Below are 57,433 nucleotides of genomic sequence, written 5' to 3' on the forward strand. Positions count from 1 at the left end.
GGCGGCGCGTCCGGCGCGCGATGGCTCGAGCTCCGGCTCGGTCCAGACCAGAAAGAGCGGGCAAAACAGGATGACCCCGAGGACATCGCTGCTCCACCACCCGACCGCGACCTTCCAGAACGAGCGCGCGCCGAGCCACGCGACACTCGCGGCCGCCGCGACGAGGGTGCCGGGGATCGCGCCGGCCGCGGCTCCGAGCCAAACCAGACGCGCGACGTCCCGTGGGCGCCGGAACACGAAAACGGGCTGTGCCTGCTGGCGCAAAAGCAAGGCGCCGGTGAAGGGCAAGAGACCGGCCGCGGCGCCCCAGGCCATCGCCACGGCGGGCGGTTGCCCGTGCTGCAAGACGACCAGCACCTCTGCGAGGAAAATGACGAGGAGCCACGTGGGCCAGTGCCGCGGAGCCGTGCGGAGAAACCAGGCCATGGTCAGGCCGCTGGGCAGCCAGAAAACGGCATTGTTGGAGGGCGGGAAGACGAAAAGGTAACTCGCCTCCGAGAGACCGAGGTGGGCCAAGAAGAGGACGACGCAGCCGACGAGCGCCTGCGCCGCCGGCGGAACGCTCATGAGCCGGCGGCGCAGCCCGCCCGCGACCACGCCGCTTTCGTAATCGACGTAAAAGGTCCCCCTGCGGACAAAGAAACCTTCTGGCCCATACTACGATCGTAGGGCCACGCGACCACGCGTCACCATCATTTCCGCCGACGCTCCGCTCTCGCCTGCGCGGCCGCTCCGGCGTGCGCGTCCGGTGTGGCTCGTCCGAGCGTGTCCCTGCTCCGCGAAAACCGCGCTGTAGCCCCCTCTCCCGAGCGCTTGCACGCGTTGCCAGACCAGGAAGTGGGAAGCCGCGGCTCGCCCGTCGGGGCGTCCGGTCTGGCAGCCCCTGACGCGTTGACGCAATCGTGCCGACGCCGCGGGCTCAATGCCCGTCGCGATCGGTCGCACGCAGCAGGATCGAGAGCCCTCGATGCGGCGCGCCGTTGAGATCCTGCGGCATTTTCTGCAGGATATCGACGGTCGCCGCCCACAGGCCGCGCTCCACCGTGGCGGACAAGAGCGGCCCGTTGCGATGCGAGCGCATCCCTTTGCTGATCGCCATGAACGCCCGGTACGCCCCGGCGAGGTCGCCGGCCGCGGCCATCACCGCCGACACGTCCTCGAGCGCGATGTCCGGATATCCCTCGCCTCGGGCCATTTCGATCGCCTGATCCAGGAGCGTGGTGCTTTCGTCCGTGAGCCCGCCGCGGAAGGCGAGCGTCGCCATGCGCTGAATCGGCTTGCGCTGCTCGGGCAATTGCTCGCGCGTGCGCGTGAACCACGCCATCCATTCCGGATGCGAAGGGGAAAGCGCGCCGAGCACGCCGACCCGCACCTCATGGACATCCAGCTCGTTCGGCGCGCCCTTCTCGAGCTTCGCCGCGAGGTCGAGCCGCCCGAGCATCACCGCTGCGCCGGCGAGGTGGCGCGGGAAGTCGCGGCTCTCCTTGCGTAGCCTCGACGCTGCCTTGAAAAGCACATCGAGGTGCTTGCCGGCTCGCTCCGGGGCCACACGCGCGAGGCCCAACAAATACTCCGCCGAGTTCGCATACTTCGGCGCGAGCTCCCCGGCCATGCTCGCCTCGGCGCGGTCCGCCTCGCCGGCGGCCGCCATCGCGGCCGTCAGCCGGAGGTGCGCCGCGATGGTCGACAGCCGATCGAATTCGGAGAGCCACGCGAGCGCCGCGTCCCACGCCTTCAGCTCGATGAGGCGCGAGAGCCCGCGCTCGAGCAGCACGAATTCGTTGTGGGCTTCGCGCGCCTTCATCTGCGAAACGAGGTATTGCAGCTCCGACGCCGACGCGCGCGGGCAGATCGCCGAGAACGCGGCCGGCGTCTCGGTCCACGACGGCTGCTCTTCTCCACTGGCCATCACGTCGATCGCCTCGCGGATCCGCCCGACCGCGGACAGGGCCTCGGCGACCACACGGCGATTCTCGCTCGTATTGGTCTCGGGGTCGACCGTGGCAATCGCCGACGCGATCAGTTTGTCGCCGCGGGCCGATTCGCCGAGCAGCACCCATCCCGCGCCGATCATCGCCCGCGGCCGCGACGCGCTCTGCTGCTTGGCTTCTTTTTTCGTGAGCAGCTTCTCGGCCTCCTCGAGCCAGCGGCGCAGGGTCTTCGTCTGCGCGCCGGTCAGCGGCTCGCCCTTTCGCCACGCGAGAGCGGCCACGACCGTCTCGGCGCGGGCCCGGGCTGAAAACCACGGATCTTGCCATTCCGGCCAGCCGCCGGTGCCGTCGATCGCCGCCGCGGCCCGATCGAAAAATCCGAGCGCCATCACCCGCTCGGCGAATTCCCGCCGGGAATCGTCGCCGTGATACCTGACGCGGAGCGCCTTGATGCCCTCCTCGACCAGCGCCGCGACGTCGTCGACCGAGCCTCCCGGCGGCGGCCAGTTCACTTTCTGCGGCCGCGCCGGCGCCTTGCCCTTCTTGCCGTACTTGCGCTTGAACGACGCCGGCGCCGCGGGATCGGCCGCCGCGGCCGCTACGTCCGGCCACACCTTCGCCTCGCCCCAGCGCCACGGCCACGCCCATTTGCGATCGATGACCCACGCGATCTTCGCGTCGATCTCTTCCACGCTGGCGCCCGCGTCCGGCGGCCCGATCACCACGCCTTCGGGCAATGCCGCGGCCACACGCTCCTTGTCGAGCGGGAACGCCGGATTCCAGTCCCAGGTCGATCCGAAATCGTCGCCGTCGAGCGCGAGGGGGCTGTCGCCACTCGCCTCGATCGCCGGCCGGAACCGACCAAGCTCCGCCCCATCGCGATCACGGAAAAACGCGAGGCCTTTCGCCGTGAGGCTGACGAGCACGCCGTCGCCATACGATACGCCGCCGCTCGGATTGGCGATGTCGAGCACTTTCACCGGCGCATCGCCGAGCTCCCAGACTTGCAGCCGCCCGCGCACCGAAATGGCCGCCGCGCGACCGTCGGGGCGCCATGAAAAACCATACTCCTCGTCGGTCCGCGGCGCGGGCACGTCGGGGCTGTAGCGGTACGTGCCGCGATCGTAGATGAAGATGCCCGGCTCCGCGCCCCATTTGTTCTCCGGTTGCACGATCGCCGCGAGCCGCGAGCCGTCACGCGAATAGAGGAGCGACGCGGCGCCGACGTGCATGGGCAGCTTGCCATTGGGCAGACCGGTGCTCGCGTCGTAATAGACGATGCCGGCCGGGTGCATCGCGAATTCGCTCCCGTCGGGCGAGAACGAGACCGGCGGGTGCGCCGCTTGCTCCCACAAGATCTTTCCGGTCTTCGCGTCGAGCGCGAAGACATGCGACGACCCGCTGCAGCCGACGATGCGATCAGGGTGCGACCAATCGATGCCATTCATCGGGTGCAGGCGCGGCTCGGAGCTCGGATCGTTCGGGTCCGAGCGGCCGACGGATTGGCACCAGCGCGGTGCGGGCCGCCGGCCGATCAGCGGCACGATCGCCCCGAGCGCGAGGTTCGGGCCCCAGCAGGCAATGTAGACGTCGCGGTTGTTCGACGACCACGCCCACGACGGCGGCCGGTTCCAGCCGTCGGTCACGTAGGCGCACGATTCGGGCTCGCCGGATTTGCCGAACGGATCGAAGCTGCCGACCCCGTTGGTATCGAACGCGAGGCCGACGCGCTTGCCGTCGGGTCGCCATTGAATGCAGCCGCCGTAATCAGGCCAGCCGACCCCGCCGCGCACGCGCAGCATGTTCACGCAGCGCCCGGCCCGGACGTCCCAGATTTGCAGCACGCCGCCGAGGTCGTAGTCGTCGCCGACCCACGATCCGGTGGCGAGGAAACGCCCGTCGGGCGAAAGCTCGCTCCAGGCGACCTCGACGTCGTGCCCGTGCGCGTGCTGCAGCGTCGCGCGTGGTCGCAGTCGCGCCGTCGCGGCGCGGTGGGCCGCCGTGATTCCGTGCGCCGCTTCGTGGGCGTACAGCGCCTCGCGCAGGGCCCCGAGGTCGCGGTCGGCCTCGAAGTCGTCCCACGGCAGCGCCTCGATCGTGGCCGCGAGCGCCGAGCCGGACGCCTTTGGATCGAGCGCGCCGAACGCCGACGGCGCGCGGCTCGCCGGCGCCTTCTTCTTGCTCGGACCCGCGAGCACCGCCATCAGATCGTCCTCGCCGAGCACCGTGACGCCGAGGCGCCCCGCCGCGTCGATCTTGCTCCCGGCCTTCTCGCCCGCGAACAGGATGTGCGTCGACTTGCCGACGCTGCTGCCGATCTTGGCCCCGAGCGCCGCGAGCTTCTTCTCCGCCTCGGCGCGCTTCAGCTTCGAGAACGTACCGGTGAGGACGACGGTTTTCCCGCGAACATCAAGGGCCATGGCTCACGGATCTACACGTCTTCCTGCGCGCGATCCATCACCGGCGCGCGCTCGATTGACTTCGCTCGCTTGTAACGCTCAACTCTCCCGATGGAGATCGGCGGATGAGCGAAGCCACACTCGACACGAAGCCTGCCGAACCCGAGGCCAGGGGAGCGCCCGAAGCCCCCGCCACGCCCGAAGCGCCGGCCAAGCTCGATTTCGAGCGCGCCGAGTTCGGCGAGCCCGCCACCAAGCACGTGCAGTGCGGGATCTGCGAGTCGGCCATCACGACCGCGTACTATCAGCTCCTCGACAAGGTCCTGTGCAGCTCGTGTCGCGACGGCGTGCAGCGCTCCGTCGAAGATGCCCGCAGCGGCTCGGCCTTCGGAAAGGCCTTCCTCCAGGCCGGCGCCGTCGCCTTCGGCCTCGGCCTCGTCTACGCGCTCTTCGTCCACCTCACCCACATCCAGCTCGCGCTCGCGACCATCGGCATCGGCTTGCTCGTCGGGCGCGTGGTCCAGCGCGTCACGCGTGGCTTCGGCAGCACGAAACATCAAGTCCTCGCGGTCGTGCTCACGTACCTCGCGTCCGCGATGGGCTACCTCCCCGTAATCCTCGGCGCGTTCGGAAAAGGCGACGCCGGGGAGCAGAGCCTCGGCCTCGTGGGAGGCCTGCTCTATGTCGCCCTCACCGCGGCCTTGACCCTCGCTGCGCCGATCCTCGACATCACGAGCGGGTTCAGCGGCGTGCTCGGCGCGCTCATCATCTTCTTCGGCCTGCGCACTGCATGGCAGGCGTCGCGTGGCGTCGGCGGCCCCGTCGCCATCAGCGGCCCCTACCAGGTCAACCCGAGCCCGAGCCTGTGAACCAAGCCGTCTCGCGCTGCGCGGCCTGCGGGGTCGAGCTCGCCCCGGGCATGCTCGCTTGCCCCGCTTGTCGCAAGCTCGTGCACAGCGCGCGCCTCGCGACGCTCGCAGCGGACGGCGAGGCCGCGGAGCGCGAAGGCCGCTTCACCGACGCCCTCACGTCCTGGCGCGAGGCGCTCGGCCTCCTGCCTCCCGGCAGCACGCAGCACCGCGTGGTCGGCGAGACGATCCGCCGCCTCAGCCTGGCCCTCGAAAAAGCCGAACACGCGCCGAAGCCGCCGGGCGGCCGCGCGAAGGCGGTGGCGGGCCTCGGCGCGATCGCGCTCGTCGCGTGGAACCTCAAATACTTCCTGCTCTCGCTGCTCGGAAAGGCGAAGCTGCTCGTCTCGGGGCTCGCGTCGCTGCCGACGCTGCTCTCGATGTTCGCGTGGCTCGCGCTCGATCGATCCCGCGGGATCTCGTTCGCGCTCGGGCTCGTGGCCTCGATCTACGTGCACGAGATGGGGCACGTCTCGGCGCTCCGGCTGTATGGCATCCAGGCGACCGCGCCGATGTTCGTGCCGGGCCTCGGGGCCCTCGTGCGGATGCGACAGTATCCGATCGACGCCCGCGAGGACGCGCGGGTCGGCCTCGCGGGGCCCGTGTGGGGGTGCGCCGCGGCGGCGGTCGCGCTCGCGGCGGGCCTGATTCTGAAGGAGCCCACGATGCTCGCGGTGGCGAGCGTCGGCGCGACGATCAACGTCTTCAACCTGGTCCCCGTCTGGCAGCTCGACGGCGCGCGGGGCTTCCGCGCGCTCGATACGCGGCAGCGGGGCATCGTGCTCACGATCGCCGCGATCGCTGCGCTCGTCTCGGGCGACGTGATGGGCTGGGTGGTGTGCGCGGCGGGAAGCTTGCGGCTCAAACGAGATTTGCCGGCGGAGGGGGATTCGCGTGCATTTCGCACGTTCGCGGGCCTGCTCGTCGCCTTGTCGGCGATTGCGTGGGCGGCCGGGAAGGCCGCCCCGCCGGGCTGAAGATCAGAAGCAGAAGATCTTGCAGAGGACCTCGCCCACGTCTTCCGCGACGTCGGTGACCTCGCTGCCCACGTCGCTCGCGAGATCCCCGAGATCCGTGATGCCGCCCTGGATCCAGCCCAGGCTCGAATCCAGCGTCGAATTCACGATCGAACCTGCCCAGTACGTCCAGGCCGTGACCTCGGTGGCGGCATTTTTCGTCGTGCTGCGGAGGCTGTAGCCGGCCGCCCCCGCGAAGCTCGCGAGTTGAACGCTGATGTCGCCGGCCGTTCCATCGAGCCAAACCGTCGACTCACGCGCGGCCTCCTTCGCCCAGATCACCGCCACGCCCGCGTGTTTCGAGATCACGACGCGGCCGTCGTTCACGTTGTCGACGAGGCTGAGGCGGATGTCATGGCTCCAATCGACGCCCCAGGCGTTGAGGTTGTACGCCATGTCGTAAAGCCGCTCGCCATTGGCGAGGACCTCGTGCGTCACCGTGTGATACGCGGTCACGGCGTCGCTGCCTTTGACGTACACCGACACGCCGACGGGGACGACGACGAGCGGCAGGCTGAACCCGTATTGCCCGTCCTTTCCATACGCGAGCTCACCGTAAAGGCCCACGCCGCCCGAAAGGTTGAGGGACGCGGTCGTCCCCGAAGGATCGCCCACGCCCGTCGTCACGACAAAGAGGTTCGCCTCCATGCCGAATGCCATTCCGGTGTTCGTGACCATGGCGGCGGTCTGGCCGGAGCCGACCTCGACCGTGGTGTACCCGAGCGCGTTCTGCGACGTGCTCGAAAAGGCCGTGCCCGAGAACGCGAGGCCTTGACGCGACGCCTCGAAATCGCCGGAGAAGGTGGCCACCGCATACGTGCGGCCCTGCGGCAGCCCGGTGCGGGCCGCTTCGAGCTCGGTCGCGTCGACCGTCGTGCCCACGCCTCCCACGAGATCGGAGACCGTCGCGAGCAAGGCCGCTTGCTGCGTGACGCTCAGCGTATCCCAGAAATTCGTGCCGACGCCGAAGTTGTACCCCATCTTGCGCAGCGTCTCGGCGATCGCGAAGGGATCGGTCACGACGAACCCATCGCCGCCCGGCATTTCGATGACGAGCAAGAGATCCTCGGCGCCGTCGCCGTCCACGTCCTCGTACACGAACCGCGTGGTCGGCGCCGCGACCTCGTCGAGCGTATGCGAGAGGGAAAGACGCGGGCCTTCGAGGGTCGCGTGCTCCTTCGCGGCGAACGAGAAATTGAGGTACGGCGTGTACTGGGCGCGGATGAGAATGAGCGAGATGTCGCCGTTCGTGTCCGCGTTGATGAAATCGACGAGCGCGCTGCTCGTGAACGACACGGTCGTGCCGACGTCGGTGCGCTTCACCGTGAACTGCCCGAGCGCATCGACCGCCGCGTTCAGGACGCCGTCGAGCGAGCTGTCCATTTCCTCGGAAAAGGTCGCCTCGTTTGCCATCGCCTCGTCGAAGTGCTCGGCTGCCGCGCCGTCGCGGATGCCGAAGACGAGGAAGTTCAGGCTCTCGGGGACCGTGCCGACGTTCTGGGAATACATGGCGACATCGAGGCGCACCGTGGCCTTCTCGACCTTCGTGCCCGGCGTCATCTCGAAGCGGATCACGCCCTTGCGCGTATTGGCGTGCGTGCCGCCGTTGTTCTTGACGAGGATCTCGGCCTCGCCGCCGTGCGCCGTGAGATCGGCGTAGCGGGCGTAGGTGTCGGCGGCGGCGCCGAGCGTCTCCTCGGCCTGGATGAAGAGGCGCGGCGGGCTCAGGGTCTTGTGCTCCTTCGCGGCGAACGCCGTATCGAAGCTGTTGCTACGCAGGACACGCGTGATGATGAGCGTGATCACGCCGTCCGTGTCGGCGTTGATGTAATCGACGAGCGCCGGGCTCGTGAATCGCACGGTCCGGTTGAGGTCGGCCTGCGTCAGCGTGATGGTCCCGAGCGGGTCTTTCGCGGTCGTGGCGGGGTCACCGTCGAAGACGCCGGCCGCGGACGTGTTCACGCCCACGGCGGTATTGTTGATGACACCGGAGAAACTCGACCATTGTGCCGATTCTTCCTCGACGGCCTGCATGCTGCCCGCCGCTTCCGTGAGGCCCCAGATGCGGAAATTGCTCGTGACGGCCTCGTCGTACGTGGAGACATCGAGATACAATGCCGCGTCCGTGGCCTTGTCCGTCGGGTTGATCTTGAACCGCACGACGGCCGCCACGGCGTTGTACGATATGTTCAGGAAGGGATCCCGCTTCATCTTCACGACGAGCTCGGTCGCGCCGCCGTAAGGGCCGGCGCTTTCGAGGTCCACGTGGGTGTCGTCGATCGGCGTGACGACGGTGGCCCGCGCGAGCGCCGCGTGTCCCAGGAACGCGAGCGCAAATCCCATCAATCGCAAGAGGAAAGTCCAGAACGGGTCGTGGCGATAATTCACGATGCCTCCGAAGGTCGACGAGGCGGCGTCAGCGCCTCACGAATCGAAGGTAGCTCGCTGCAAAAACCCTACAATGGCCACGGTTCGCCACGCGATGTCCACGCGTGGACACCTCGACGTGGGGATGGCTGAGCCGCGTCGTTCGATGGTAAGCTCGACCTGACGATGGGCGCTGGCATGGCCAATCTCGGCCACCCGTTGCTCCGGAAACGAACATCCCATGGACCTCGAAGAGCTCCGAGCCTTTCTCGCGGTGGCCGAGGCCGGCTCGTTCCTGGCCGCGGCGACGTCCCTGCGCATGCCGCGCGCGACCTTGCGCCGGAGGATCGATCAGCTCGAAGCGCGCGCCGGTGTGCCCCTCGTCGATCGGACGCGGGACGGCGTCTCCCTCACCGAGGCGGGAAAACTCCTGGCGGCGCGCGGACGACTGATGGTGCAGGAGTCGAACGCTCTTTTGCAATCGGTCCGCGAGGCCGGATCCGAGCCGGCCGGCGTGCTTCGTATCCTCTTGCCCGTGGGTTTGCCCCCGCAGCTCATCCTCCATGTGCACAGCATCGCGCGCAAGTATCCGCGCCTCGCCTTCCGGCTGCATTTTAGCAACAATCCCGTCGGGGGTCTCATGGAGAACGTGGACCTCGCCCTCCATTTCGGCGACACGAGCCCCGCGGGGCCGTGGGTCTCACGCGAGCTCATGCGCGTCCGGATGTGGCTGGTCGCGTCGCGTGAATACCTCGAACGGCGGGGGACGCCGCGATCCATCGAGGAGCTCGCGGGTCACGATTTGCTCGCCTGGGAGGCCCCGGGCGAGGATGGGCGATCGTGGCCCCTCTTGCGCGGCGGCACATTCCCGGTCGCGCCGATCGTCACGGCGCAAGACATTCACGTGATCCGGCTGCTCGCGGTCGCGGGGCGCGGAATCGCGCTCGCCCCCGACCCCGGGATCCCCGACGACGGGGTCCCCGCGGGCACGATGGTCCCGGTCCTGCCCGACGTCGTGGGCCGGGAAATCGGGTTCCGCGTGGTCGTGCCGGCCGTGCTCTCGGAGATCCCGCGCATCAAGGCGATGCTCGATCTGCTGGAGCCATTTCTCGGAAAACTCGGGCTTTGAATCGTGGTTTGCCCTCGCCGTCCACGGGGCGTTTCACGGGCTCCGGGGATCGGCGTGAGCGGCGTCTTTTGAGCTCTCGCCCCCGCGGGCGAACACCGCGTGGAGCAGGATGCCGGTCACGCTGCCGGCCGTGATGCCGCTTTGCAGGATCACCTGGAGCCACGGGGGCAAACTCCGCCAGAAATTCGGAGCGCCGAGCGGGATGAGGCCCACGGCGAGGGTCGCGGCGACGATCAATCCATTCATGCGGCCCTGCTCGCTGTCGAAATCGACCCGCGACAGCGTGCGCAGCCCACTCGCGGCCACCTGCCCGAACATGAGCAGCCCCGCCCCGCCGAGCACGGGCGCTGGAATCGCCGCGACGAGCGCCGAGAGCTTCGGCAAGAGGCCGAGCACGACGAGGATCACGCCCGCCGCCGCGACGACCCAGCGGCTCCGCACGCGCGAGAGCGCCACGAGGCCCACGTTCTGCGCATAAGCGGTGTACGGAAATGCATTGAGCACGCCGCCGAGCATCGTGGACAAACCATCGGCGCGCAGGCCCCGCGCGAGCGCATCGGGCGTCAAGGGCCTGCCCGTGAGCTCGCCGAGCGCCACGAAATCCCCCGTCGATTCCACCATGACGACCAGCATGACGAGGCCCATCGAGGCCACCGCGCCCGGATCGAAATGCGGGAGCCCGAACGCGAACGGCCTGGTCACGGCGATCCACTTCGCCTCGCGCACGCCCGCGAGGTCGAATTTACCGAGCGCCGCCGCGATCAACGTGCCCGACACGAGCCCGAGCAGCACCGCCACGCCCTGCCAGAAGCCCGTGAGCACGCGTTTGTAAAGAAGAACCAGCGCGAACGTGGTGAACGCGAGCCCGAGCGCCGCCGGCGCGCCGAATTCGGGAGACGAAGGGTCCCCGCCGCCCGCCCAGCGCACGGCGACGGGGAGCAACGAAATCCCGATCAGCGTGATGATGCTTCCCGTCACGACCGGCGGGAAAAACCGCAGCAATCGCGCGAAAAACGGCGCGACGAGCAAGGTCAACGCGCCGGCCGCGATGACGGCGCCGTACACGGAAGGGAGCCCGCCCGTCTTGCCAATGAGGATCATCGGGCCGACGGCGGCGAACGTACAGCCCTGGATGACCGGCAATCGCACGCCGAAGCCCGGAAAACCCACGGTCTGCACGAGCGTCGCGAGGCCGCAGGTGAAGAGATCGGCGCCGATGAGGTAGACGAGCTCCTCCCGCGAGAGGCCGAGGGCGCCGGCGACGATGAGCGGCACCGCGACGGCGCCGGCGTACATGGCAAGCACGTGCTGGAGGCCATATGCGAGGAGGCGCGGCAGCGGCAGCCACGCGTCGACGGGATCGGGGGCGCTTTGCGAGGCCATGGCCGAGGATCGCCCCGCGCGAGCGCGAACGCAAGACCCGGACAAGCGTGCCCTCGGCCGTGATGGCTCGACAATCGTCCTCAGCGCAGCGGCAAGCGGAAGCGGGCCGCCGGGCCCTCGTCTTCCTCGACCTCTGGCACGAGCGGCGCGGCCGTCCGGGCAAGCGCTGGGTCGAAGGGCACGTCGGCCCAATCGAAGATGCGACTCGTCGCATGCAATCGCTCGTCCTCGGGCAGGTCTTCGATCCCCACGCCGTGGTGCCCGTCGGGCACGATGTACCGAAATGCGTCGTTCTTCGCCCGGGCATTGAACGGATTGGTGCTCCAAGGATCGTTTTCGCCATAGATGAAGAGCATCCGCTCACCACGTACCCACGTCCGCGCTTCGATTCGCGCCATGAGGCCGTAATCGAACGGGATCGTCACGGGCACCGGCGTGAGGTTTTTCGCTTGATCTTGCCCCGGATATCGCAGCAGATCCTGCAAGGGGGCCTCGTCGAAGCGCGGATGGCCGAGCTGGGTGGCCGACTGGTAGAAATAGGGCCCGTAGTACACGTTGATGGTCTCGTCGTCGTAGTTGAACGGGGCGCCGAGGTAGTCGATGTAGAAGTGAAGCAGCTCCTCGTCGCTCGCGTCCGGCGCTGGGAGATGAGGTTCGCAGAAATGCGCGGGGCAGAACTGCCAGTAGAAGAACGAGGCCTCGAGGACGCCGAACTCGAAGGCCCGGTCGGCCCCCACGATATCGTACGTGAGGCCCCAGTCGGCCATCTCCGCCACCATCATCGGCACGATCTGCTCGCGCCGCGTCAGAAGGGCACGCTGATAGGCGATCAACTTCGCCCGGATCGCCGGGTCTCCCACCTGACGGATGAAGGTGACGTACCGCGGATCGCTCGGCGAATAGGTGGACGGCGACACGTAGGCGACCGTGCCGTCCACGTCGTCCGGGTAGTAGTAGCGATGATAGATCGAGGTCATGCCGCCCTTGCTGCTGGCGCCGGAGATCCAGCGGCCTGAATAGACGGGCCGGAGCGCCTGCACGATCCGGTGGTGATCGCTGGCGGATTGCTCGATGTCGAGGTGCTCGTACGTCGGGCCCGGGGGCACGGATTCGCCGTAGTAGCGGTGCTCGACGTAGATTTGATTGGCCTGCAGCATGGCCGCGACCTCGCCCTCGATCACCCTCCGCGTGTTCACGGCATACCCGCTGGTGAGGAACGACGTGGGCGCGTCGAAGGAGCGGTGCAGGAGGGCGATCTTCTGGGTGAAGCGCGGACCGTCCGGGTCATGGTGGTCCACGGGCTGCTCGAACTTGAGCACGAAGAAGCGCGTGCCCGGGATGCTCGAGGGGTTCTCGCTGACGACCGTGAGCCCAGGGATCGACGCGAGCTCGGCGAGGACCTCGTCGGTCACGGCCGCCTGCGCAGCGGCGACGGGCTCGTCCGGAGCCGAGCCATTTCCTTCGCCGCAAGCGGCGACGCCCAAAGCAAGGAGGATCGATGTCACGGGAACGGTACGAAATTGCCGCATAGTCATGCTTTCTCATTTTGGCAATCGCCGTGCCGGGCCCCAGGCCACGCCGCGCCTCGCCGAGGCGCCACGCGCGCGGAAAGCCTCCCGGTCCCCGTGCACATGTCGCGCAACCGTTCTGCGCGAATCGCGCAAGCCGGCCGTCGACGTCGCGCGGTTCGTGCAGTCCAGGGGCGCGTGTGCCGGCTCTGACGCGGCGCATGAATCGCCGAGCGAGCGGCGCGACCTGTGGTACGCTCCCGGCACGATGTCCGCGCCCTCCCCCGCCCTCTCCTTCCCCCGCGTGTACAACGCCGCCTGCCATTTCATCGATCGGCACCTCGCCGAGGGGCGCGGCGACAAGGCCGCGATCATCGATCACCAGGGCGCCGTCACCTACGCGGAGCTCGCCGAACGCGTGAACCGCGCGGGAAACGCGCTCCGCGGGCTCGGCGTCCGCATGGAGGAGCGGGTCCTGCTTTGCCTGCTCGACGGCCGCGACTTTCCCGCCGTCTTTTTCGGAGCGATGAAGATCGGCGCCGTCCCGGTGCCCGTGAATACGCTGCTCCAGCCCGACGATTACGCCTACCTCCTCGACGACAGCCGCGCCCGCGTGCTCGTCCTCTCGTCGTCGCTCTACCCCAAATTCGAGCCGATCCTCGGGACCGCGCGTTTCCTCCAGCACGTGGTACTCGTGGGCGACGAAGACGACGGCCCCGGCAAGCACGCGCATCTCGGCGCGCTCCTCCGCGCCGCCGAACCCACGCTCGCGGCCGCGCCGACGACGCCGGACGACGTGGCATTCTGGCTCTATTCTTCCGGCTCGACCGGCCGACCGAAAGGCGCGGTGCACCTGCATTCGCACCTCCAGCAGACCGCCGTCCTTTATGGAGAGCGCGTCCTCGGGATCGAGCCCTCCGACGTGGTCTTCTCGGCGGCGAAATCGTTCTTCGCGTATGGCCTCGGCAATGGGATCACCTTCCCCTTCCACGTCGGCGCGACGGCCGTCTACCAGCCCGACCGCGCGACGCCCGACACCGTGATGCGCGTGCTCCGCGACAAACGCCCCACCATTTTCTACGGCGTCCCCACGCTCTACGCCTCGATCCTCGCCGATCCCAGAAACAGCCGCGAGACCGGCTCCGATCGCCTGCGCGTCTGCGTCTCCGCGGGCGAGGCCTTGCCCAAGGAGATCGGCGAGAAATGGTTCGAGCGCTTCGGCGCGCACATCCTCGACGGGATCGGCTCCACCGAGATGCTGCACATCTTCATGAGCAATCGGCTTCACGACGTGCGATACGGAACCTCGGGTCGCCCCGTCCCCGGCTACGACGTGAAGCTCGTCGACGATTCGGGCGAACCCGTGCCCGATGGGGAAGACGGCTCGCTCTGGGTGCGCGGACCGTCGAGCTGCGTGGCCTACTGGAATCAGCGGCAAAAGAGCCTCGACACGTTCCACGGCGCCTGGACCCGCACGGGCGACCGATACGTGCGCGACGCCGAGGGTTATTTCACCTATGCAGGCCGGAGCGACGACATGCTCAAGGTGTCGGGGATCTGGGTCTCGCCGTTCGAGGTCGAGAGCGCCCTCACCGCGCACGAGGCCGTGCTCGAAGCCGCGGTCGTGGGCCACGCCGACGAGGCGAAGCTCGTCAAGCCGAAGGCCTTCGTGGTGCTGAAGCGGCCGGACGAAGCGTCGCCCGCGCTCGCGGATGCACTCAAGGATTTCGTGAAGGGGCGGCTCGCGCCCTACAAATACCCGCGCTGGATCGAGTTCGTGCGCGAGCTGCCGAAGACGGCGACGGGGAAGATCCAGCGGTTCAAGCTGCGGGAAGGCTGAGAAAACCCTTCAATGGGCCGCGCCGCGCCCGTCCTCGCCGGGGCGCGCGCGGATCCCGTCGAGCAAGAGCGCCTTGCAATGGGCGAACGCCTCGGGAAAATTCATCCCGAGCGCGGCGAGGACGTCCGGGCGGAGGATGTTCTGCACGTTGTTGATCACGATGCGCACGACGAAGTCCTCGGGCACGTCGGGTCGGAACACGCCCGCGCGTTTGCCCGCGTAGAAGAGCGTACGCGTGCGCGTGTGGACGACCTTGCTCCGCCATTCATCGACGCGCGCCCAGAGCGAAGGCGCGTCGCGCTGCAGATCGGTGAGCAGCGGGCCGCGCGCCTGTTCGTAGCCGCCGGCGACGATTCGCATGAAGCGCTCGAGTTTGTCCTCGAAGCCGAGCGACGCGTCGTCGAGCGCGCCCGCGAGCTCGGCGTCGATCGCAATGAACGTGGCGTCGATGACCGCCTCGCAGAGCTCCTCCTTGCTCGCGAAATGGCGGTAGAGCGTCTTTTTGCTCATGGCGAGCTCGACGGCGATCTCGTCCATGGTGACGCGGCCGAACCCGTGCGCGAAAAAGAGACGGCGCGCGGCGGCGAGGATGCGGCCGCGCGCCTCGACCTCGGCCGTCACGCGACGGCCCGCTGCACGGGCCCGAGGTACCGGAGCGGCGCGCCCTCGGACGGACCCAGGGTCACGTTGCGGCGCACGACACGCGGCGGCTCGGCCGAGAGCACCTGGAAGCGGTGCTCCGAGAGGAGCGTCCCGAGCACGATCTTCATTTCGTAGAGCGCGAACGCCGCCCCGAGGCAACGGCGCGCGCCGCCGCCGAACGGCAGATACTCGAACGGCGTGAATTTACGCTCCAGGAATCGCTCGGGCCGGAACACGTCGGCGTCGGGATAGAGGGCGGGGTTGTGATGCACGAGCACGATCGCCGCCATCACGGCGACCCCGGGCGGCAGCTCCCGCCCGCGGAACGTGAACGGCGCGAGGAGCTTGCGCGAGACCATGGCGACGACCGGATGCAATCGCAAAGCCTCGTCGCAGACGGCCGAGAGATAAGGCAATTTGATGAGCGCCTCGGGCGCCGGGGCCGGGCCGAGCTCGCGGATCTCGGCGAGGAGCCGATCTCGAATGCGCGAGTTTCGGTGAATGCCGTCGAGCGCCCACGCCATGCCGATGGCCGTCGTCTCGTGGCCGGCGATGAGCATGGTGCGCAGCTCGTCGTCGATTTCCTCGTCGGACATGGGCCGGCCCTCCTCGTCGCGCACGGAGAGGAGCAGGCTCAAGATGTCCTCGCGGACCTCGCCGCTCTTGCGCCGGGCCTCGATCTCCTCGGCGATGAGGGCGTGGAAACGCTCGGTATACCGCTGGAAACGCGCCCAGGGCCCGAGGCCGCCGAAAGAGCGGCGCAGGGGCGTGATCATCATGAGCGGCGGCGTATACGCCTCGATGTAGCCGACGATCGCCTCGCGGAAGAGCGCCACGCGCGCCGGATCCCGCACTCCGAAGACAGCCTCGATGATGACCTCGAGCGAGATCTCCTGGGTGAGATCCTGCGCCTTGAATTTCGCACCCGCGGAGAGCTCGGCCGCCTTGCGGAGCGTGATGGTCGCCATGAGGTCGCCGTACGCGCGCATGCGATCGCCGTGGAAAGGCGGAGTGAGCAGCTTGCGCTCGCGGCGATGGCGCGCGCCGTCGAGCAGGAGCACCGAATGCCGGCCGACCACGGGTTCGAGCGGGAGATTCGCGAACGGCGTGAAGAGGGACGGATCCGCGGTGAAGATCTCGCGAATCCCCTCGGGATCCCCCGTGACGACGACGTCCCCCATGGGCAGCGCGAGCTTGAACGGGTCGCCGTAACGGCCGACGGTGTCGAGGAAAAATTGCTTCGTGTCCCGGGCGAGCTTGAACGCCTGGAGCGCGGGAAAACGAGGACCGGCAGGCAAGGTGTGCATCGGGGCCTCCGTGGGAACCAAGGAAACTATATCGGTTTCCTCGGTTTCCCGCAAGAGTCGAGAACATGCTCTCTCGCTTCGCGCGGAGCTGCGTGGACGGCTGCGGTCGCCGCGTGCGTGGATCGTCCTGTCGAGGGAGGCGGCGCGGGCAAATCGGCTTGCCCTATCGCGCCGAGCGACGTGCGTGTCCGTGCTCGCTCGTAGCGCCGAGCCACGTTGCGAGCTCGGCCTGCGACAGATCGAGCAGGGCGTCCCCTGTCTGGCCCCTGCTTGCGGAAGTGTTCGAATCCCTTCTCCTCCGCCGAGATCCGTGCGGCTTACGGCGCGGCCTTTGGATCCATCCACACCACCTCCCAGTGGTGCCCGTCGAGGTCTTCGAAGCTCCGGCTGTACATGAACCCGTGGTCCTCCGGCGGCCCCCCGTCCTTGCCGCCGCCGGCGAGCGCCTTCGTCCACATCGCGTCCACCTCGGGGCGGCTCTCGCACGAGATCCCGTAGGCCCCCTCCACGTGCGTCGTGGTGTCGCAGATCTGCTTCTTGGTGAACGTCTTGAAGAACGTCTCGACGAGCAGCATCGCGTAGGCGTGCTCGCCGATGAGCAGGCAGGCGGCCTGCTCGCCCGTGAACTTCGGGTTGAAACTGAAGCCGAGGGCCTTCCAAAAGGCCAGGGAGCGATCGAGGTTCTTGATGGGCAGGCTGACGAAGAGCTTGTGGGACATGAGGTTGTCCTCCTTTTGCTCCATGGACGCCCCGCCGGCGGAAAAATCATCGGTCGCTCCCGCGCAGAGGTCGACGAAGAGCGAGGCGCCTCCGCGCCCCCCCCCGACGGAGCAGCCCTCGCCCCGGCAACGTAGGCGGGCCAGCCGAACGGTCTGTCGGGGTCCCACGGGAGCTGCACCTCGACGATGATGACCAGGACGGGCTGCTCCGATTGCGAAATAACTCGACGAGCGCTTCGTGGAGCAACACTCGCGGCGAACCCGCGGCCCGATAGCCCTTCCCCGGGGTTCATGATGGCTGCAGAATGCCCCTCGTCCACCACGACTCGACCATGTCCACGACCCCCCCGCCGCAGAGCCCCACCGACCTCGTGCGTGACCTGAGACAGCTCGGCGTCCGCGCGGGCGACACCTTGATGATCCACGCTTCCCTCCGCGCCGTCGGGCCTGTCGAAGGCGGCGCGCGTGGCGTGCTCGACGCCCTCGACGACGCCGTCGGCGAGGCCGGAACGTTGATGATGGTCCTCGGCGCGCGCGACGACTGGGCCTGGGTGAATGATCTGCCCGAACACGAGCGCGCCGCACATCTGGAAAACGCCGAGCCCTTCGATAGCCTGCGCACACCCGCGGATCCGGACGTCGGTTACCTCGCCGAAGCGCTCCGCCAGCGCCCCGGTACGCTCGTGTCGGACCATCCCGAGGGGCGATTCGGCGCCCGCGGCGCGCGGGCCGTCGAGCTCCTCCGTGATCCGCCGTGGCACGATTATTTTGGTCCCGGCTCGCCGCTCGAAAAGTTATGCCAGCTCGGCGGGCGCGTGCTCCGCCTCGGCGCCGATTTCAATACGACCACCGTCCTCCACTGGGCCGAGTATCTCGTGGATCTTCCGGACAAACGCCGGGTCCGTCGATACCGTCGCATCGCGGGAAGCTCGGCGCCCGAGATCCGCCATGTCGATTGCCTCGACGACAGCGACGGGATCGTCGAATGGGACGGCGAGGACTATTTCGCCGTCATTTTGCAAGAATACCTGGCCACGGGCTGTGCGCGCCAAGGGACCGTGGGCCGGGCGCGGAGCGAGCTCCTCGAAGCCGCGGACCTCGTGCGCTTCGGCGTCGCCTGGATGAACAGCCAATTCGCGCGTCAAGCGAGCCTGAGACGCATATGAACGCGGTAATTCCAGTCGATGCCGTGTTCCCGTTGCGCCTCGGTCACCGCGCGCATCTCCGGGGACCATTCTTCCGGCGGGACCACGACGAACCCGTGACGCGCATACCAGGGCATGTTCCAGGTGACATCCGATTGCGTGTTCAAGACCAGGGTCCGCTCGCCTGCCGCGCGCGCCCGCTCGATCGAGTCTCGCAAGAGCGCAGTCCCGATGCCGAGACGCCCGTGCGAGGGCAAGACGCTCACCTGCCCGAGGCAAAGCTCCGCGCCGAGCCGGGTGACGAAGAGCCAGCCGACGACCTCGCCGTCCACCTCGGCGACGGTGATTCGCCCGGCCTCCACGGCCCGCTTGGCCACGTCGGGCGGAATGGTCTCCCCGTCGAGAAACGACGCATGGCCCGTCTCCCGAAAACGCTCGTCGGCCGCGCGCTCGATGGCCACGAGCACAGGGATGTCTTCGGCGCGCGCTGGTCGCAGAAGGAACGAGCTCACCCCCGAGCTGTATCATACCTGCGTGGCTCGGGAACTCCGCGCGCTCCGTGGACTCCTTCTCCTATGGTTCGTGTTCTCGCCTGCGCCGCTTCGATGGTGCTCCCGGCGCTCGGCCTCGCCTGCAGCCCGACGCGCCCGCCCGTCGAAGCTCCGCCCGCGGCCTCCTCGGCGCCCTCCCCGACCGAAGATACACCTCCGCACGTGACGCCTCGCGCGCCGGTCTCGACCGCCGACTGCCCCTTCCACTGGACGCCTCACGAGATCGGCGCGAGCGTGCTCCGGCTTTCGGCCGAATACGCCGGTCGATTCATGAACCCGCTCTACGACGCGGCGTGCGCCTGCGTGCGCCCGGGGGAACACATTTACATGGTCGCCCGCATCGTGCCCGAGCGCGGGACGATCGAGGCCGTGACGGGTGATCGCAACGACCACCCGATACGCGCCGATCCGAGCATCGATGCCTGCTTCGCCACCGTGCTCGGGGCGACGACCTTCGAGCCGTTCGAGGTCGGCAGCGACGTCGTCTGCCCCGAAGAGCCGCCGCCGCCCACGAAGGGCCCTCCCTTCTTCCGCCCCCCGCGCCTGGCGAATTGCCCCGCGCCCGGCGAGCAGACCTCGAAAATCGTCTATCCGCTCCTCGTGGACCGCCGCAAAGAGGCGCCTGCGCCCGCGCCGGCCGAGGGCCCGTAAAAAAGACCTATTTTCTCCTCCGCTGCGCGCGCGTGAGCTGCTAGAAGTCGTTCGTGCTCTCGATCGCGAATTTCATTTTTTTGGTGAAGGTCGCCGTGTGGGCGGTGTTCCTCCTCGTCTTCCCGCCCATCACCTTTGCGAACGGGATGTACGCGGCGACCGTCCTCCTTTCGGTCCTGGGCCTCCTCCTCGACCTGACGGCGCTCGGAGAGCTCCTGCCGCAATCGACGCAGCCGAAGGTACGGCGCGGCGTCGTCGCGAGCTTGGCGCTCGTGCACATTTCACTCCTCGCCCTGTCCGTCGTCCGCCTCGTGTCCCCGCGCTACGGCGCATGGCAGCGCATTGCCGGCACCGATGAATGGAACAATCCCGCGCTGGTGCGCGCCGAGCACGGACCGCTGCTCGCCCTAGGCCGCGGAGACGTCTTTTCGCTCGGCAAAGATGGCAAGTTCGTCCCGGTATCCGACATCGCGGGTCCCGTGTATGGGATCGGCGCCGGGGCGCATCGCGCGTGGTTCGTCGACGTCGAGGGCAAGTTCGCGTGGGGTTATGACGGAGCCTCCCTCGAAAAGATCCCGCTCGGGTGGGGCGCATCCACGCGAATGCCCGAGGGCGCTGCGCTCGACGACGCGTTTTTCGTCGTTCGCCCTCGCAGTCTCGTGCGTGTGGAGCTCCGTGGCCATCAGAGCGAGGTGATCGACGGAGCATCGATCACCGGCGTCGCCGCCGATGGAACACGCGTCATCGCGGTGGGTTCTCACCTCTTCGTGAGCGAGGACGGTGGACGGCATTTCGAGGATCGCGGGCCCCTCGGACTCCCGGCCCCCTCGGTGTACGCGGGCGGAGGCTCCTATTACCTCGTGCAAGGCGGGCTCATGTCCTCGCGGCTCTTCGTGAGTGAAGCGGGCCGGCGCCTCGAAGAGCGAAAGGCGCCGGTGCGCGACATTCGTGTCCTCGCGGTGGATCCGCACGACGGTCGCCGGATATGGATCGGGACCTGGGGCGAAGGGATCTGGCGCTCCGACGACGCGGGACGAACCTTCCAGGACCTCGAGCTCGAGGGGCTCGAGGTGCAGTCCCTGGTGGTCGATTTCGCGACGAAGGATGCGTGGGTCGCCGCGACGAACCTCGCGACCCCGAGCGGCGTGTTCCATTACGGAGCACGCTGATCCCACCACGGGCGAAAGCCCGCCGGGGAACGAGGGCTTGCGGGGGCAAGGCCACGGAAACATGAAACCGCTTGGCGACACGTCTCCGGCGGCCTTGCGCGGGGGGATCTGGTATGCGGCGGGTTTCTTCCATCATCGCGGCGATGGCTCTTTTTTGCGGCGCTCGGGTATCGGCGGCGGCCGATCCGATGGTGGTCCGGATCGAAGGCGGAAAGATCCGCGGCAAGGCCGAGGGCGAGGTCCAGGTCTGGAAAGGCATTCCTTTCGCCGCGCCGCCGGTCGGCGCGCTCCGCTTTCGGGCGCCAGAGCCGGTAAAACACTGGAAAGGCGTCCTCGACGCCTCGGCCTTCCGGTCCAATTGCATGCAAGCCGACGACGTGCCGAACATCTCGGAGGATTGCCTTTATCTGAATGTCTTCCGTCCGGCCGCGCGCACGGAAAAAGCCCTGCCCGTCATGGTCTGGATTCACGGCGGCGCCCTCGTCCGGGGAGGCGCTTCACTTTATCCAGGCGCGGGTCTCGCGCGGCAGGGCGTCGTGCTCGTGACCCTCAACTATCGCCTCGGCCGGCTCGGGTTCTTCGCGCACCCGGCGCTCGCGCGCGAAGCGCCGAACGAGCCGCGCGGCAACTACGGCTACATGGATCAGATCGCGGCGCTCCGATGGGTGCAGCGGAACATCGCTGCATTCGGCGGAGATCCGAACAAGGTCACGATTTTCGGCGATTCCGCCGGCGGCGGCTCCGTCCTCGTCCAGATGACCTCGCCGATGTCGCGTGGCCTGTTCCACCGGGCCATCCTCCACTCGGCCGGCCTCCCGACCGCGCGCGCCGCGGCGATTCCCCTCCGGGAGCTCCCGGCGGCGGAAAAGATCGCGGTCGATTACGCGTCGACCCTGGGCATCGTTGGCGCGGATGCGGCGTCGCTCGCGGCGCTTCGCTCGCTCCCGGCCGAAAAGCTGGTCGCAGCCAGCGACAGCAATGCCGTCCTCCGGGAATTGTCGGGAGGTCCTCAGGTTCCGGGCGTCGCGGGACCGATTCGCGACGGTCGCCTCGTCGTCGAATCTCCCGAGGAGGCGCTGCTTGCGGGCCGTCAAGCGAAGATCCCGGTCATCACGGGCGCCACTGATCACGACCTTGCCACCGGATCAGCGCGGACCAAGGAAGAACTCTTCAGGATCTTCGGTCCGTTCTCCGCGCGGGCGCGGACGCTCTACGACCCGGAAAGCAATGCCGAGCTTTCCACGCTCGTCCAGAACGTCCATGCCGATCGGGTGATGGTCGAACCTTCGCGTCACCTGGCGGAAGCCATGGTCCGGGCCGGGCAACCTGCTTATTTCTACCGGTTTTCCTACGTAGCGGAATCGCGCCGGGGAAAGGTCCCAGGCGCCACGCATGCCGCCGACGTTGCTTTTGCGCTCGATGCGCCCTCCGTGGTCACGGGGGACCAGACGACGTACGCGGATTGGGCGATGGCGCGGACGATGAGCAGCTACTGGGTCACTTTCGCGAAAACCGGCAATCCGAACAGCGCGGGTCGCCCCGCGTGGCGAACGTACGACCTCGAACGACGCGACGTGTTGCATTTCACGAACGACGGCGTGGTATTCGGGCCCGATCCGCTGAAGGACCGCCTCGATCTCTGGAAGGCGGTGTTCGAGGCCGCGCCGTGTCGTGCTCGCCCCGGTGATTGACACCGAGCGATTCCCCGAACCGACTCCGTTCAATCGGCCGGTTGCCCCAAAAACGCCGTGAGCATGGCCACCGGGCTCCCCGTCGGTCGCCCGAATTGCCAATCCGGCGGATCCACCACCACGCCGCCGATATCGAGGTGCACGAACGGGATCCGATCGCCCCGCAGGCCCGACGCGATATCGAGGAACGCGAACGGGAACTGATGCCCGCGCGGCGTGTTCACCGACGCGAGCCGGTTCGAGCTCACCACGTCCTCCGCGCTCGATCGCGGCGCCACGAACGAATAATCCTCCCGCCGCGGCCGCGATCGCTCCACCGGCTCGCCCCACGCCTCGCCCAATCGATCGAGCTGCTCGAGCGTCCCCGCCCGCTGCGCCGGACCATTGCCGATCGCGCCGACGTACGGCCCGTACGCGCGGTAGACGTGGCCCGTGAGCGTCGCGATCGAGAAGAGCGTCGGCGAGGGCGCGCGCTCCGCGATCGTCTTCGCCTCGGCCAGGAGATCCGCGAGCACGAGCCGCCCCTCGGCGTCCGTGTTCCCGATGCGCACCCGCACCCCGGAACGCGCGCGGATGATTTCATCACTCACGAACGCCTCGTCGCCCACGCTGTTCCGCACGAGGCCGAGCAGCCCCACCACGCGCACCGGCACCTTGAGCAGCGACGCCGCCAGCACGAGCCCCGCGACCGCGGCCGCGCCGCCCTTGTCGCGCGACATGCCGGCCATGTGGCCGTCCGTCTTCAGATCGGCGCCGCCCGTGTCGTACGTGACGCCCTTGCCCACGAGCACGAGCGTCCGCGACGCCGGCGCCTCGGGCGTATACGAGAGCCGCACGACGCACGGCCTGTGACGCTCGATCCCCATCGACGCCCGCGCCACCGCGGCGAGCAGCGGATACCCCGACACGTCGTGCTCCACGTCGACCTTCACGCCCGTGCCGCGGAACGCGATCTCGCAGAGCTCGGCGATCCGGCGCGGGGCCATGCGCTCGGGCTCCGTGCCCGCGATGTCGCGGCAGAGCGCGCGCCCGTGATCGATCGCCGAAAGCGACCGCGCCCGCGCCTCGTCGAGGCCCACCATGCCCACGGCCTCGGCCGTGCGCGGCGCCTTGCCCGCCTCGCGCGCCTCGACCGGCGCCCACTGGCTGCCGAGCGCCGCGAGCGCCGCGACCTCCCGCGCGCGGGCGAACCGCGGCCCCGGAGGCGCTTGCACCCATACGAGCGGCCTCGTCGCGCCCGCGTCCACCGCGCGGCTCGTCCCTGCGGCCACCGCTTCCGCGACGCTGCGCACGTCGTCCGTGTCCTCGGCGAGCGGGCCCATCGGCACCACCACGAGCCGCCCGCCCGGCAGCGCCGGCGCCGCGATCACCGCGGGGGGTCGCGGGCCTCGATCGAGCGCCGCGTCGGCTTTGAGGGAGCACGCGAGCGCCGCGGACACGGGGCCCGTGAGCGTCGCGCGCGTGCTCATGGGCGAGGGCGCGACGAGGACGAGGGCGTCGAAGGGCAGGCCTTCCAGGGAGCTTTGGGCGAGCGCGTCCTCGGGTTGACCGAGGAGCAACGGCGGATCGTAGGAGGACATCAGGGGGCATCCTAAGGGAAGGCGGCCAGCCGCCGCAACCGAGGGCAACCGAGGGCGTCGTGCTCCGCGCTGCTCGCTTCCCCTGGTCACCGGCGCCGAGGTGCCTTAGAGGACTTCCGTTTTACCGATGGGGGGCTACGCTCGGACGAGCCGAGCTACGCCCCCAAACCCCCGTGCCCATGCCGATCACCCCTCGCTACCGCCCCGCGCCTCGCATCTCCTCGCTCGGCGACGGCTTCGCCGACGTCGTCGCCCCGGCTCGATTCCAGACCCGCACGCTCCGGTTCCGCAACCAGCGCTGGGCCAACCGCATCGGCCTCGGCGAGCTCGACGCGGAGGAGTGGGACCGTCATTTCGCGCGCCTCGAGCCCCTGCCGTCGAACCTCCCCGCGCCGCTCGCCTTGCGTTACCACGGGCATCAGTTCGACGTGTACAATCCGCACCTCGGCGACGGCCGCGGGTTTCTCCTCGCCCAGCTCGAGGATCCCGAAGACGGAAAACTCCTCGATTTCGGCACGAAGGGCAGCGGGACGACGCCGTATTCGCGCGGCGGGGATGGGCGGCTCACGCTGAAGGGCGGCGTGCGCGAGGTGCTCGCGGCCGAGATGCTCGAAGCGCTCTCCGTGCCCACCTCGAAGGCGTTTTCCCTGTTCGAGACGCACGAGGCCTTGTTCCGGGGCGACGAACCCTCGCCCACCCGGTCCTCCATCCTCGTCCGCCTCTCGCACGGCCATATCCGCTTCGGCACGTTCCAGCGGCACGCCCATCACCGCGACGTCCCGCGTTTGTCGAAGCTGCTCGATTTCTGCATCGCCCATTACGTGCCGGAGGCAGCCGGCGGCCCGGATCCGGCGGTCCGGTTCGTCGAGGCCGTGGCGCGACGCTCGGCTCGGCTCGTCGCGGCGTGGACCGCCGCGGGGTTCGTCCACGGCGTCTTGAACAGCGACAACATGAACATCACGGGCGAGAGCTTCGATTATGGGCCGTATCGCTTCCTGCCCACGCTCGATCCCTCGTTCATCGCGGCCTATTTCGATCACACGGGCCTGTATGCGTTCGGGCAGCAGCCGCGCGCGGTGGCGCTGAACCTCACGCGCCTCGCCGATGCCTTGCGCCTCGTCTCCCCCTCGGCCGCCTTCGCGCCCGCCGTGCGCGCGTTCGAGCCGGCGCTGCGCGAGGCGCGCGCGGCGGCATTCCTCGCGCGGCTCGGCCTTCTGCCCTCGGATCCGGACGTCGACGCGAGCCTCGTCGAGACGATCGAGCTCTTCCTGCAGGAGAGCCAGGTCCCCTTCGACCGATTCTTCTTCGACTGGTACGGCGGCGTCCAGAGCGAGGCGCGCGCCCGCGCGAGCGAAGCCGCCGGGTTTTACCGAGGCGAACGATTCGACGCGCTCCGGAGCCTGCTCGAAATCTACAAGCCCGCCCGCCCCGACGCGCTCTCGCACCCCTATTTCCAGGGCAATGCCCCGTGCTCGCTGCTCATCGACGAGATCGAATCACTCTGGCACGCGATCGACGCGCACGACGACTGGGAGCCGTTCGAGGAGAAGGTGGCGGAGATCCGGCGAATGGGAGATGCGCTCGGCGCGAAGGCGCCGGCGGGGTGAGGCCGGCGCCGCGGGAGAATCGTCAGAAGAGCTGTTGGCAGCAAATCGTGGTGGGCTCGTACACGTTGACCGAGCCCGTGCCGATCGGCTGCGGGCAGGCGGCCTCGGGGATCGTCGGGGCCGGGTGCTGGATGCGCGCCCCGGTGCCCAGGCCGAACGTGGTGCATGCTTCGATATCGGGGCCGACCGAACCGCAATTGAGCCCCGACTTGGTGAACGCCCCTCCGAGATTGCAAGACAGCTCTTTCTGCAGGCAGGCGCAGTCAGGACACACGCGTCCCTCGGAGAATTTTTCGTACGCAACCTTCGCGATGGAATCCCAGCCCACCGGGCATTGACTCTCGCCGAGCTTGGTGATGCACGCGTAATCACCATACGTGCCCGGTGGCACGGTGACGCACGCGCCTCCCTCGGGGCAACTGGACGCCTGCTCGATCGAGCACAGGTGGACATTGCTCTCCCACAGGTTGGCGTTCTTCAATCCGCTCCCCGTGGCCGTGCACGCGCCCCCATTGGCGAGGATGACCTCCTCGGTCCCCGTCACCGCGCAGGACGAGGTCCCCAGGCCCAGGATCTGGCCGGGCATCGATGTATTCGGAATGCACCCTGTATCGAAGGTCTTGGGCTCCCCGCCGCTCCCGCTGCTCCCGCAGCTGTCACCGGCCCAGCACGAGAGCACGGCGCCGCTGCATACGGAGCCCACGGGGAGCTTGCATTCGCACGGCTTGCACTCGGCCGGAGACGGATCGGCATGCAAAATGAGGGGGCTCGTGCCGTCGGGGCATGCCCCCGCGTTCTCGTTCCACGCGGTCGGCCTGCCCCAATACGGCCCGGTCCAGCCGTCCTTGAAGGGCACGGCCGGCAGGCATTGGCTGCCCTCGGCGCACGCCTCGCCCCCTCCGGCGCCCCCGGGCCCCGATATTCCGCCGGATCCGCCCATCCCGCCCGGACCTACGGGACCCGGCATTCCGCCCGCGCCCGCGGTGCCGCCCGCGCCGCCGGTCGACGAGGTGGTATTCGCGGTGGGGGGCTGGTAATCCGTCAGTGCACACGACGCGATACCGATCGCCGAAAGCGCCCCCATCGTCGCCCCCACGAGCGCGCCGCGTTTCGTCCACCCGATCATCGTTCGTCCTCCTGCAAAATAAGAAAGCCGGCTCGCGCCCGGCCCGGGCGGAGTCCCGGCCACCATGTGCAGGCCGCCCGCCTTCGTGGAAACACGATATCCGAACACCGGACGCCCGTCATCAGGCCTCGCCCGAGCGAAGGCGACGATTCAATGCTGTTCAAACGCGCGATCTCTTGGTTTGATGCGCCGAGCCAACATGCACGACGCACCGCCGGCCGAGGTCCTCGTCGTCGCTGCCCCGAGCCAGCACGGCCGCGCCTCCCGCATCGCCGAGCGCCTCGAAGAGCGCGGCCTCCGCGCGAGGCGCTGGCCCGAGGAAGACGACAGCGCCGATCCCGCCCGCTCGTTCAGCCGCGCCGCGAAGACCGCCGCCGCGATCGTCCTGCTCGTCGATCGCACCTTCGCCGCCGGCAAGATCGGCGCCCCCGAGGAGCTCGTCCCCGCGCTCACCAAGGTGACCGACAAGCTCCTGATCGTCGCGGTCGATCGTCCCGCGCTCGCCCCGTTCGTCGACCTACGCGCCGACGTCCTGCCCATGCGCGGCGGCCTCGAAGAGCTCGACGAGGGTTCGGCGCAGGATGTCGAGCGCCACGTCGTGCACGAAATCCTCACCGAGGTGGACGCATCGCACGCGCCCGAGCGCACCGATGCCTTCGACGAGTACCGCCTGCTCTTCGACAGCACCGAGCGCCTCGTCGAGCGCAGGCGCGGCACCACGCAGACGTTCCTCACGGTGAACGCGGGCCTGTCGGCGGTCGTCGCGTTCCTGATCAAGGACCTCGCGCTCACGGGCAGCCGCCTGGCGTTCGTGACGATCCCGCTTTTCTTGATCGGCCTGCTCGCGTGCCGCCTGTGGAAGCGTACGATCCTGCAGTACGAGGCCCTCGTCGACTGGCGCTACCGCCAGCTCCGCCGCATGGAGCGACGGCGCTTCGTCGGCAGCTACCGCGTCTTCACCCGCGAGTGGGAGGGGCTCTACGCGCCGCGCGGCAAGACACGTTTCGGCTTCTCGGCGCTCGAGGCCACGGTGCCGGCCACGTTCCAGGCGCTCTACGCCCTCGGCCTCGTGTTCGCGCTCGCCTCCCTCGTCGGCCTGCTCGATCGACTGAAGTTTTGAGCGCCGAGGCCCTCCGGACCTGGACCTCGGCCGGGCGTCTCGGCCGAATTTCCGCGCGTTCCCGGGGCGTTCGGAGAACCCGTAAGAGACGGATCTCGGCGAGGGTTGTGGAGAGTCCGGCGGGAGCGGTATAGTTCGGCTGGATCCGCGTGCCCGGCTCGGGCGCACCTTTCGCTTCCTCATGCCGCCCTCGTCCCAAAACCCGCCCGCGTCTGCTCGACCGCCGAGCGAGGCCGCGATCACGGGCGCAGAGGAGAACCCCGCGCGCTCGGATGCGGAGGCGCGCGCCATCGCCGACACGCAGGACGCGCCCCGATCCGCCTCACCACGCTCCATCCCGCCGCGCTCCACGCCCGACGCCTCGCCCGCCACGACGTACCTCGCCGGCGACGTGATCGCCGGCAAGTACCGGCTCTCGAAGGTCCTCGGCGAAGGCGGCATGGGCGCCGTGTGGCTCGCGAAAAACCTCACGCTCGACATCGACGTCGCCGTCAAGCTGATCCGCCGCGACTTCGCCACGGCCGAGGCGTCGCAGCGCCTCTTGCAGGAAGCGCGGGCCGCCGCGCGCATCGGGCACCCCTCGATCGTGCGCGTGTTCGACTTCGGCACGACGGAGCAGAAGGACCCCTTCATCGTGATGGAGGTCCTGCACGGCGAGTCGCTCGGGCAGACGATCTCGCGCAGGCGCAGGCTCTCGCCCGCCGCCGCCGTGCGCACGCTCCTGCCCGTCGCGAGCGCGCTCGCGGCCGCGCACGCGAAGGGCATCGTCCACCGCGATCTGAAGCCCGACAACGTCCTGCTCGTGACCGACGATCGCGGCGCCGTCGTGCCCAAGATCGTCGACTTCGGCATCGCGAAGCTGCACCACGAAGAGGTCGTGCGCACGACGACGCAGGCCGGCGTGATCCTCGGCAGCCCGCACTACATGTCGCCGGAGCAGGCGTGTGGCCGCAGCGACGTCGATCATCGCACCGACATCTGGGCGTTCTGCGTGATGCTCTACGAGGTCACGACGGGCGTGAAGCCGTACGACGGCGGGAACTACAACGCGCTGCTCAGCGCGATCCTCCTCCGTGATCCGGATCCCTTGTCCGTGCACGAGATCGACGACGAGGAGCTCTGGGCGATCGTGCAACGAGGCCTGCTGAAAGAGGCCGACGATCGCTGGCAGTCGATGCGCGAGCTCGGCGCCGCGCTCGCGGCGTGGGCGCAGAGCCACGGCGTGGAGACCGACGCCGCGGGCAACTCGCTCCGCGCCCACTGGCTCGAACCCGAGGAGCATCGTCCGCTCTCCGATCGGCCGCCGATGTCCGCCGTGCAACCCTCGTCGCCGCGGCCGCGCATGATCTCCGAGCGCGAGCTCGCCCCGCCGCCCCTGCCGGCCGAAGACGTAACCGATCCCGCGGCGCAGAACGGCGACGCCGACGCCGAGACGAGCGGCCCGATTCGCCCGCCGTCGAGCGTCCCCTCGCCGACCACGAGCACACGCCCGCCCGAGCGACGCTCGGCCGCGCTCTGGATCGGGCCCATCGCGCTCGCCGTGGGCGCGGCCTCGGCGGGCGCGTGGATCTACATGCACGGCGACGAGTCCACGCAGGGCGCGGCGAGCGCGCGCGCGCCTTCCGCCCTCACCGCGCCGCTCTCGAGCGAAGCCGCGGCGAAGCCCGCGACCGTGCCTTCGGCGTCTTCGCCGGACGCGCTGCCCTCCGCGGTGCCGCCGCCGAGCGCCGCGCCCGCTGCGAGCGCGAGCAGCGACGCGCCGTCGCGACCCACCACATCCGGCACGAACGCGCCGAACGTCTCGAAGCACCCCGGCGGCAACAAGGGCCCGAACATGCCCGTCCCCACGGAACCCAACTTCTGAGCTCATGAACGCTCGCGGCACGCCGCTCACGCTCCTCCTTCCCCTGCTGCTCGCGCCCGTCGCGTGCTCGCTGCTCGCGGAGTCGGAGCTCACGGGCAAACCTCTCGAGAACGCCGGCGGAAGCGCGGGCACGGGCGCAGGCGGGACCGGGAACGACGGAGGCGGGGGCGGAGGCGCCCCGCCGTGCAGCGGGCTGTGCAGCGCGAGCGAGGCGTGTTGCGACGATGCGTGCGTCGATCCCGCGACGAGCGTCGAGCACTGCGGAGGCTGCGGGCAGGCGTGCGCGCCCGGCGAGCGCTGTTGCGGCGACGCGGGCTGCGCCGCGTGTTGCGAGACCGCGGACTGCCCCGCGGATCACCAGTGCATCGGGAACGCGTGTGTCCTCCAGTGCGGCGGGCAGACGGAGGCGTGCGGCGACGTCTGCGCGCTCCTCGACTCGAACGCGCAGCACTGCGGCGCGTGCTTCAAGGACTGCCTCGCGGGGCACGCGTGCGTGGGCGGCGCCTGCCAGCCCGGCTGGGCGCAGATGAGCACCGCGAACGCGCCCGCGCCGCGGCAACGCGCGGCCGCCGCGTGGGCGGGCACGAAGCTCTTCGTCTGGGGTGGCCAGAACGCGCAGGGCGCGCTCGGCGACGGCGCGCTCTACGATCCGAAGACCGACACGTGGACGGCCATCACCAGCACGGACGCGCCCGAGGCGCGCGTCGACGCGGTCGCGGTGTGGACCGGCGATCGTGTCCTCGTGTGGGGCGGCGGCCCTGCGAACGGCTCCACCGCGCTGAACACCGGCAAGCTCTACGATCCCGCGACCGACACGTGGAGCGCCGTCGCGATCGCGCCCATCGGCCGGCGCGCTCCGGTCGCGTTCTACACGGGCAGCCGCGTGCTCATCTGGGCCGGCAGCAGCGGCGGCTCGCCCATCGCGGGCGGCGCGCTCTACGACCCGGCGATGAACAAGTGGAGCTCGATGAGCACCGCGAGCGCGCCGAACGCCCGGACGAACACCGGCTGGGTCTGGTCCGGCACGGAGATGCTCCTCTTCGGCGGCCGCCCGCTCGGCTCCGGCGCGTCGAGCGAGGGTTTCGGCTACGATCCCGTGATGAACAAGTGGCGCGGCCTTTCCACGCAGAACGCGCCCAACGCGCGGTATGATGCGTTCACCGTGTGGATGAACGGCACGATGCTCGTGTACGGCGGGCGTGACGTGGCCGGCGCCGCCTTCGATGACGCCGCGATTTACGACCCGATGAGCGACGTGTGGAGCTCCACGACCTCGAGCACGAAGCGCTCCGCGCCGATGGGCCGGACCGGCGTCACGGGGTACGTCGGCACGCGCGCCGTCCTCGCGGGTGGGCTCGACACCGCGCAAAAGATCACGACCGACGGCGCCACCTACGACGTCACGAACGCGCAGTGGAGCGCGATCCCGGCCTGGCCCTCGATGGCCGATCACGAGAACGGCGTCGCCGTGTGGAGCGGCGAGGAGATCATCCTCTGGAGCGGGCTCGACAACGGCACCTTGATCTCCGCGGGGGAGCGCTACCGTCCTTGACCGTGATCCCGAGGCGTCTCGTCTCCTCCCTCGTCCTCGCCGCGACGCTCCTCTGCCAGGGGCTCGCGCACGCGCAGAGCCCTGCGGACGTCGCCCTCGCGCGCGACCTCTTCCGCGAGGGCGCCAAGCTCGGGCAGGACGGGCGCTGGGCCGAGGCGCGCGAGCGATACATGCGCTCGCTCGCGCTCAAGCGCGCGCCGCTCACCCTCTACAGCCTCGGCGTCGCGAACCGCGAGATCGGCCGCCTCGTCGACGCGCTCGAGAGCTTCCGCGCCTTCCTCGTCGAGGCGGATCTGCAAAACGCGGCCAACAAGCCGTACGAACAGCCCGCGCGTGACGCCATCGCCGCCCTCGAAAAACGCGTCGGCCGGCTCGACATCCGCATCGCCCCCGCGTCGCCGCCTGGGCTCAACGTGCGCGTCGACGGCGCCGACGTCCCGCAGGCGGCGCTCGGCTTGCCGCGCATCGTCGATCCGGGCGAGCACACCATCGTCGTGCGCGCCCAGGGCTATCGCGAGGCCACGACCAAGGCCAAGGTCGGCGAAGGCGAACAGACCGCGGTCACCGTCACGCTCGTGCGCATCGGCCCGAAGGGACCCGGCCCTGGCCCCGTGAAACCGCCCGGCGGAGGCATCCCGCCCGTCGTGCCCGAGCGCCCCGTCGTGCCCATCTTCCTCCTCGCGGGCGGCGCCGTCGCCTTCGCCTCGGGGCTCACCGTCGGATTGATTGGTGTTCAAAAGGCTTCCGACGCCCCCGTGCAAGACGGCCCCGAGGCCGCGCAGGCGCGCAGGCTCGCGCTCGCGGGTGACATCGTCGGCAGCGTCGGCATCCTCGCCGCGGGCGCTGGGGTCGCGATGCTGCTCCTCGGCAAGCCGGAGGACCCGCCTGCCGAGTCCTCCGAGCCCTCCGAGTCCTCCGGCGTCTCGGTCCAGCCGTTCGTCACGCCGACCGGGTTCGGCCTCGTCGGCCGTTTCTGATCGCGCCGCGTCTGGTAGCATCGCGCTTCATGCGCCTTTCGCGTCTCGCCCTCCTCCTCGCCACGGGCCTCGCTTCCTGCGCCTCGCCCGAGCCGCCGAAGCCCGTCCCGGTCCCCCCGGCCGCCCTCGTCCCTCCCACGTTCGAGCCGCCGCCTGCGGCGCCCGAGGCTCCCGTCGAGGCTCTTCCTTCGTCGGGCATCACGCTCGAACAACTCCTCGACGTGCACCGCTCGACCGGCGCGCGCGCGCTCGGCCGCGAAAAATTCCTGTTCCTCTCGGATGCCCCGGGCACGATGCAGATCTTCGCGGCTTCGCTCGGCGTGTCCCCCACGGCCGAGCCGCAGGCGCCGGTGCAGCTCACCAAGTTCCCGGATCGCGTCTCGGGCCTGCGCATCGCGCCCGGCGGCGCGGGCGCCGTGTTCCTCAAGGACAAGGGCGGCGACGAGAACGATCAGATCCACTGGCTCGATCTCGCGGCCGGCGACAAGCCCGAGGCCACGCAGGCGCTCACGGACGCGCCCAAGGTCAAGCACACGCTCCCCGTCTTCGACGACGCCGGCAAGCGCTTCGCGTTCACCTCGAATGCGCGCAACGGCAAGGACATGGACCTCTACGTCGAGGCGCTGCCCGCGAAGAAGGACACGTTCGGCAAGAAGCCCGTCGCCGAGCTCTCGGGCAGCCACGCCGTGGCCGATTTCCGCGGCGATCGCGTGGTCGTCATCGAGGCCCGCTCCGGCTTCGATCAAGACCTCTGGATCGTGGACGCGAAGACCGCGTCGAAAAAACTCCTCACGAAGCACAAGGGCGACGAGCGCTGGCTCTCGCCGCGCTTCACGCGGGATGGCAAGTCGCTCCTCGTGCTCACCGATCGCGGCCGCGAGTTCCTCGCGCTCGTCGCGCTCGACGTCGCCACGGGCAAGATCACGCCAATCTTCGAGGTCGACCACGACGTGCAGGACCTCGCCGTCCCCGCGTATGCGAGCGCCAAGGCCGCGGCGGGGCAGCCCGAGGACACGGTCGCGCTCACGGTCAACGTCGACGGCGTGGAGGAGGTGCACGTCGTCACGCTCGACGCGAAGCGGAAGGTGGTCTCGATGAAGAAGACCGACCTCGGCGGCGTGGTGAACAGCCTCGACCTCGATCCGGCCGGCGACGCGGCGTTCATCGGCATGGAGCGCCCGAACCTGCCGACCGAGGTCTTCCGCGTCGACGTCGCGACCGGCGCGGCGACGCGCGCGACGAAGAGCCATCACGCGGGCATCGACACGTCGAAGCTCGTCCCGGCGGAGCTCGTCACGATGAAGACCTACGACGGCCGCACGATCTCGTTTTTTTATTACCAGACGCCCCCCAAGGCCGGCGAGAAGCGGCCCGTCGTGATCTCCGTGCACGGCGGCCCCGAGGGCCAGGCGCAGCCGAATTTCAGCCCGCTCGTGCAATGGCTCGCGCTCGCCGGGTATGCGGTGGCGACGCCGAACGTCCGCGGCTCGACGGGGTATGGCAAGTCGTTCGCCCACCTCGACGACAAGGAGAAGCGCGAGGACTCCGTCCGTGATCTCTCCGAGGTCGGCAAATTCATCGCGGCGCGCCCCGACGTCGATCCCGCGCGGATCGCGCTCCTCGGCGGCAGCTACGGCGGCTACATGGTCCTCGCCGGGCTCACGCTTTACCCCGATCAATGGGCGGCCGGCGTCGACATCGTGGGCATCGCCAATTTCCGCACCTTCCTCGAGCAGACCGCGCCTTATCGCCGGGCCCTGCGCGAGGCCGAATACGGCTCGCTGGCGAAGGACGGCGCGTTCCTCGACCGCGTGAGCCCCATCCACAAGGTCGACCGCATCAAGGCCCCGCTCATGGTCGTGCACGGCACCCGCGATCCCCGCGTCCCCATCGGCGAGGCGCGCCAGATCGCCGAGGCCGTGAAGAAGCGCGGCTTGCCCGTCGAGCTCTTGACCTTCGAGGACGAGGGGCACGGCATTGCCAAGCGCAAAAACCGCCTCGTCGCGTTCCCCGCGATGATCGATTTCCTGGACAAACACGTCAAGGCGAAGGCCAGCCCCTGACGAAATGGAGAAACGCGGCGCCCGCGGCCGAGAAGGCCACGTGCGCCGCGTGTTCATTCCCGCCTCACGACCATCCGCTCAGGGCAAGAATCGGGAGATAAAACTCCACTTCGTCGACTGCCCCGACTTCATCGCGAGCATCGCCGTGATGCCGATGACGCCCGCCGTGCACGCCAGGTTGATCGGGCCCATCACGTCCAGAAAGCGCATGAGGCCCTTCGCCTTCTCGGGCGTCCGGGCCGACGGCTCGTTCCCCGATTGCACGGGCACGGCGCCTTCCGGGGCCTGCTTGCCGAGCTCCTGACCGCTCAGGATGTTCGCCGCGCCCGTGAGGACGGCGGCGCCGAGCAGGATGTCTTTCGCGAGGACGAGCCCGCGCGTCTCCTCGTCGATCGACCGCCCCGAGATCGCCGCGCGGCCGATGAACCAGGTCAGCGCTGCGATGCCCAGGCTCGCCGCGGTCACCACGTTGTAGCTGTTCCATGCATCGTGGAGGACCTGTCCTCGCTCCTCCTCGGAGTCGATGTCCTGGACCGCGCGGTGCAACGCGAGCTTGCCGAACAGCGGGCCACCGAAGCCGGCGGCGAGGCCGAGATCATGCAGCACCCAGGCGGACGTCGAGAGCACGGCCATGGTCATTCTCCCTTCCTGACGAAAGCATCGGCCCCGGGGGACCGTCTTGCTCACCTTTGCGACCTGTGCACGAGCGATGCCGTGGCCCCTCGCGCCCGCTCGCGCGCCCATCGTTGAAATCCCTTGCCCGACGCCTGTACAACGAACCTCGTGAGCCGGATCGATCCCTCCCAGAAGACGCTCGTCGAGCAGCTCCGGGCCCTCGCCGGCGTCTCCGCCGACACGAACGAGTTCGTCATCGTCAAGGAAGAGGGCCGGACCATCCACGTCCGCTTCAGCCCGGGATCGACGGACTCGCTCGACGTCAAGACGGCCATCTCGGAGCAGGGATCCACGCCGCGCTTCGTGCAGGCGGGGTATCGCAATGGCCGCCGCGAGGGGCCGCTCCTCGTCCCGCGCCCCATGAACCTCGTGCTCCGCAAGGAGACCGCGGCGAATCGACAGGGCAAGGCGGACGGCGTGGATCACGAGATCCAGACCGGCGATCCCGCCTTCGACGAAGCGGTCTTCATTGATACGTTGATCAACGATGATCTCGTCCGCGCCGTCCTCGCCTCGCCCGACGCGCGCGCCGCGATCCTCTCGCTCCTCGGCGACAATTGCTCCTCGATCCGCATCGACGACACGACCGCCGGCGCCATCTCGCTCGACCTCGTCGAGTTCACCCAGCCTGCGCCCGATCAAGAGCGCGGCGCGCGTATCGTCGACGCGCTCGCTCGCCTCGCCGCGTCCTTGCCTCCCATCCGGGCGAGCGGCGAGCCCCCGCCGGTCGATACCCAATCCGCGGCGGCCACGACCGGCTGCGTCGCCTGCTTCGTCGGCCTCATCGTGACCCCCATGGCCATGTACGGCCTCGCGCCGAGCGGCTGCGTCGAATCGGACGGCGAAGGATCGAGCCTCGTGTGCAGCGCGGGCCCGCAATGTTGCGACCCTCTCTGGACGGGGTTTTTCGCGGGCATCTTTCTGAGCCTGCCGGTTCTCGTTTTCCTCCAGCGAATCGTGCGCGGGAAGCCGAACTCCTCGACGAGCCGGTTCGTCTTGCAATGCGCCACCCTGGTCGCGTTCGCGGAGCTCGGGATCATCGTCTCGCGCCTATGGCGCTAGGCGCGGCGACGCGCTACCCGGAGGAATCCTCCGCATGGCTCCGCCTCGTGTCGCAGCTCCCCTCGCCCTCGCGCTCGTCGTGGCCGCGTCCGCGTGTGGGAATGATCGCGAAGGCGCCACGAATCTCGCGCCCGCCCCGGCGCCGTCGGCGACCACGCCCGAGCTTGCGGATGCCGGGGCCGAGGAAACGAGGGACGCCGCGCCGGATGCGGCGCCGAAAACCCCCGCATTCGTCACCGTCTTCGCCGCGGGGGACGTGAGCTTTGGCCGCCTCGTCGGCCAGATCCTCCTGCGCGAGCCGGATCGCGCCTTGTTTGCCCCGATGGAACCCCTCCTCCGCGCGGCCGACGTGCGGTTCGTCAACCTGGAGGGGCCCATCAGCGATCAAGGAAACGAGACCGTCTCGCCCGAAAACAACCTCGTCTTCAATGGCCCCCCCGCCTCGGCCGACGTCCTCGCGCGGGCCGGGATCGACGTCGTCTCCACGGCGAACAACCACGCCTGGGATTATGGCAAATCGGCCATGCTGGAGACCCTCGATCACCTCGACCGTGTCTCCGTCCTCCACGCGGGCACGGGCGCGACCCTCGAAAAGGCCTTCGAGCCCGCCATCGTCACGCGCCGCGGATTCCGCCTCGCTTTCCTCGCGGTCACCGACGTCTGGAACCAAGGCGTCCTCTCCAAACACCCGGGCCGCGCCCACGTCGCCTCTGCCGATCGCGAAGCCCTCGTCCGCGCCGTGCGGGCGCTGCGTGAACGCAACGACATCGACGTGATCCTCGTCAGTCATCACGGCGGCGAGGAGTACCGCGAAGACCCGCTCCCCGGCACGCGCGCCCTCGCCGAGGCCGTGATCGACGCGGGCGCCGATGCTTTCCTCGGCCACCACCCGCACGTCGTGCAGGGCGTCTCGTTCCACGCCGGAAAGCCCATCGTCTACAGCCTCGGCAACCTGCTCATGCGCATGCACAGCGGCCACCCGTGGACCGAGATGGGCCTCGCCGTCAAACTCGAGCTCGAAAAGGGCGCCCCTCCCCGCCTCTTCGCGTGTCCGTTCCGCATTCACGGCATCGAGCCGATCCCCCTCGCCCAGGATCCCCGACGCAAGGCCTACGAATCTCATTTTTTCGGTCGATTCCAGGCCTTGTCGCGCCGCGTCGGAAACACGACCCTCGGCCCCGTCGGCGAGGACGGATGCGCGCCCGTCGTCCCGCCTTCCGGCGCAGAAAAGCCGAGATCCACGGATTCCATCGCACCGAACTTTCCGTAGTGCCGGCCGGGCATTACCCTTCCTACATGTTCACGCGAAAGCTCCTCCTCGGCCTCGGCGCTTCGTGCGTCGCGGTCGCACTCGCATTCGCCGCCGTCGGACCCGAGGGCGCAAAGGACGCCCACGCCGCCGCGCCGCCCGAGGTCCGTGGACCTCGCGTGGCCGTCCTGGCCACGTTCCCGGGCGCCGAGCACACCTCGCTTTATCTCGTCCAGGCCGGCGGTGGCGCGGATCCCGCCCCCGTCGCCACGTTCGCCCACCTGCCCGACGCCGCCGTGCGCGCCGCCGTCGTCCCGGGCACGCCGTACGTGCTCGCCACGGCCGATACCACGCCCTCGCGCGACGCCTCCTTTAATGCCTCCCTCTTCCGCCTGCGGCCCCACGCGCCGCCCGAGGCGCTCGTCGATCGGGTCGTCCACGCGAGCCGCCCCCTCGTCACCCCCGCGGGCCGGATTTTCGTCTCCCGCGGCCGCGCCGGCACCGAAATGGAGGGCCGATTGCGCGTCGATCCGCTCACCGTCGACGAGGTCGACCTCTCGACCGGAAAAACCCGCGCCGTCCACGCCGAGCACGGCCATCTCCTTTTCCTCGCGGGCGCGGCGGGCAAGGAGATCGTCCTTTATCGAGTCCTCTCCGATCACGCCGACGTCGTCGCCGTCGAGCCCGACACCGGCGCCGTGCGTCCCGTCGTGAAAAACCTCCCGCCCTTCGCCCGCGATTTTTCCATCGACGCGAGCGGAAACAAGCTCGTCTTCCAGGGCCGCCACGAGACCGACAGCCACACCTGGGTCGTCGACGAGATCGACCTCGCCTCGGGCCACGCGCGCCGCCTCTTTTCGAGCCCGAGCATGACCCTCGCGCCGGCCGTCCTCCCGAGCGGCGGCATTCTTTACAATCCCCCGGGCCGCGGCCTCTCCACCCTCGACGCCGAGGCGCGTGTCGCCGGGCCCCTCGGCCCCGGCGTCGACCTCGTCGCCGCCGCGACCGCCGATTCCCGCTGGATCGCCGCATTGCACACCCAGCCGAGCACGCTCGGCGTGCCTTTCCTCGTCGACACGAAGACCGGCGTCGCCTCGGTCCTGCCCGCGCCGCGCGGGAGCCGCGTGGCGATTGCAGGGTTTTACCCCGAGAACGGAGGTGCTCTTTGAGCCCCAAGCGCCCCCTCGCCGCCGCCGCCTCGCTCGCGCTCCTCGCCGCGAGTGGCCGCGCCGCCGCTTATTGCCCTTCGTATACCGCTTCGAGCCCCGCGAACGATCACGGCTGCGCCATCGAGGCCGTGGCCGGGACGAACCCGACGAACGACGAATGGAACGTCATCTTCGATCTCGTCTCCCAGGGCCCCGCGGCCTGGGGCGATAACGGCCCCTCCGTCACCGACATCGGCCAGGGCTGCGGCAAACCCGAGCCATACCAATCCGTCCCGGCGCGGTTTCCTTGTGAATTGCTGAAGGCCCTCACGAAGGTCGAGTCCGGCTGGCGCCAGTTCTGCGTCCCCACCCTGCCCGCGGATCAGGTCGGCGGCGAATCGAGGACCATCATCTCCTTCGATTGCGGCTACGGCATCGGCCAGGTCACGAGCGGCATGCACGTCGGGGAGAACCCGGATTTCGACCGTGAGCGCGTCGCCTCGGATCCGTTCTACAATCTCGCCACGAGCACCCGCATCCTCGCGGCGAAATGGAAGGCGACGAACTGCGTCGGCGACAACCAGCCCAAGATCGTCGAGCACTGGTACACGGCCACGTGGGCCTACAATGGCTTGGCTTACGTGAACAATCCGAACAACCCGAACTACGACCCGAACCGAGGCGTCTGGAAGCCGTCCGTGGGCGGCGCCGCGCCGTACCAGGAGAAGGTCTACGGGTTCATGGAATTCAATAGTCAGTGGGAGACGATCGAGCCGGCCTATCCGAACCCCGGCGACATCGGCGGAGGCACGAGCCCGCCCGATCTGCCCGACCCCGAATGCGCGTCCCCCACCGATTGCGAGAACAAACGCCCGACCCACGTCACCGCATGCACGGGAGCCGTCGGCGGAAGCGGCGGCGCGGGTGGCAGCGGCGGCGCGGGCGGCGGCGAAAGCGGCGGCGCGGGCGGCACCGGCGGTGCAGGCGGCAGCGGCGGCGTGAGCGGAAGCGGAAGCGGCGGCGGAAACGCCGGCGGGAGCGGCCCCGGCGGCGGCGCGGGCGCCGCGGACGACGGCAATGGTGCCGTCCACGGCGTCGTCACCTGTCAATGCCGCGCGGCGGGCACGAACGAGCGGATTCCCGGGTGGCTCGGCCTCGCCGCGCTCGCTTTCGTGGCGAGCCTCGGCGCGCGCCGCCGCCGCCGCCGCGTTTGACCACGGACGATCCGGGCCGGGGATCCCTTCCCCGGCCCTCGCGCCGAAGCCTCTCCTACCGCATCATTCGCAGACGAGCGTCTTCATCTCCTGCACGCGGAACGGGAGCTGGTCTTGCAGGATGAAATTCGAGACACGCGTCTCCGGGCCGGTGCGGCTCCTCGACATGTGCAGGAAGGTCGTGTTCGTCTCGCCCGCGTGGCAACCATTGCACGTCGCAGTCGAGAACGCCTTCCGTACGTTCTCGGCCGTGCTCGGGATCTCCCAGGTGAAGGTGCTCGTCGGCACGCGGGCCGATCCGCCGTTGAATGGCTGCCCCTTGAACCGCGCGCCCACCTTGTGGGTTCCCTCCAGGATCTTGCGCTCGTTTTGACGCACGAAATCCGCGAGGAGCGGCGTATTGTTGTGGACGAGATCCGGCGTGAGGCCCACGCTCGCCGGCAGGAGATTGCCGCGCGCGTCGATCTCGAATTGCCGTAGCTCCCACAGCGGCGTGTCGTCGCCGAAGGTCAGGGCGATCTCGTTCGTGCGGAGCTGGTTGAGCACGCTCCCCGCCGGCATCCCTTGCCACGACTGCGCGGTCACGAATTTCTCGGTCAGCGCCTCGAGCCTCGCGTTGTAGTCCGGCCCGAACGGCAGCGCGCCGAGCGCGTGGAATTCGCGCGCCCAGCTCTCCGCCGTCTGCCCTCGGTTCGACGGCAGCTTGTATTCGAAGATCATGGTGAACGGCAGGGCGCGCCCGTCGGCCCCGTGCACGTTGTACACCATGCGTCCCTCACCGACGCCCGCGCCGGCATTCAGCTTCTTGCGCAGATCGAGCCGATACACGATCCCGAGCAAGGACATCGGCGCCTTGTCGAGCTCGTACGTCTTGCCGTCCGCGCTCTTCGCCCGCCACGGCGCGAGCACGAGGGTTTCCATCCGCGGACGCGCCTTGATCGTCAGCCCGTCGACGGTCTGGTCCTTCAGCCACGATTCCAGGAATGCTTTGAGGAACTCCTGCTCGTCGTGGCCTTTCGCCATTTCCCGGACCACGTACCCGAACGACCATTTCCCGTATCCGGAAGCACGTGCGTCCTGGATCACCGAGAGATCCGTGATGAAAAGCTCCTTCGCGGAATCGACCGCGCAATCGGTCAGGGCCTCCTCGTTTTCCCCGATGGACTCCGCCTCTCTGGGTGTGGACACCGGCTCCTCGCCGCAGCCCGACGCCAGTACGAGCGCAAGTGCAACCGTAATCGAACCACGCATGTTTCGTTTCATGACTGCCCCCGCCCCCTCCGCGGAGGAGCGCCCGGCTTGATCGCGGACGGTCTGTCCCGAACGCGCCCTCCGCAGGGTCTGTTGGCCATTCAGCGCGCTCGCTTGTCGAGGACCGCGCCGAAAACGTGCTCCCTACGGAACAGCCACCAATATCATGCAGTCATGGTGAGTCGACCAGTCCCCCTCCCGCGCGCCGCGCCCGGAGGACATTTTCATGTCCGCGCGCGCCGCGCGACCTCGATTCCGTCGCGGAGGCTTCGAAGCAAGAGGATCCCGTCCAGATCCACGTTCGCGTGGACCAACGTCCGCGCGAGCTTCGACGTGATGCCCGTGGCGATGGGGCGCGCCCCGAGCAGACGAATCGCGCGTCCGAGGCGCGCCACCTGCTCGGCCGTCTCCATCGTGAGCGCGTCTGCTCCGGTCAGATCCAGGATCACGTGCTCCGCGCCGCGCGCCGAGACCACGTCGAGGATTCGACCTTCGATCTCCGCCGCGCGCGCCGAATCGAGCACGCCAATGATCGGCAGCGCAATCGTGTGGGGTGAAACCTCCAGCACGGGCGCCGAGAGCGCCAGGATCTCCAGCTTCTGCTGCTCCACGATCGCGAGCGTCCCCCGGAGCTGCTCAGCGAGCTGCCCTTCCTCGGCCGCGCGCCGCTCCGCCCCGCGCCGCGCCGTCTCGTCGGTGTGGTGCACGAGAATCACCGTCTTGCCCGTCGCCGGATCCGGCAACGTGCGCGCCTCGACCGCGTGCCAGCGCTCGCCCGCTTCCGTGTGCACGGCCGTCTCCAGCGAAAACACCTCGCCCGTCCGCGTCGCCGACAAGAGCGCCTCCGGAACCACGTCGTCCGGAAAGCGCTCACGAAATGGCGCGGAGGCCCCGAATGCGCGTTGCGCCGCCGGGTTTTGCAGGACAATCTCCCCCGCCATGTCGAGGAGCGTCACCATCACCGACGTGTGCCGCAGCGCCTCGATGCTCCGCACGAGATCCGGGCTCGGCGCATTCTCCTTCACGAACGCCTGGATGAGCACGCCCGTCCGACCGTCGTCGAGCGGCACGCCCGTCATGAAGAGCTTCAGCGTCACGGGCTCGCCCTTCGGATAAAGCGTCCATTCCTCTTCCGCCGTCCGCCCCACGCGGAATCCGTCGATGTACCCGCGCATCCGCGCTCGCGTCGACTCCGACATATCGGAGTAATCACGCGCGTAGAGCTCCTCCGGGGTGCCCGCGCGCCAGAGCTCGAGGGCGGGCTTGTTCGCCCAACGCTGGCGAAAAAAGTCGAGGTCGAACACCCAGGTCGGGACGGGGGAGGATTCGAGGGCAGCGAGCCGTTCGTGAAGCTTCATGGGTCGGGCGTCGACGGCGACGCGGCACGTCGCGAGGGGTCCTCGTTTAGGACGGAACCAGCGCGGCGTCTACCCCGCCCGAGGCCCCTCGCCCAGGCCCGGCTCGCGTTGTTCCACGGGCAATCCCGCAATCTCGCGAAGTGCGAGCGGAAAGAAGCTCTCGTTATCCATCGCACCCGGCGCGCTGCCCGGGTAGCGGCGCTCGATCGAGCGCTTTCCGCGCATCGGATCGATCCTTCGGATCACGACCGTGCCGCCTTTCACCTGGATCTGATCGACCTCGATCGCAGCCCACGTCTCGACGCGTTCGCCGTCGAAAAGCTCAATGAATCCGCGACCAATGCGCGCCCGCCGCGAAACGTCCCGTGCGTCCCGCCCGATCTCGATCGCGCCAAGTGATTCCACATCCTCCCGCGCCTTCCGGAGCAGCCACTCGTTCCAGGCGCGCTCGGCGGCCACGGCGAACAGATATTCCTGGTGCTCAGGCCGCGCCCCGGCCGCGGGCCTCTCGCCCTCGTAAAAGCCATGGATCCGGAAGGCAGCGCCAACACCCCGACGCCCCATCCAGCGCAGATCGAATTCGACGCGGTTCGTCTCGCCCTTTTTGCGGGTGCGCACGACCTTCACCAGCGCGCGGGCGTCCTCGAAACGGAGCACCACGCGCGGCAGCGGATCCCCCCACGTATACCGCGCGAGCCCGTCCTTGCCCACGTACGTGCACGACGCGACCGGGCCATTCACCTCCCACGCGATCGGCGCCGCGAACCACGCCCCCACCGCAGCCGCGACGAGCGAGAGCGCCGCTGCGAGCGCCTCCGTGACCGGCGAACCGAACCCGAGCTGCCGGAGCAGCCATACCAGCATCCCGATGGGCACGAGCGAGACCACGCCAAGCCCCACCGCGCTGCCCCCCACGAGCACGGCCGTCCGCAGGACCCGCAGCGAGAGCGTGACCGGCTGCTCCCCGGCCTGCACGGTGCTTCCAACCGAACGAACGTCCCCGATCTCCGGCGGAGGCAGGGCGAACACCCGCATCCCGTCGACCAGACGATCCCCCGCGTGTGACGTCGCCAGAGGCGCGATCCGTGTCATGCCGTCCGCGTCGAGGATATCCCCCCCGGCCGCGACCCGCGAGCCCGACGTTTTCGGTCTTTGCGTCGCCGAGCCTCCCGGATTACGCTCTCTCCGCGTGTCGGGACCCCAGAGATCCTTCGGCGCGGATCGCATCGGCGCGTGGGCGTACGCGAATGGCTTCACGTGGAACCCCTTCCCCGGGGAAAGCTGGTTCCGCCAGTGGGAGCCGCACGACAACATCGCGCCCCCGGGCCAGTTTCGCCACGCCGTCACGCGCCAGACGCCGCACGGCCCGTACGTGCTCGTGGAGCCCTGGTACGCCGTGGACTTCGACACCGAGCCGCTCGAGCGAACCATCTTCGCCTACGCGGCACACCCGAACCTCATGCGCCGCGCAGCCATGCGGGTCGGCGAGCACTTCGTGACGCGTGTCGCCTACCTCGAGAGCGCGCCGCCGCCGAAGGTCCAGCTCGGCGACAAGCTCTGGGATGAGCACGTCACGACCTTCGCCGCCTCGCCCGCCGAGGCCGCCGCCGCGTTCCCCCCGCGCCTGCGCTCGATGCTCGCGAGCTGGGGTTTTCAGGGTCACCTGGAGATGCGCCCCGGCGGCCTCGTGCTCTTCATGGCGGGCCTGCGCCCCGTCGCCGAGCATTACCAGCGCTTGCTCGGCGCGGCGCGCGAGGTGCTGCACGCGGCCCTGGGCTAAAAAATAAAGGGCACGTCGACCTGCACGATCTTGTACTCGAGTCCGCCGCCCGAAAATCCGGTCGGCAGATCGAGCCCCATCGTCAAGGAGACCGCAGGGCGCAGCCACATCTTGTCGTTCAGCTTGAAGTGCCCGCGGGGCCCGAAGCCGAGCGTCCAGTTGTCGACCCGCGTGGGATCCGTGCCCTTCTTGATCGTGTCGTTCGCGACCCAGAGCTGGTAGCGGAGCTCGGTGCCGATCGAGAGCTGCGGAATCACGAACCACCCGAAATGCAGGCCCGCCGTGAGGTTTGTCCGGGTCGCGTCCTTGTCGAGCGCAGCGCCACGCACGCGGATGAGCTCGAGGAGCGTCACCTCGGCCTGCAACGTGATCCCGTTCGCGATGTAGCCGATGCCCGCGCCGATGATCGGGGTCATGTAGTTGATCTGGAAGAGCGCATTGTCCATCGAGGCACGCGCATAAATGCCGTCGAGGTTCGCCGTACGAGTCGCCATGTCGGGCTTGTCGCCGCCGCCCGTGCCCACGGGGATCGTGGTGGCGGCGAACAAGCCCACCTTCCACGACTCGCCGAGCGGAATCGAGTAGAGCGCGCCGATCGCGGGGTTGATGAACGACGTGCCCGTCGTGCCCTCGGGCCCCTTCGTCTCGCTGTGGATCATGCCGAGCCGCACGATCGCCGCGAGGTTCGGCAGGATCTTGTAACTCCCGAGCAGGAGCAGCGGGATCGTGTCCTTCGTCTTCGAGAACGCGAACGTCGCGTCGAGACGAACCACGTTCCCCGCGGTCACCGGCCGGAGCATGAAGGGCAGCGAGTACGGCGCCGGGGTCTTTTTCGCGGGCTCCGGCGCGGCGGGCGCGGCAGGCGGCGCCTCCGCCGGGGTGGCGTTTTCCGCGCGCGCCGGAAGGGCCGATACGAGGCCGCCGAACGCGAGTCCTACCGCAACGAAACGTGACACTCTACGACGAACCCCAATTCCGTTTTTCACGAACCTACCCTCTCCTCTCCGATCCCAACGTATCCGAGACCAAGGGAAAGGTGCGAAAAATCCGAGGCGCGTTCGTGCGCGGCTTGGCGTGCCAGACCACGACGGGCGTGGTGCGGAAATCAGTTCACGCCGACACGCGCGGGCCGCGCGCCTGCCACCCCTGCTGCGCGGGCAAACCATAACGGATCGTCACGCCCTGCATCGTGTCGACGAAGATGCGCCCGTCGAGCGGGCCGTCCACCTCGCCGGTCCACTCCGTTCCCTGCTAGCTTGGCCGGACATGAGCCCCTGGATCGCCTCGATCCACGCGCACCAGGTCCCCATCTGGTTGCTCCTCCAGATCACGGCCCTCTGCGCCATGCTGACCTGGTTCTTCCGGCGCACCCGCGGTGAGCCGAGCGGCTTGCGCCTCGCCCTCGTCCTCGCCCTCCCGGGCGCTGCCTTGGGCGCGCTGGGGCTCGGGATCGTGCTGCGTTTGCCGGCGTTCGTCGCGTCGGGCTTCGAGCCGCGGCGGCTCTTTGGCATGGGCGTCATGGCCTACGGCGCGCTCGGGGGGCTCGTGGGCACGTATGCCGCTGTCGTTCGTATTCGCGGCGGCGCGGTCGCCTCGGCGCTCGATCGGCTCGCGCCTGCGCTCGGCTTGCTCGTTTTGTTCGGGCGGACCGGATGCCTCTTCGCGGGTTGTGATTTCGGCCGGGTCAGCGGCATGCCCTGGGCGATGCGGTATCCACGGGGGACGGCCGCGTTCCTGGAGCACGTCGAACAGAAGCTCATCCCCGCATCGGCGGAGTACACCCTGCCCGTGCACCCGGCGCAGGCGTACGAGGCGGCGCTGGGCTTGCTCATGGCCGGCGTCGGCCTCGTCGTCGAACGAAAAAAACTTCGTCCGGGCACCGTCTTCGCGAGTGTCGCTGGGACCTATGCGGCAGGACGGTTCCTGACCGATCTCTTCCGCGGCGATTCACGACCCATGCTCGGGCCGCTCTCGATGCCGCAATGGCTCTCGATCACGGTCCTCGCTTGCGTCGTCTTGTGGGCGACGGGCGCGCCCCGCGGCGAGCGCTGACCTATCCCACGTCCCAGCGATACGCGCCGACGATCCCTGCGTGATCACTCACCCGCGGATGCAGCCCGTCCTCGGGCCCTGCGCCGTCGAACACCCGGACGAACGCGTCGATCCGCGCTGCGCGCCGGCCTGCCGAGGCCCGGAGCATCTGATAATCGATCCGGCTCGTCAGCGTCTTCTCCCCGAACGTGGGCCACACGTTCCGCGTGGCCATTCCCACGTCGGTATACCCTCGCTCCACGAACTGCGCGACCTGCCGCTCCTCGGGGCTTGCATTGAGGTCCCCCACGATGAGCGTCGCCGCGTGATCCCCCGCCGGCAAACGGGCGACGTCGGCGAGCAGCCGCGCGACCTGCGCCCCGCCGTCCGATCCCCACGACACGTGCGTCGTTCCCACCCGGATCTTTGTGTTTTTTATTGTCGTCCGGGCGATCAGCGCGATGCGGGCGAGTGGGCCTTCGCTGAGCTGCAAGACCGTCGCGTCCTCGATCGGCCCCGACGACAGGATCGACAGCCCCTCGTGATACACGTCGAACCCGATGTGGGCCTCTCTCCACACGTGCTCCCAGCGCCGCCGCGTGAACCGCTCCAGGTGCTCTTGCAAGAGCCGCCCCGCGTTCGGCTCGGTCGGGTTCGACACGTGCTCGCCGACCTCCTGCAAGAGCAGCACGTCGAGCCCCATCGCCGCCACGCCGAACGCGATCCGCTCGAGCTTCGGGATCGAATCGTTCACGACCACGCCGTCCCGCATCCCCCGCTCCTGGTAGGTGTGCAGGTTCAGCGAGAGCACGCGGATCGCCGAGGGATCGCCGAGATCCCGCCCTCCCACGACGAACGCCGAGTTCCGGCCCCCGAGCCCGTCGTCCACGTCGAGCGGGTTTGCCGGGTCCGCGATCCACCGACCATCAACGACGAGCTTGTAGGCGTGCACGCCGCGGGACAGCGGCCGCGTCGTCAGCGTCCAAAGATCCGTGCCTTCACGCTTCACGAGCGGGATCGGGTCCTTGCCCCAGCCGGTGAAGTCGCCGGCCAAAAGCACGCTCGATGCGCGTTCGTCGCGGTGGGCGAAGGTCACCGAGCCGTCGGGGGCCACGCTACAGCCGGGAGAAGGGACCACGTCGGGGCGGGTCATCGCCATCCTCGGTTATGCTTGCGCGATCGGGGTGTCAAAAGGATTTCCGGGGCGGCCGCTCGCCTGTAGTCTGCCGGCCATGCGCAACGTGGTCTTCGTCCTGCCGTTCGTCACGGAGGGCGCCCTCAGGTTCGTCTCCGGGACCGCGAACGTGCCCGGCGTTCGCCTCGGCATCCTCGCCCAGGATCCCGCGGACAAGCTCCCGCCTTCGATCCGCGACCAGATCTCGGGCCACTGGCAGGTGCAAAACGCCTTCGATCCGCGCCAGATCGCCGAAGGCGTCCAGGGGATCGCCGAACAGATGGGGCCCATCGACCGCCTCATCGGCTCGCTCGAGCCGCTCCAGGAGCCCCTCGCCGAGGTCCGCGCCGCGCTCGGTCTGCCGGGCATGTCGCCCGAGGTCGCGCGGAACTTCCGCGACAAGGCCGTGATGAAGACCATCTTCGAGAGCAAAGGCGTCCCCTGCGCGCGCCACCGTCTCGCCCATCGCCGCGAAGAGGCCCTCGACTTCATCGCCGAGGTCGGCCTCCCGGTCGTCGTGAAACCCCCGGCCGGGGCGTGCTCGGTGGACACGTTCCGCCTGGAGACGCAGGGCGATCTCGATGCGTACCTCGCGCGAATGGCCGCCGAGGGCGGCCCCGTCCTGTTCGAGGAGTTCTTGCGGGGCGAGGAGCATTCGCTCGACGCGGTGACCGTGGGCGGCCGTATGGTCTGGTATTCGATCTCGAAGTACTGGCCGTCGCCGCTCACGGTGATGGAAAACCCGTGGATGCAATGGTGCGTCCTCTCCCCGCGGCACGTGGACGTGCCGGCGTACGAGCGCATCCGGGAGACGGGCGAAAACGCGGTGCGCGCGCTCGGGCTCACGACGGGCCTGACGCACATGGAATGGTTCCAGCGGCCCGACGGCAGCGTGGCGGTCTCGGAGATCGGCGCGCGCCCGCCCGGCGCGCATTTCATGACGCTGCTGTCGCACGCGCACGACGTGGATTTCCACCATGCCTGGGCGAAGCTCATGGTGGACGACACGTTCGAGGTGCCGGAACGGAAATACGCGGTGGGCGCGGCGTATCTGCGGGGCGCGGGGACGGGCCGGGTGAAGGCGGTGCACGGGATCGCCGAGGCGAATGCGGAGATCGGCTCGCTCGTGGTCGAGGCGCGCCTGCCCACGCCGGGGCAGCAGCAGGGCAATGCCTACGACGGCGTGGGATTCGTGATGCTGCGGCACGAGGACACGGAGCTCGTCGCGCGGGCGCTCAAGCGGGCGGTGGAGATTTTGCGGGTCGAGCTGGAGTGAGGGGCCCTCACGGCGCGCCTCCGAGGAGGGTCGGCGCCGGAGCCTCGTCCTCTGCGCTTCCGGGAGCTGCGGGAGCGCCGCTCCCGGGCCGCCCCCGGGAGAGGAGAACGCCCGCGCTGATCAGGCACAACACCACCACCATGACCGCGATGATCTCGAGGACCTTCTTCATTCTCCTCCTCTGCGATATCGCACCGCGACACCGCAGCCTCCTCGCCGAGACGGGGGATTGAACCTCGACGAAAACGCGCGCACCGAGCCCTTGCGCGGCGGAGCGATCCGCCTCTGCGGCTCGAATGCGCAGCCCGTCGTCGAGCGCGGCGTAGATTGCCCACTCGAAGCCCTCTCGTCCAGAGGAAACACCCCGCATTGCGGACATTGATTGTCCGACCTCCGCGGCGGCGAGCGCGACGTGCGCCATGTGCGGGCGCTGGGAGGAGCGCGCTTGGAGGGGCCAGCGCGGAGCGCGCCGAGGCCAGGCGCTCAGAACGCGTTGCGGACGTCCAGCAGGAAGCGCCGCGCCGTCTCGTAGGTCCCTTCGGGCCCGGCGACGGTGAACGTCACGACATCATTGCTGGACAAGCACATCACCAGGCCGATGTAGCTGCCCTTGGTGGCCGATATGCTGTAGTCCCCTTTCAACACGTCGTCGGTGAAGCCTGCGTTGCGCAACGCGTTCCCGGCGCGCGAGAGGCACTGCGACATCTCGAGGAACGAACCCGACCAGACCCCCACGATCGTGGGGGCCTGCGCATGGGCCGGCTGCGTGAAAGCAACCATCGGCGCGAGCAAAAACAGCACAGACACGACCGTCTTCCGCAGTGTGTTCATGATCCCCCCCTTCCCTGCGCCCACCTCGAACCATGCGTGGGAGCAAGCTCTTCATGGTGCACCACGTGGCGTGGGTAAAGTGCGCGATGCCATTTTTGCGGGATGCTCGGCATCGGCGGACCTCCGCCGTGAAGGAGCGTTCAGAGCCCGGCGCCCGGATCGTTCGGGACCACGAGGACCCGGTCGTTCTGCGGGATGACGGAGTCGATGAAGCTCGCCACGTATCCCGTGATGACGGCGTTCGTCCTCACGGTCTGTCCGCCGGCCTTGGTGATCGAGCTCGTGATGGCGAGCAGGGTGCTCGCGTTCCGCGCGCCGGTGTTGAAGTAGCACGGTCCACCCGAGTCCCCGCTCGTCATGGTCTGGCCGGCCGCATTCGGGGGGATCGCCTGGTAATACCCTCCCTCGTAGTAGGTGTCGGCCGTGCTCCACACGCCGTGGCTCGGCAGAAGTCCGCTCGCGCTGCCGCCGGATCCATCGCAGACGATGCTTCCGGGCGCGATGGCGAACGTGGGGTAATAGCTGGTAATCGTGTACCCGGAGCTCGTCGCGTTGACGGGGATCGGCATACCCGCCGGTGACTTCCAGCAATCGTTCGGCGCATACGAGCAGTCGTCGCTGTACAGGTTGAGGGGCGTTTCGAGCCGGAGCAAGGCCACGTCGGGGACGCCGAGGGGCGGCGCGCTCGACGAGGCGGCGTAAGGCGCGAAGGCCGGATGCGGGACGATCTGCACGATGTCACCTGCGTACGGCGCGAAGGCGTACGGGTACAGGCTGCCATTCTCGTCGTACACGCAATGCGCGGCCGTGAGCAGCCACTTCGTCGTCAGCGCGACGGCGGAGCAGCCGCTCTCCTGCGTGCCGGGGCCATGATCGAAGATCACCGAGAAAGAGGACTTCTTCGCAAACCCGGACGAACCATTCACGATCGCCTGCTCGGCGACGTCGACCGGCTCGTCGAGCATGTCGCTTTCGTCGGCGCTCGCCGCGACGCAGCCTGAAACGGCGAAGGCGCCGGCGAGGGTGGCGAGCATCGAAAGGGTCTTCATCGTGAGGCTCTTGGGATGGTGCGTGTGCATGGGGATCGTTCCTCCATCGAGGGTCGTCGTTCGGCGGAGCGAGGCGCCACGTGCGCCGCTCTCCGCGACCTTCGAGGGGGCAGTTGCGCGCCCCCGGATGTGTGAACGATTTTTTTCGGGGCCGGGTTCGCAGGCCGCCGCCGCAACCGCTTCCGCTGCCAGCGGATCGTCCCTCGCTGACGCGCCCGGTGCCTCAACTCTACGGAAGGGCCAAGGAGATCCCTGGCCGTCCGCCATTCACGCCGCTCGATCTGCCATCGCCGCACGTCGTATCCTCGGTTTGACTTTCCCCATTCGAAGTCCATGATCCGGCCCGCTGCAGTGCCTTGCTGCGCGCAGAGGGGGAATCATGCGCTCGTCACGCATTCGCGTCGCCGCTCAGGGCGTCGCATTTTCCAAGCGGGTCACCGTGTCGGGTTTTTGGCGCGGCCTGCTGGCCGCCGTCGTTGCTCTTTTGGTGTCCGCACCCGCGGCTTCCGCCCCCCCGGACAGCCAGCTCGAAGACCTGCTCGGAGCGCTGTGGGTCACGGTGATCGAGACGCCGACGCCCAGGAACCTCTTCAACCCGGACGCGAAGCGACCCGAGCCCTGCGTCGACCTCGGGAATGGCATCATTGCGCCATTCGGGCCCCTCTTCACGAACGGCATCAAGTGCACGGTGACGACCGATACGCAGCTATTCATCATCGGTGTCTCGAACGAGTGCAGCACGAGCGAACAAGGCGTCGACGCGACGAAACAGGATCTGCGGTCCTGTGCTCGGGCAGCGGACGCCGCCTTCGATCCGGTGGTCACCGTCGACGGGCAGATCGTCGCATTGACGGAAGTCGAGACCGGGCTCGTGCCTTACGAACTGCCCGAGGACAACATTTTCTCGACGAGCACGCTCACGGGCGAGCTTTGGGCCCACGGCTGGGTCACGCTCTTGCCACCCCTGACAATCGGGAAGCACACGATCACCATCGACCTCCAGAACGACGGGGTCATCGACAGCACGACCACGATCATCGTCAAACCCAGCGCCTAGCACGACCGCCCCCCATGACACCCGCGACGGCCCTCGGTAGCGTGCTCGTTACAACGAAGAATACCTACCAGACGTATACGCAGGAAACTCCCGTCGACATCTACAGGGCCGACCTCATGCGCCGCGGGGCCATGTGCGCGGCGCTCGCGACGGACCGGAATCAAAACCGTTTGCGGAAGCCCACCTCGAGGGGCATGTAGGCGCGGAGGAGATAGGCATCGGGGCGAGGCCACTCCCCCTCCTGGGTCATGTTGCCCATGTACAATGCCACGTTCAGGCCGGTGCGCAGGAGGAGGTCAGCATCCGGGTGGACCGGAATGACGGCCGAGAAGAGCAACTCACCGATCCCGCCAAAGCTCGGGGGGAACAACCCGAAATCCGGCATCCAGGCGCGGCCCATCCCGAGGCCGAGCGTCGCGGCGATTTCCACGCCGCTCCGGGTCGTGCCGCCGAGCGATAGAAGCGCGGAGGCCCCGAGCTCGTGTGCGAACGACGCCGAGCGGGTCCACCTTGCCCACGCGTCCCAGGTGTGCGCGTACCTGAGGCCGACGCCCAGGCGAACGAGGCCGAAGCTGTACATGTAATCGCCCGAGAGTCCGAGGAGCACCGGTCCGTCGGGGTCGTGGGGGGCATCTCCTCCCCCATCGTAATAACCCATGGCCACGCCCGCATAGAGGGGCGTCAGGCCGAAGCTCGCCGACAAGGAGTGCTTGCGCGGCTGCGTGCCGCGTGCGGGAGCGGACGGCTCCGCGCCGGACGCATGGACGGCCATCAAAAGGACGAGGAAGGCTGAAGCGAGGGACGTCGAAAAGCGAAGCGTGCGCGTCATGCGGACCGGAAAAGCAATGTCGGTGCCACGAGGTTTTCCGCGACGCTCGCGAGGATGGCGCGTGCCTTCGGCGCGGGCGGTGCAGGATACGCGGATCAGGGATGTGACCCCCCGCCACATGTTGCCCGCCGCCACACCGGTCATCGACACGAGGCCCAGTCAACGCCGAGTCGGAGAAGGCCCGACGCTGAAGCCGCGGGGCTCGGCCGGCGACGCGAGAACCTACGCAGCCGGCTGCGCCGATCGACTGTCAACCGCCGCTTAACAGCCCATCCACTGGCCAGCACCTACTCGGTCGTCGAGACCTGGTGCAGATTACTGCCCGTCGTCGACGTGCAGCGCCGGGCCAACAAGCGGGGCGAGAATCGTACGACAACGACGAGGACCGACACCATGAGCACGAACACGAATGAGCCGACCGCTGCGCAGAAGGCGCTCGGCGACTTTGCGCCGGAGCTCGTCCGCAGTGAGCAGTATTCACTCGAACGAAGACGACTCCTCCTCGGCCTGGCCGCGGCGCCGCTCGCAGCATGCGCGGGAGCGGGAGCGGGAGCCAATCTGCGAGCCGACACAGCAGCGGGAGCGACCACCCCAGCGAGGTCGTCGCCGGCCGCCGCCGTAGGACCTGGGCCATTCCCCGCTGAAGGCATGGCCGCCCATTCGCCGAAGGGTCCGCTCAGGCCAATACGGTTCCAGCGTCGCGCGCTCGGTCCCAAGGACGTCGCGATCAAGCTCCACTACTGCGGCATTTGCCACTCCGACATCCACACGGTTCGAGGCGATTGGGGACCGATTCAATACCCCCAAATCGTCGGCCACGAGCTCGCTGGCGAGGTCGTCAGCGTGGGCTCGAGCGTCAGCAAATTCCGCGTCGGTGCGCGGGTCGGCGTCGGGTGCATCGTCGACTCTTGTCGGCACTGCGTCGAGTGCGAGGCCGGCCACGAGAACTACTGCCTGAACGGGAACACGCAAACGTACGGATCGAGGGACAAGGACGGCTCCATCACCCAAGGCGGATACTCGACGTTCGTCGTCGTGGACGAGGACTTCGTCATCAACATCCCGAACGTCATCGACCTCTCGGAGGCCGGACCGCTCTTGTGCGCCGGAATCACCGTGTACTCGCCGCTCCGTCGATGGGGCATTTCCGCGGGCAAGAAGGTCGCGGTCGTCGGCCTGGGCGGCCTCGGTCACATGGCCGTGAAGCTGGCCAAGGCGATGGGTGCAGAGGTCACCGTGTTCACCACCTCACCCGAGAAGATCGATGACGCGAAGCGCTTCGGTGCCGCCCATGTCGTCGTGAGCAGAGACGGCGCAGACTTCTCTGCGCTCAGACACCGCTTCGACTTTGCGCTCGACACGGTTCCCCAGAGGCACGACCTCAATCGTTTCGTCCCGCTCCTCAAGCGCGACGCGACGTACTGCAGGGTCGGCGTGGGCAAGACGGTGGACACCATCGACGTCGGGCAGATGAGCCTCGTCCTGTTTCGCAACGCCATCGCCGGCTCGAACACGGGTGGCATTCGCGAGACGCAGGAGATGGTCGACTTCTGCGCGCTCAACAACATTCGGCCAGAGATCCAGAAGATCCCAATGACAGGCATCGACGAAGCTTGGTCCAAGGTCGTCGACAAGAAGGCTCGCTACCGCTTCGTCGTCGAGATCAACGGCTAGACGTCGCCCGCATCCAAGCGCGAACGCACGTTTTCAAACGTGAGCTCGAATCGGAGAGATGACATGAATCCAATGTACGATTTCAATGGACAGGTCGCGCTGGTCACCGGCGCGAGCTCTGGAATGGGGCTCGCCACCGCGAGAGCCTTCGCCGCGGCAGGTGCTTCGGTCGTGCTCGCCGACATCAACACGGATGCGTTGGCGTCTGCAACCGAAGCGCTGAAGGCGGCGGGCCATGCGGCGATTGGGGTTGTCTGCGACGTGTCCGACGAGGAGCAAGTCGCAGCGATGGTGCGGCGTTCCGTCGAGACCTACGGCCGGCTGGACATGGCCTTCAACAACGCCGGCGTTCAGGCGCCCCCCACGGATGCCGCGGATGAGCCGGCGAGCCTGTTCGACCGAGTCAACGCGATCAACCTCCGCGGTGTTTGGTCGTGCATGAAGCACGAGCTCGGCCAGATGCGTAAGCAGGGAAGCGGCGCGATCGTGAACTGCTCGTCGCTCGGTGGCCTCGTCGGTCTGCCAGGTCGGGCTGCCTATCACGCATCGAAACACGGGGTCCTCGGCCTGACGAAAAGCGCGGCACTCGAGTATGCGCCCCGAGGGATTCGCATCAACGCGATTTGTCCTGGGACGATCGCCACACCGATGGTCACGGACATGCTCGCCAAGGGAGAGCTCGACCTGTCCGTGGCGCTCGCGAATCAGCCCATCGGGCGCCTCGGCGAGCCCGAGGAGATCGCAGCCTCCGTGCTCTGGCTCTGCAGCCCCGGCGCGAGCTTCGTCGTCGGCATCGCACTTCCGGTCGACGGCGGATACACCGCGCGCTGAGCCTTTCCTCACGACCCTGCCGTAGGAGACTCGCATGGAACGCCGACCTTCCACGTACAATCTGCTCCTGGCAGTTGCGCTCGCCTCTGGTCCTCAACGAGCAGCCGCTCTCCTGCGTGCGGGGCCATGATCGAAGATCACCGAGAAAGAGGACTTCTTCGCAAACCCGGACGAACCATTCACGATCGCCTGCTCGGCGACGTCGACCGGCTCGTCGAGCATGTCGCTTTCGTCGACGCTCGCCGCGACGCAGCCCGAAACGGCGACGGCGCCGGCGAGGGTGGCGAGCATCGAGAGGGTATGGAGCGCGCCTGCTGGCATGTTGCGTGTGCATGGGGATCGTTCCTCCATCGAGGGTCGTCGTTCGGCGGAGCGAGGCGCCACGTGCGCCGCTCTCCGCGACCTTCGAGGAGGCAGTTGCGCGCTTCGGGATGTGTGAACGTTTTTTTCGGTCGCCCGAAGGAGTACCCGGCCCCCGATGTCCCGCCGCATATCGAGGCCAGCTTGGTTGCAGAGTTCAAGCAGCAGACGGAGCGGCTGCCCCACGAGGCGCGGGAGACACCACGCAGGCGGCGGAGGGGACGGGCGGCATCATCGCAGAGCGCGGTTCATGCGCCCGAGGAGGCGTCCGCGGGATTGCTGCAAGGCGACGCAGGCGCCCGAGGAGCGATCTCCGCTTCCATTACTCGGGCGCGCCAGCCTCGATCCACGCCCGCACCGCCGCGGTGGAGTCTCCCCACGAGACGGGATGGCCGGAGCCCATCGGGACGGTGTAATAGGGGCTGGCGTCAGGATTGCCCGGCGTGACGCGGGCCCTCGCGTTGCGATAGACGCTCATCGCACCACCCGACATTCGCTCGTGGCAACCGTCGCAGCGCTCCTTGGCGAGCGGACCGATTCCTTCTTTGAACGTCGCCGGCGCCAAGGGTGCGGACGAGGCCTCCGCGCATGCCGGAAGGCCCAAACCGACGAAGCAAGCGATCCAGAGCAGCAGGCCGTTCCTGCTCGAGGTCGGGCGAATGCCTACCACGGTAGCCTCCTGTGCGAGCGACGCTCGAAGGGATGCGCCGCGCATGGGCCCCATGCAGCCCACGGACCGCGTTGCCCTGATCCTGGTCGATCGCTTCACATTTCTGCTCGCAATCACGTCATGTCGAGCGTGGCTCCTGGCTTGCAATAGGCGAGCTCGTGCAGAAACTTCCGTCCTGGACCCCCGTGCTCGTCGCCGCTGCCCTCGCCGTAGCGCCCGCGTTCACGTGGGCGTGCTCCGCAGGCGCGGACGTGCTCACCTGGTACGGATTCGCTCGATTCGCGGGGTTTGCCGCGGCTGGCCTGTTCGCGGTCTCGATGCTGCTCATGTTGCGCCTGTCATGGCTCGATCGAGCCTTCCGCGGCCTCGGTCACGTCTACCAGGCCCATCACGCGCTCGGGGTAGCGGCGCTCCTGCTGCTCCTCGTCCACCCGCTCGCGCTCGCGCTCGGCGCCTTTCTGGTGGAGCCGGCTGCCGCGCTTCATCTCCTCTGGCCCAATCCATCGTCCAAGGTCGTATTTTCGGGCTGGCTTTCGTTGCTCCTGTTCCTCATTTTTTTCGTCGTGACCGTCGCGCAGCACATGCCGTTTCATCGCTGGCGCCGATTGCACCGGGCCCTCGGGCTGGCCTACGCCGCCATGGTCTGGCACCTCGTCACGACCTTCAGCGGCTCGGTGGCGGCCGGACTCGCGCTCGGGCTCGTTGCCGCGGGGGTTCTCGGCTTCGCGCATCGTCTCCTCGCGGAAGATCCGCCCCGGCGAGGTCTCCGCTACCGGATCACGGACGTGCGGCGCCGCGGACCGAAGGTCGTGGATCTCGTGCTCGAGCCGCTCGACAAAAAGCTCCGGTTCGAGGCGGGCCAGTTCGTGTATCTGGCCATGCGCGATTCTCCCGACTATGAGGCGTGCGGCGAGTCGCATCCATACACGCTGACCGGTCACCCCGACGATCCACGCATCCAAGTCTCCGTGAAAGCGCTGGGCTTCTGCACGCGGCACATCCAGGAGGTCACGGTCGGCACGGAGGCCGCCGTCCAGGGGCCGTTCGGGGGGCTGTTTCCCGCGAAAACCCACGATCGACCGCAAGTCTGGATTGGCGGCGGTATCGGCGTGACGCCGTTCCTCGGCCGCGCGTCGGTCATCGCCGCGGACGGGCCCTCGCTCGACATCGTGTACTGCGCCGGCAATGAAGGCGCGGCGCTCTACCTGGAGGACCTCCGCGCCTTCACCCGGGCTCGCCCCGACATGCGTGTTCACACGATATACGAGGACACGGACGGGCTGCCGACGGTCCCCGCCATCGAATCGCGCGTGGGCTCGCTCGAAGGGAAAGAGATCATGATCGCCGGTCCGCCCGCCATGGTGGAGGCTCTCCGCCGAGCGCTGCGCGCGCGCGGCGTGCCAGCCTCGCGCATTCATACCGAGGAGGGCATGGCGCGATGAACTCCCGACGCGTCGTTCTCGCCGCCGTGCTCGCCTTCGTGCTCGCGTGGGGCACGCTCCTGAGCCTCGCCGTGGAGAGATCCCGGCATCCCGTCGCGCCCCGAGAGGCGCGACGCTGGAGCCGCGCCGAGGTCGCACGGCACGACCGGCCGGAGGATTGCTGGCTCGTGATCCACGGCAAGGTGTACGACGTGACCCATTACATATCGGCGCATCCTGCGCCGCCC

Annotated in this window: 49 protein-coding genes (2 of these 49 only partly in view); 26 read left to right on the top strand and 23 right to left on the bottom strand. The window is 68.6% G+C overall.

Going from position 1 to position 57,433, the window contains the following annotated elements; all coding sequences use genetic code 11:
* Both QHF84_RS01875 and QHF84_RS01880 read right to left on the bottom strand, forming a co-directional pair.
* Window positions 1-567 carry the 5' portion of an MASE1 domain-containing protein gene (locus QHF84_RS01875; RefSeq protein ID WP_281311399.1) on the bottom strand. Its footprint begins 1,596 nt before the window's first position, so the window shows 567 of its 2,163 coding nt (coding positions 1-567); the start codon lies at window positions 565-567; the stop codon falls past the left edge of the window.
* A 352-nt stretch (window positions 568-919) separates the two neighbouring features.
* Window positions 920-4,351 carry a BRCT domain-containing protein gene (locus tag QHF84_RS01880; protein WP_281311400.1) on the bottom strand — a complete coding sequence of 1,144 codons (3,432 nt, stop codon included), beginning with the start codon at window positions 4,349-4,351 and terminating at the stop codon, window positions 920-922.
* Between the two features lie 104 nt (window positions 4,352-4,455).
* Between QHF84_RS01880 and QHF84_RS01885 the strand changes: the two genes are divergently transcribed.
* Together QHF84_RS01885 and QHF84_RS01890 are read left to right on the top strand one after the other, a co-directional pair.
* Window positions 4,456-5,199, top strand: a complete 744-nt coding sequence (locus QHF84_RS01885) for a hypothetical protein (protein WP_281311401.1) — start codon at window positions 4,456-4,458, stop codon at window positions 5,197-5,199.
* Entirely contained in the window at window positions 5,196-6,215 is a 1,020-nt protein-coding gene (locus tag QHF84_RS01890) for a site-2 protease family protein (protein WP_281311402.1), read from the top strand. Before QHF84_RS01885 ends, QHF84_RS01890 begins: the two co-directional genes overlap by 4 nt.
* A gap of 3 nt (window positions 6,216-6,218) precedes the next feature.
* Here the strand turns inward: QHF84_RS01890 and QHF84_RS01895 are convergent, their stop codons facing one another.
* A complete protein-coding gene (locus tag QHF84_RS01895) occupies window positions 6,219-8,642 on the bottom strand; it encodes a hypothetical protein (RefSeq protein WP_281311403.1) in 2,424 nt (807 codons plus the stop codon).
* Window positions 8,643-8,862: 220 nt separating this feature from the next.
* On the opposite strand from QHF84_RS01895, the gene QHF84_RS01900 reads away from it, so the two are divergent.
* Window positions 8,863-9,750, top strand: a complete 888-nt coding sequence (locus tag QHF84_RS01900) for a LysR family transcriptional regulator (protein WP_281311404.1) — start codon at window positions 8,863-8,865, stop codon at window positions 9,748-9,750.
* A gap of 33 nt (window positions 9,751-9,783) precedes the next feature.
* On the opposite strand, the gene QHF84_RS01905 is transcribed toward QHF84_RS01900, so the two are convergent.
* Entirely contained in the window at window positions 9,784-11,133 is a 1,350-nt protein-coding gene (locus QHF84_RS01905) for a nucleobase:cation symporter-2 family protein (RefSeq protein ID WP_281311405.1), read from the bottom strand.
* An 80-nt stretch (window positions 11,134-11,213) separates the two neighbouring features.
* A complete protein-coding gene (locus tag QHF84_RS01910) occupies window positions 11,214-12,638 on the bottom strand; it encodes a S28 family serine protease (RefSeq protein ID WP_281311406.1) in 1,425 nt (474 codons plus the stop codon).
* 271 nt (window positions 12,639-12,909) lie between these two features.
* Here QHF84_RS01910 and QHF84_RS01915 point away from each other — a divergent pair, with 271 nt between their 5' ends.
* Window positions 12,910-14,481, top strand: a complete 1,572-nt coding sequence (locus QHF84_RS01915) for a benzoate-CoA ligase family protein (RefSeq protein ID WP_281311407.1) — start codon at window positions 12,910-12,912, stop codon at window positions 14,479-14,481.
* 9 nt (window positions 14,482-14,490) lie between these two features.
* Here the strand turns inward: QHF84_RS01915 and QHF84_RS01920 are convergent, their stop codons facing one another.
* The 3 genes from QHF84_RS01920 to QHF84_RS01930 all read right to left on the bottom strand — a co-directional run bounded on the left by QHF84_RS01920 (window position 14,491) and on the right by QHF84_RS01930 (window position 17,149).
* Window positions 14,491-15,102, bottom strand: a complete 612-nt coding sequence (locus tag QHF84_RS01920; protein ID WP_281311408.1) for a TetR/AcrR family transcriptional regulator — start codon at window positions 15,100-15,102, stop codon at window positions 14,491-14,493.
* Window positions 15,099-16,430: a cytochrome P450 gene (locus QHF84_RS01925; RefSeq protein ID WP_281311409.1), complete on the bottom strand. Its 1,332-nt coding sequence runs from the start codon at window positions 16,428-16,430 to the stop codon at window positions 15,099-15,101. The genes QHF84_RS01920 and QHF84_RS01925 overlap by 4 nt, the downstream gene beginning before the upstream one ends.
* A gap of 317 nt (window positions 16,431-16,747) precedes the next feature.
* Window positions 16,748-17,149, bottom strand: a complete 402-nt coding sequence (locus QHF84_RS01930; RefSeq protein ID WP_281311410.1) for a VOC family protein — start codon at window positions 17,147-17,149, stop codon at window positions 16,748-16,750.
* 332 nt (window positions 17,150-17,481) lie between these two features.
* On the opposite strand from QHF84_RS01930, the gene QHF84_RS01935 reads away from it, so the two are divergent.
* Entirely contained in the window at window positions 17,482-18,315 is an 834-nt protein-coding gene (locus QHF84_RS01935) for an AAC(3) family N-acetyltransferase (RefSeq protein ID WP_281311411.1), read from the top strand.
* Here QHF84_RS01935 and QHF84_RS01940 read toward each other — a convergent pair.
* Window positions 18,291-18,806, bottom strand: a complete 516-nt coding sequence (locus QHF84_RS01940; protein ID WP_281311412.1) for a GNAT family N-acetyltransferase — start codon at window positions 18,804-18,806, stop codon at window positions 18,291-18,293. The genes QHF84_RS01935 and QHF84_RS01940 overlap by 25 nt on opposite strands.
* Before the next feature lie 63 nt (window positions 18,807-18,869).
* Between QHF84_RS01940 and QHF84_RS01945 the strand changes: the two genes are divergently transcribed.
* The 3 genes from QHF84_RS01945 (at window position 18,870) to QHF84_RS01955 (ending at window position 22,356) form a co-directional block, all read left to right on the top strand.
* The gene (locus QHF84_RS01945) at window positions 18,870-19,496 is read left to right on the top strand and encodes a hypothetical protein (protein WP_281311413.1); all 627 of its coding nucleotides are present in this window, start codon (window positions 18,870-18,872) and stop codon (window positions 19,494-19,496) included.
* Between the two features lie 53 nt (window positions 19,497-19,549).
* Window positions 19,550-20,665: a hypothetical protein gene (locus QHF84_RS01950; protein WP_281311414.1), complete on the top strand. Its 1,116-nt coding sequence runs from the start codon at window positions 19,550-19,552 to the stop codon at window positions 20,663-20,665.
* Window positions 20,666-20,808: 143 nt separating this feature from the next.
* Complete coding sequence (locus QHF84_RS01955) at window positions 20,809-22,356, top strand: carboxylesterase/lipase family protein (protein ID WP_281311415.1); 1,548 nt, start codon at window positions 20,809-20,811, stop codon at window positions 22,354-22,356.
* A gap of 29 nt (window positions 22,357-22,385) precedes the next feature.
* Here the strand turns inward: QHF84_RS01955 and QHF84_RS01960 are convergent, their stop codons facing one another.
* Complete coding sequence (locus QHF84_RS01960) at window positions 22,386-23,936, bottom strand: aminopeptidase (RefSeq protein ID WP_281311416.1); 1,551 nt, start codon at window positions 23,934-23,936, stop codon at window positions 22,386-22,388.
* A 179-nt stretch (window positions 23,937-24,115) separates the two neighbouring features.
* Here QHF84_RS01960 and QHF84_RS01965 point away from each other — a divergent pair, with 179 nt between their 5' ends.
* Window positions 24,116-25,543 carry a protein adenylyltransferase SelO family protein gene (locus tag QHF84_RS01965; RefSeq protein ID WP_281311417.1) on the top strand — a complete coding sequence of 476 codons (1,428 nt, stop codon included), beginning with the start codon at window positions 24,116-24,118 and terminating at the stop codon, window positions 25,541-25,543.
* 22 nt (window positions 25,544-25,565) lie between these two features.
* Here QHF84_RS01965 and QHF84_RS01970 read toward each other — a convergent pair whose 3' ends face one another.
* Window positions 25,566-26,669, bottom strand: a complete 1,104-nt coding sequence (locus QHF84_RS01970) for a hypothetical protein (RefSeq protein ID WP_281311418.1) — start codon at window positions 26,667-26,669, stop codon at window positions 25,566-25,568.
* A gap of 199 nt (window positions 26,670-26,868) precedes the next feature.
* On the opposite strand from QHF84_RS01970, the gene QHF84_RS01975 reads away from it, so the two are divergent.
* From QHF84_RS01975 to QHF84_RS01995, 5 genes are all read left to right on the top strand, one after another.
* Entirely contained in the window at window positions 26,869-27,789 is a 921-nt protein-coding gene (locus QHF84_RS01975; protein ID WP_281311419.1) for a hypothetical protein, read from the top strand.
* A 181-nt stretch (window positions 27,790-27,970) separates the two neighbouring features.
* On the top strand, window positions 27,971-29,653 hold the full coding sequence (locus QHF84_RS01980) for a serine/threonine-protein kinase (protein WP_281311420.1): 1,683 nt from the start codon (window positions 27,971-27,973) through the stop codon (window positions 29,651-29,653).
* A 4-nt stretch (window positions 29,654-29,657) separates the two neighbouring features.
* A complete protein-coding gene (locus QHF84_RS01985) occupies window positions 29,658-31,205 on the top strand; it encodes a kelch repeat-containing protein (RefSeq protein WP_281311421.1) in 1,548 nt (515 codons plus the stop codon).
* 2 nt (window positions 31,206-31,207) lie between these two features.
* Window positions 31,208-32,182, top strand: coding sequence for a PEGA domain-containing protein (locus QHF84_RS01990; RefSeq protein WP_281311422.1), 975 nt, complete (start codon window positions 31,208-31,210; stop codon window positions 32,180-32,182).
* 29 nt (window positions 32,183-32,211) lie between these two features.
* Complete coding sequence (locus QHF84_RS01995) at window positions 32,212-34,245, top strand: S9 family peptidase (RefSeq protein ID WP_281311423.1); 2,034 nt, start codon at window positions 32,212-32,214, stop codon at window positions 34,243-34,245.
* A gap of 78 nt (window positions 34,246-34,323) precedes the next feature.
* Here QHF84_RS01995 and QHF84_RS02000 read toward each other — a convergent pair whose 3' ends face one another.
* A complete protein-coding gene (locus QHF84_RS02000) occupies window positions 34,324-34,878 on the bottom strand; it encodes a hypothetical protein (protein WP_281311424.1) in 555 nt (184 codons plus the stop codon).
* A gap of 150 nt (window positions 34,879-35,028) precedes the next feature.
* Between QHF84_RS02000 and QHF84_RS02005 the strand changes: the two genes are divergently transcribed.
* The 4 genes from QHF84_RS02005 to QHF84_RS02020 are packed head-to-tail and all read left to right on the top strand — an operon-like array spanning window position 35,029 to window position 39,593.
* Window positions 35,029-35,982, top strand: a complete 954-nt coding sequence (locus QHF84_RS02005; protein ID WP_281311425.1) for a hypothetical protein — start codon at window positions 35,029-35,031, stop codon at window positions 35,980-35,982.
* 34 nt (window positions 35,983-36,016) lie between these two features.
* Complete coding sequence (locus tag QHF84_RS02010; protein ID WP_281311426.1) at window positions 36,017-37,252, top strand: CapA family protein; 1,236 nt, start codon at window positions 36,017-36,019, stop codon at window positions 37,250-37,252.
* Window positions 37,253-37,278: 26 nt separating this feature from the next.
* Window positions 37,279-38,400, top strand: coding sequence for a hypothetical protein (locus QHF84_RS02015; protein WP_281311427.1), 1,122 nt, complete (start codon window positions 37,279-37,281; stop codon window positions 38,398-38,400).
* Entirely contained in the window at window positions 38,397-39,593 is a 1,197-nt protein-coding gene (locus QHF84_RS02020) for an MYXO-CTERM sorting domain-containing protein (RefSeq protein ID WP_281311428.1), read from the top strand. Before QHF84_RS02015 ends, QHF84_RS02020 begins: the two co-directional genes overlap by 4 nt.
* A 63-nt stretch (window positions 39,594-39,656) precedes the next feature.
* Here QHF84_RS02020 and QHF84_RS02025 read toward each other — a convergent pair whose 3' ends face one another.
* The 3 genes from QHF84_RS02025 to QHF84_RS02035 form a co-directional block, all read right to left on the bottom strand.
* Window positions 39,657-40,781 (bottom strand): hypothetical protein, encoded by a 1,125-nt coding sequence (locus tag QHF84_RS02025; RefSeq protein ID WP_281311429.1) that lies wholly within the window; start codon window positions 40,779-40,781, stop codon window positions 39,657-39,659.
* Window positions 40,782-41,068: 287 nt separating this feature from the next.
* Window positions 41,069-42,202, bottom strand: a complete 1,134-nt coding sequence (locus QHF84_RS02030; protein WP_281311430.1) for an STAS domain-containing protein — start codon at window positions 42,200-42,202, stop codon at window positions 41,069-41,071.
* A gap of 69 nt (window positions 42,203-42,271) precedes the next feature.
* Window positions 42,272-43,294, bottom strand: coding sequence for a hypothetical protein (locus QHF84_RS02035; RefSeq protein WP_281311431.1), 1,023 nt, complete (start codon window positions 43,292-43,294; stop codon window positions 42,272-42,274).
* Between the two features lie 97 nt (window positions 43,295-43,391).
* Here QHF84_RS02035 and QHF84_RS02040 point away from each other — a divergent pair, with 97 nt between their 5' ends.
* On the top strand, window positions 43,392-43,982 hold the full coding sequence (locus QHF84_RS02040; protein WP_281311432.1) for a hypothetical protein: 591 nt from the start codon (window positions 43,392-43,394) through the stop codon (window positions 43,980-43,982).
* Here the strand turns inward: QHF84_RS02040 and QHF84_RS02045 are convergent.
* A complete protein-coding gene (locus tag QHF84_RS02045) occupies window positions 43,979-44,938 on the bottom strand; it encodes a hypothetical protein (protein ID WP_281311433.1) in 960 nt (319 codons plus the stop codon). The genes QHF84_RS02040 and QHF84_RS02045 overlap by 4 nt on opposite strands.
* Before the next feature lie 310 nt (window positions 44,939-45,248).
* Here QHF84_RS02045 and QHF84_RS02050 point away from each other — a divergent pair, with 310 nt between their 5' ends.
* Window positions 45,249-46,034 carry a prolipoprotein diacylglyceryl transferase family protein gene (locus tag QHF84_RS02050; protein ID WP_281311434.1) on the top strand — a complete coding sequence of 262 codons (786 nt, stop codon included), beginning with the start codon at window positions 45,249-45,251 and terminating at the stop codon, window positions 46,032-46,034.
* 1 nt (window position 46,035) lies between these two features.
* Here QHF84_RS02050 and QHF84_RS02055 read toward each other — a convergent pair whose 3' ends face one another.
* Window positions 46,036-47,166, bottom strand: coding sequence for an endonuclease/exonuclease/phosphatase family protein (locus QHF84_RS02055; RefSeq protein WP_281311435.1), 1,131 nt, complete (start codon window positions 47,164-47,166; stop codon window positions 46,036-46,038).
* Window positions 47,167-47,245: 79 nt separating this feature from the next.
* Here QHF84_RS02055 and QHF84_RS02060 point away from each other — a divergent pair, with 79 nt between their 5' ends.
* Window positions 47,246-48,463 (top strand): ATP-grasp domain-containing protein, encoded by a 1,218-nt coding sequence (locus QHF84_RS02060; protein WP_281311436.1) that lies wholly within the window; start codon window positions 47,246-47,248, stop codon window positions 48,461-48,463.
* A 7-nt stretch (window positions 48,464-48,470) separates the two neighbouring features.
* Here the strand turns inward: QHF84_RS02060 and QHF84_RS02065 are convergent, their stop codons facing one another.
* From QHF84_RS02065 to QHF84_RS02075, 3 genes are all read right to left on the bottom strand, one after another.
* Window positions 48,471-48,635: a hypothetical protein gene (locus QHF84_RS02065; protein ID WP_281311437.1), complete on the bottom strand. Its 165-nt coding sequence runs from the start codon at window positions 48,633-48,635 to the stop codon at window positions 48,471-48,473.
* A gap of 311 nt (window positions 48,636-48,946) precedes the next feature.
* A complete protein-coding gene (locus QHF84_RS02070) occupies window positions 48,947-49,270 on the bottom strand; it encodes a hypothetical protein (RefSeq protein ID WP_281311438.1) in 324 nt (107 codons plus the stop codon).
* Between the two features lie 164 nt (window positions 49,271-49,434).
* Entirely contained in the window at window positions 49,435-50,373 is a 939-nt protein-coding gene (locus QHF84_RS02075; protein WP_281311439.1) for a trypsin-like serine protease, read from the bottom strand.
* A 349-nt stretch (window positions 50,374-50,722) separates the two neighbouring features.
* Between QHF84_RS02075 and QHF84_RS02080 the strand changes: the two genes are divergently transcribed.
* Window positions 50,723-51,400: a hypothetical protein gene (locus QHF84_RS02080; RefSeq protein WP_281311440.1), complete on the top strand. Its 678-nt coding sequence runs from the start codon at window positions 50,723-50,725 to the stop codon at window positions 51,398-51,400.
* Between the two features lie 160 nt (window positions 51,401-51,560).
* Here the strand turns inward: QHF84_RS02080 and QHF84_RS02085 are convergent, their stop codons facing one another.
* The gene (locus QHF84_RS02085; protein WP_281311441.1) at window positions 51,561-52,229 is read right to left on the bottom strand and encodes a hypothetical protein; all 669 of its coding nucleotides are present in this window, start codon (window positions 52,227-52,229) and stop codon (window positions 51,561-51,563) included.
* A 54-nt stretch (window positions 52,230-52,283) separates the two neighbouring features.
* Between QHF84_RS02085 and QHF84_RS02090 the strand changes: the two genes are divergently transcribed.
* Window positions 52,284-53,903: an NAD(P)-dependent alcohol dehydrogenase gene (locus tag QHF84_RS02090; protein WP_281311442.1), complete on the top strand. Its 1,620-nt coding sequence runs from the start codon at window positions 52,284-52,286 to the stop codon at window positions 53,901-53,903.
* A gap of 63 nt (window positions 53,904-53,966) precedes the next feature.
* The gene (locus QHF84_RS02095) at window positions 53,967-54,734 is read left to right on the top strand and encodes a glucose 1-dehydrogenase (protein WP_348652829.1); all 768 of its coding nucleotides are present in this window, start codon (window positions 53,967-53,969) and stop codon (window positions 54,732-54,734) included.
* A 93-nt stretch (window positions 54,735-54,827) separates the two neighbouring features.
* Here QHF84_RS02095 and QHF84_RS02100 read toward each other — a convergent pair whose 3' ends face one another.
* Window positions 54,828-55,025, bottom strand: coding sequence for a hypothetical protein (locus QHF84_RS02100; protein ID WP_281311443.1), 198 nt, complete (start codon window positions 55,023-55,025; stop codon window positions 54,828-54,830).
* Window positions 55,026-55,416: 391 nt separating this feature from the next.
* Window positions 55,417-55,764: a hypothetical protein gene (locus QHF84_RS02105; protein WP_281311444.1), complete on the bottom strand. Its 348-nt coding sequence runs from the start codon at window positions 55,762-55,764 to the stop codon at window positions 55,417-55,419.
* A gap of 158 nt (window positions 55,765-55,922) precedes the next feature.
* Between QHF84_RS02105 and QHF84_RS02110 the strand changes: the two genes are divergently transcribed.
* Entirely contained in the window at window positions 55,923-57,206 is a 1,284-nt protein-coding gene (locus QHF84_RS02110; protein WP_281311445.1) for a ferric reductase-like transmembrane domain-containing protein, read from the top strand.
* On the top strand, window positions 57,203-57,433 hold the 5' portion of the coding sequence (locus QHF84_RS02115) for a cytochrome b5-like heme/steroid binding domain-containing protein (protein ID WP_281311446.1). Its footprint extends 129 nt past the window's final position; 231 of the gene's 360 nt are visible here — the first part of the coding sequence; the start codon lies at window positions 57,203-57,205; its stop codon lies beyond the right edge, outside the window. The genes QHF84_RS02110 and QHF84_RS02115 overlap by 4 nt, the downstream gene beginning before the upstream one ends.

The sequence above is a fragment of the Polyangium sp. y55x31 genome (assembly GCF_029946505.1).
Lineage (GTDB): Bacteria > Myxococcota_A > Polyangia > Polyangiales > Polyangiaceae > Polyangium.

What these genes read in the sequence shown, in the direction of transcription:
- QHF84_RS01980 (WP_281311420.1), top strand. Translation starts at nt 27,971, where the DNA reads ATGCCGCCCTCGTCCCAAAACCCGCCCGCGTCTGCTCGACCGCCGAGC.
- QHF84_RS01975 (WP_281311419.1), top strand. Translation starts at nt 26,869, where the DNA reads ATGCACGACGCACCGCCGGCCGAGGTCCTCGTCGTCGCTGCCCCGAGC.
- QHF84_RS01885 (WP_281311401.1), top strand. Translation starts at nt 4,456, where the DNA reads ATGAGCGAAGCCACACTCGACACGAAGCCTGCCGAACCCGAGGCCAGG.
- QHF84_RS01960 (WP_281311416.1), bottom strand. Translation starts at nt 23,936, where the DNA reads ATGTCCTCCTACGATCCGCCGTTGCTCCTCGGTCAACCCGAGGACGCG.
- QHF84_RS02085 (WP_281311441.1), bottom strand. Translation starts at nt 52,229, where the DNA reads ATGACGCGCACGCTTCGCTTTTCGACGTCCCTCGCTTCAGCCTTCCTC.
- QHF84_RS02010 (WP_281311426.1), top strand. Translation starts at nt 36,017, where the DNA reads ATGGCTCCGCCTCGTGTCGCAGCTCCCCTCGCCCTCGCGCTCGTCGTG.
- QHF84_RS02035 (WP_281311431.1), bottom strand. Translation starts at nt 43,294, where the DNA reads ATGACACGGATCGCGCCTCTGGCGACGTCACACGCGGGGGATCGTCTG.
- QHF84_RS01930 (WP_281311410.1), bottom strand. Translation starts at nt 17,149, where the DNA reads ATGTCCCACAAGCTCTTCGTCAGCCTGCCCATCAAGAACCTCGATCGC.
- QHF84_RS02015 (WP_281311427.1), top strand. Translation starts at nt 37,279, where the DNA reads ATGTTCACGCGAAAGCTCCTCCTCGGCCTCGGCGCTTCGTGCGTCGCG.
- QHF84_RS02050 (WP_281311434.1), top strand. Translation starts at nt 45,249, where the DNA reads ATGAGCCCCTGGATCGCCTCGATCCACGCGCACCAGGTCCCCATCTGG.
- QHF84_RS02060 (WP_281311436.1), top strand. Translation starts at nt 47,246, where the DNA reads ATGCGCAACGTGGTCTTCGTCCTGCCGTTCGTCACGGAGGGCGCCCTC.
- QHF84_RS01925 (WP_281311409.1), bottom strand. Translation starts at nt 16,430, where the DNA reads ATGCACACCTTGCCTGCCGGTCCTCGTTTTCCCGCGCTCCAGGCGTTC.
- QHF84_RS01880 (WP_281311400.1), bottom strand. Translation starts at nt 4,351, where the DNA reads ATGGCCCTTGATGTTCGCGGGAAAACCGTCGTCCTCACCGGTACGTTC.
- QHF84_RS02095 (WP_348652829.1), top strand. Translation starts at nt 53,967, where the DNA reads ATGAATCCAATGTACGATTTCAATGGACAGGTCGCGCTGGTCACCGGC.
- QHF84_RS02080 (WP_281311440.1), top strand. Translation starts at nt 50,723, where the DNA reads ATGCGCTCGTCACGCATTCGCGTCGCCGCTCAGGGCGTCGCATTTTCC.
- QHF84_RS01965 (WP_281311417.1), top strand. Translation starts at nt 24,116, where the DNA reads ATGCCGATCACCCCTCGCTACCGCCCCGCGCCTCGCATCTCCTCGCTC.
- QHF84_RS01935 (WP_281311411.1), top strand. Translation starts at nt 17,482, where the DNA reads ATGTCCACGACCCCCCCGCCGCAGAGCCCCACCGACCTCGTGCGTGAC.
- QHF84_RS02030 (WP_281311430.1), bottom strand. Translation starts at nt 42,202, where the DNA reads ATGAAGCTTCACGAACGGCTCGCTGCCCTCGAATCCTCCCCCGTCCCG.
- QHF84_RS02000 (WP_281311424.1), bottom strand. Translation starts at nt 34,878, where the DNA reads ATGGCCGTGCTCTCGACGTCCGCCTGGGTGCTGCATGATCTCGGCCTC.
- QHF84_RS02100 (WP_281311443.1), bottom strand. Translation starts at nt 55,025, where the DNA reads ATGCTCGCCACCCTCGCCGGCGCCGTCGCCGTTTCGGGCTGCGTCGCG.
- QHF84_RS01985 (WP_281311421.1), top strand. Translation starts at nt 29,658, where the DNA reads ATGAACGCTCGCGGCACGCCGCTCACGCTCCTCCTTCCCCTGCTGCTC.
- QHF84_RS01945 (WP_281311413.1), top strand. Translation starts at nt 18,870, where the DNA reads ATGGTTCGTGTTCTCGCCTGCGCCGCTTCGATGGTGCTCCCGGCGCTC.
- QHF84_RS01995 (WP_281311423.1), top strand. Translation starts at nt 32,212, where the DNA reads ATGCGCCTTTCGCGTCTCGCCCTCCTCCTCGCCACGGGCCTCGCTTCC.
- QHF84_RS01905 (WP_281311405.1), bottom strand. Translation starts at nt 11,133, where the DNA reads ATGGCCTCGCAAAGCGCCCCCGATCCCGTCGACGCGTGGCTGCCGCTG.
- QHF84_RS02065 (WP_281311437.1), bottom strand. Translation starts at nt 48,635, where the DNA reads ATGAAGAAGGTCCTCGAGATCATCGCGGTCATGGTGGTGGTGTTGTGC.
- QHF84_RS01915 (WP_281311407.1), top strand. Translation starts at nt 12,910, where the DNA reads ATGTCCGCGCCCTCCCCCGCCCTCTCCTTCCCCCGCGTGTACAACGCC.
- QHF84_RS01970 (WP_281311418.1), bottom strand. Translation starts at nt 26,669, where the DNA reads ATGATCGGGTGGACGAAACGCGGCGCGCTCGTGGGGGCGACGATGGGG.
- QHF84_RS02055 (WP_281311435.1), bottom strand. Translation starts at nt 47,166, where the DNA reads ATGACCCGCCCCGACGTGGTCCCTTCTCCCGGCTGTAGCGTGGCCCCC.
- QHF84_RS01955 (WP_281311415.1), top strand. Translation starts at nt 20,809, where the DNA reads ATGGCTCTTTTTTGCGGCGCTCGGGTATCGGCGGCGGCCGATCCGATG.
- QHF84_RS02075 (WP_281311439.1), bottom strand. Translation starts at nt 50,373, where the DNA reads ATGCACACGCACCATCCCAAGAGCCTCACGATGAAGACCCTTTCGATG.
- QHF84_RS01900 (WP_281311404.1), top strand. Translation starts at nt 8,863, where the DNA reads ATGGACCTCGAAGAGCTCCGAGCCTTTCTCGCGGTGGCCGAGGCCGGC.
- QHF84_RS02090 (WP_281311442.1), top strand. Translation starts at nt 52,284, where the DNA reads ATGGCGCGTGCCTTCGGCGCGGGCGGTGCAGGATACGCGGATCAGGGA.